Raw genomic sequence first — 56,593 nt, 5'->3', positions numbered from 1 at the left:
CAGCCATAGGCATTAAGCGGTGCCAGCTTTGCCAGATCGTCGGCATCAAAGCTGTCATCGAACCCCTGTTTGCCATCGCCATAGGTCGCGGCAGAGGATGCATAGATCAGGCGCGCGGAATGACGCGAACACCATTCCCAAAGCCAGGTCGTCAGTTTCAGGTTGTTGTTCAGGATCTTGTCGGCATCGGTTTCCGTGGTCGCGGAAATCGCGCCCATGTGGAAAATGGCCTCGACATCCCCGGAATGCTTTTCAAGAAATGCCGGCAAATCATCGGGATGAACAATGTCGCGCAGATTGCGTTTGGCGATGTTTTTCCATTTGATACCGTCGCGCAGACGATCGACGACAATAATTTCGGTTTCACCGCGTTCTTCAAGGGCAGCAACAATATTGGAACCGATAAAACCGGCACCACCGGTGACGATAAGCATTGCATTCTCCTGGCGGGCTCAACCCATTAATCAAATTTTCTGGTCACTTTATAGGACCGCCCCTGATCTGGAGCAAGAAAAGCCACTTAAAATCACGATATCGTCAAACTGATAACAAAACCTGCTGCGACTGATCGGATGATCGGCTTGCCCTGTCAGGCCAAACACCCATATTATGCGCAACACTTTGATCCAAAAGCCGGAGACCACAACAATGCAGATCAACAACCGCATTCTCGACGACCTTACCCGTGTGACCAATTCTGCGCTGGGCACGATGACCGGCGTCAAAGGCGAAGTTGATGCCCTTGTCCGTCAGCAGTTTGAAAAAATCCTGATGGGCATGGATATGGTCACCCGCGAAGAATTCGACGTTGTTCACGACGTTGCCATCAAGGCCGCCGAACGCATCGATGCGCTTGAAGCCCGCATTACCGATCTTGAAAAGCGCCTTGAAACTGCGGAATCCGCCGCGGCACCGGCCAGCAAACCGGCGGCAAAACGCACCGCATCAAAATCAGCTGCAAAAAAAGACTCCTAAGCGCGGTTTAATCCCCACATAAAGGGATGCAGACCGTCTTATCAGGATCGCGGAAAGGTCGATCAGACCGATAAAACGGATCAGGGTTGACCCCATTTCCGAAATTCATTGCTGTCCTGCGTCGCGGGACGGTTGAAAGACGGCGGGCACCGGCATATAGTGCGCGCCCTTTCGCACATGCTGATACAGGCTGGGTATATATGAACGACCAAATGGAGGATATTGGCGACCTGGGCGACGAAAATCCGTTGCTTCTTGTCGAAGATATCGCCCGCACGAACCAATGGCATCTGGAACGACGCAGCTCAGACGAGGTGGTGGTCGAAATTCCGGCCCACTGGTGTACCTATCTGGTCTATTTCACCTGGCGCGACGATGCCGAAGCACTGCATATTGCCTGCTGCTTTGATCTGTTTGTGCCAGAACCGCTGCGTCCGCGCATGTATGAACTGGTGACCAAATGCAATGAACAGCTCTGGATCGGGCATTTCGGATTGTGGCTCGAAGAAAACATGCCGCTGTTCCGTCATACCCTGCTGTTTGGTGGCGATGTCCCGCCGATGGTCGAACAGTTCGAAGAACTGATCGATATCGCGATTTCGGAATGCGAACGCTTCTTCCCGGCCTTCAACTTCGTGCTTGGACAAGGCAAGTCACCTGACGAAGCCCTGACCCACGCCATGCTTGAACCGGCCGGACAGGCATAAACCGCCTTTCGCATATGTTTCGCATATGTGCGGCCCAGCCCTTTTTGATCAATGCCGGGCCGCAACAGACCGCCTCCCCTCAAACCGCCAATCTCTTTGCAACCGCGACCGGCATAATCGCCGGTCCGTGCTTGGCGCATGCGAATCTGAAACCTGCCCTCCATGTCCAGTACCGCTTCCTGTCACGGGGCCCGGCCCGAGCACCCCGTCCACGTGATCGCCAACACCACCAACGCCTCCCGGCAAGGTAAGGCGGCGGCGCCAGACAGTTTGCCTCCCCATCCCCCGCCGGTCGCCGCGCCCCGGCCGGATCACAAGGTCCGCGCCCCAACCCCACCGCCCTCGCACGCCACGGCCCGAACCGAACCGCCAGACAGCGCGCATCCCATGTCCGCCTGTCACCGTTGTTGAAGCAGAAGCTGAGCATGAAGCTGCGGCTGAGGTTGAGGTTGAGGTTGAGGTTGAGGTTGAGGCTGAGGCTGAGACTGAGACTGAGGCTGCGGTTGAGGCGGATGCCGGAACCGGGGCCGAGACCGAGGCCGGAGCCGAAACCGGGGTTAAGATCGGAGCATGGATTGACCAACCCGGCACCCGATATGCCCCCACATCCCGACGCCTCAATCGCCGTTATCCTGCCAACCCGGTGCCGGGTCCCCGGTCCCGCGATATCGCTAGTCCCCGACATTCCAACGCCCTGACACTCAATCCGCAGCCAACCCGCGCCCCGAAACCCCGCCGGGATTTGACAGGGGCGTGACGCCATTGCCATTCATCCTTGTTGGCCGTTGATTTTTTTCACCACTTTCCGCGGCCTTGCCTGCGCAACAGATTGCCCGTAATCGCCATGGCAGAACGGGGTCGGGCGAAACAAAATCCGGCAAAGGCCGCACTTGCCAGCCAAACCATCCGCAAAGCGGCTAAAACCTGTTTTTTCAACAGCATCGGGACAAGACCACTTGTCCTTCGCTGCGACTTGACCCACCTTGAGAAGATCGCTACGGCATTGCTTGACGACTGTTGATCGCAACACACTCAACAGAACCCGATGGATAAAGCGGAGCAGATTTCATGAATACGCGTCTTTTACTGGTCGGCTGTGGCAAAATGGGAAGTGCCATGCTTGAAGGCTGGTTGGCCCAGGGGCTCAAGGCCGACAATGTCTATATTGTCGAACAACCCGAAGCAGCCGAGAAACTTGCCACCAGCTATGGCATCAATGGCATCACCGATGTCGCCGATGTTCCGCAGGACTTTATCCCGCAGGTCGTTCTGTTTGCCGTCAAGCCACAGGTCCTTCCCGATGTGATTGACGCCTATAAACCGCTGGTCCGGGCAGAAACCGTGTTCCTGTCGGTTGCCGCGGGCAAGACCATCGAATTTTTCGCACGCCATCTGGGCGAGCTTGCCCGCATCGTGCGCGCCATGCCCAATACCCCGGCGGCGGTTTCGCGCGGCATGACCGTGATGTGCCCGACCGAAAATGTCAGCATCGCCCAGCGCGACATGTGCGAAACCCTGCTGGCCACGGTCGGGCTGGTATCCTGGGTCGAAGATGAAAGCCTGATGGATGCGGTCACCGCCCTTTCGGGCAGCGGTCCGGCCTATATCTTCCATATGGTCGAAGCCATGGCACAGGCTGGCGAAGCAGCCGGCCTTCCGGCAGAACAGGCCATGCTGCTTGCCCGGCAGACCGTGATCGGGGCTGGCTTCCTGCTTGATGCCAGCGAAGAAACCGCTGCCACCCTTCGTCAGAATGTCACAAGTCCGGGCGGCACCACTGCCGCGGCCCTTGATGTTCTGATGGATCAGACAACCGGCCTGCCCGAACTGATGACCCGCGCGGTCGAAGCTGCACGCAAACGGTCGGTCGAACTTGCCGGCTGATTGATAACGACACCCAAAAAGATTGGAGACCGTCATGCCCGCCAAAAAGGATATCCCCAATATCCTGATCGATGCCGCCCTGAAACTGGCAACAGAAAAAAGCTGGCATGACGTCACCATCATCGACATTGCCCAATCCGCGGGCGTGACCATCGCCGATTGCCACGCCCATGTCGGTGGCAAGGCCGATATCCTGCGCCGCTTCATCGCCCGGATCGACCACGAAGTCCTGGCCGATCTTCACGAGGATGACTTTGCCGAACCCGGCCATGACCGGCTGATTGCGGTGATCATGGCGCGGTTTGACGCCCTGGCCGACCATCGTGATGCCTTGCGCTCGATCCTTAAATCACGGGGGGATCTGGGGCCCGCAGACTCGATCCGCGCGATTAAAAGCCATTTCGGATCGATGCGCTGGATGCTTGAAGCTGCCGGTTTTCGGACATCAGGCCTTCAGGGATCCCTTCGGGTTGCCGGCCTTACCGCCATCTATGCCAGAACATTCCGCCACTGGCTTGATGATGACAGCACCGACTTTGCCCCGACCATGGCCTATCTTGATCGGGAATTGTCCAAGGCCGCCAGTTGGGACGGACAGGTTGAAAAAGGTCTGGGCAAGGCGACGGGACTGTGTCGCAAACTGTCTGAAAAATGCCAGCAGATCCGGTCGAAAAAATCATCCCGCCGGGCGGACACACAGCCGACCGATGCCCGTCAATAAGAACAGGCAATCCGTGCCGGATGGCTAAGTTTCTGATCTGACGCAGGAAATCGGACAACCCAACCTATGGGAACATCACGACACAAAACATTAACCTTAAAGTTATTGTGCAGTGCAAAATAATCCTTGACGGATCGGATGCATTCCGGCATATTGCAGTTGAATTTGTGCGGCGCACAATAGCGCCTCATTCCACACCTGTTGCAAATGTTGATGGAGTGCAAAACCATGACCGCCGCAAAAAAGGCAACCAACCCGTTCTTTGACCTCGACTTCACCAAATACACTGCGGATTTCAAAATTCCGGGTGTTGACGTGAACGAAATGATGGCTTTCCAGCGTAAAAACGTGGAAGCCCTCACCAAAGCCAACAAGGTGGCCTTCGACGGGTTCCAGGCTGTCGCTCAGCGTCAGAGCGAAATCTTCAAAACGCTGCTGGATAAAGTACAGACCCAGGGCAAGGATTTCGCTGCTACTACCGCTGACGATCCGATGGCAACGGCTGCCAAGCAGACCGAAGCCGCGAAAGCTGCATACGAAGAAGCACTTTCGAACGCCAAGGAACTCTCTGGTCTGGTAACCAAGTCCCAGGAAGAAGCTCTTTCTCTTCTGCAGGCTCGCTTTACCGAATCCCTTGATGAATTCAAGGCAGCGATCGAAAAGACCGCTGCTGCGAAGTAACAGCTTTTCGCTGAACACTTCCCGTAATCTACTTGATGGCAGGGCCTTTTGGTCCTGCCATTTTTCTTTTGCCGGATATCGCGCCCACCTTAACCGATTGATTTACGGTCAGTGCCTCGACTAAGCTTGCGCAAAACAAGGAGGCCCCACAGTGAGCGAAATCAGTTTTGATGACTTTCTGAAAGTCGATATTCGCGTCGGTACTGTCATCGACGCCCAGGAATTCCCCGAAGCCCGCCGCCCGGCCCTGAAGCTTTGGGTCGATTTCGGCCCGGAAATCGGGACCAAGAAAACATCCGCCCAGATCACCAAATATTACAGCCCGGAAAAACTCATCGGCCGCCAGGTCGCCGGTGTGGTCAATTTCCCGAAAAAGCAGGTCGGCCCGTTCATGTCCGAATTCCTGTGTCTGGGCTTCCCCGACGGCGAAGACGACAAGGGCATCGTTCTGATCCGCCCGGATCAGGATGTCCCCAATGGGGCGCGCCTGTTCTAGGCAATGCTCGCCCGTATGAAAAAGGGACAGGCACGATCATGCCTGTCCCGCTCATTGCCGCGCTGCCTCGCCCGACTAGCGCGCCAATACGACGGATGCTTCCCGCGACCGGCCGATGGTAAGGGCCATTTCCTCTGTCGACTGACCGATGGTTGCAATCGCGTTCTGGGCGGCATCAAGCGATGTCTGAATGCCGTGCATTTCACTGGTCATCTGACCGGTAACATCGCCATGTTTCTCGATCGCCAGCGACACCACCGCCATCCGGTTCAGCATCTCCTTCAGTTCAAGCCGCAATGACGTCAGGATCCGCGAACTTTCGGTGACGCATTCATCAAGATTATCGATCTGTTCTGCCAGTTCGGAATTTTCCCCGGCACCGTCACGCAACCTGTCGACCGCATTTTCAAGCGCGACCGCCGCCACATCGCCTTCGATGACCGTATCGAAAACATGGTCGGAGACCGACCGCAATTCGGTCATGCGTTCCAGCGTTTCACCAACACATCCGACCAGAACACCCGATGCGATATTGCTGGCTTCGAGATGGGCCTGGGCCTGACGGAACATCTGTTCGGCGGTTTCGCATTTGCGATCAACTCCTTCGATATGTTCGTCGACCTCGGCGAAATTGACCTCAAGCGTTGATTTCAAGCCAATCAGCTCGCTGACCTCGTCAGTAATATCCACAGCAAGATTGATGATCTTGATCACCTCGCCATAGACATCAAGCACCGGGCTATAGGTCGCCTCGAACCAGACTTCCCGTCCGTCTTTGCCGAAATATTTGAACTGGCGAATTTTTGACTCGCCATTGGCAAGCGACCGCCAGAACGCCTGATAGGCCGAACTTTTGGCATATTCCTCGCCAACGAACATGCTGTGATGCTGTCCGACCACTTCAGAAAGATCATAGCCCATCGCCGCCAGAAAATGCCGGTTGGCATTCAGGATGATGCCATTGGCGTCAAATTTGACGATGGCGTGGCTGTGGCGGATTGCACCGACCTTGCCTTGCAGATCGGCAACCATTTCATGGCGTTCCGTGACATTCACCCCGAACCGCACAATCTTGACCAGTTCGCCATCGCTGTTGCGCACCGGGGCATAGGTTTCCTCGACCCAGATACGGTCCCCGGATTTCGTGATGCACGGTACTTCGACCTGTTTGCGCTTGCCCGCCCGCAAATCCGCCCAGCACATTTCGTAATCCGGGCCATTAAGCATTTCTTCGGGCAGGAACATCGAATGATGCTGTCCGACAACCTCGTCCTCTTCATAGCCGGTCAGCTTCATGAAGCTCTCATTGACGTTCAGCACTGTGCCATCCAGATCAAACTCCACCACAGCGAATGATGCATCTATCGCAGCGATCAGCTCGTCCGAGACATCGATATTTTCGCGAATAATGGAAATGATTGAATTCATGGCCGGATCTCCTGAGAAGCAACTTTATGCGCCGTTGCAAATATTCGTTGCGGCGAATATAGCGCCCAGCCCCCTATCCAGACATCCTCATTTGAGGAGTAAACTACATACCTATGGATAGGATTTTGAACCTCATCCAAAAAGGAAAGGGCCATGACAGTTTCCCGTCATGACCCCTTTCAGATCGATGGTCCCTGGCAACATTGCCAAAGCCGATATGCCCGTTAGCGCGCCAGAACCAGGGCCGCTTCGCGGGTCCGTCCGACATTGCTTTGTACTGCGGACGATGCATCGCGGATGAAATTGACGCTGCTTGAAAACTGCTCGACCGATGTTGCCATGCTTTGCATGCTGCTTGACACCTGCTGGGTCACGGCACTTTGCTCCTCAACAGCTGACGAAATGGTGGTCACATTGTTCAACACACCTTCGACTTCGTTGCGGATTGCACCAAGCACGTCGGATACTTCGACCGAAATGCTCTGCACCCCTTCGATCTCGCTTGTGATCTGTTCGGTTGCCTTGGCGACCTGATTGGCAAGGCTTTTGACCTCGTTGGCGACAACGGCAAAACCTTTGCCGGCTTCACCAGCGCGGGCCGATTCAATCGTCGCATTCAGCGCAAGCAGGTTAATCTGACCTGCAATGTCCTGGATCACATCGATGATGCTGCCCATGGCGGCGACCACTTCGTTCATTTTTTCGGTCGATGCACCAGCAGCAATCGATTTCTCGAACACCTGATCGGTGGTTGCGCGGGCTTCTGCCATGCTGCGCGAGATTTCCGAAATCGATGCGGCAAGCTGTTCGGCACCGGCAGCAACAGTCTGGACGTTGGCCGATGTTTTTTCGCAGGACGAATAGGCATCGCTGGAACGCTGATCAAGGTCGCTCAGACTGCGATCGATTTCGCCGAAATTGTTGTCGATCATCTTTTTAAGATCGGTCAGAAGCGTGATCTGATCGGTAATATCAATGGCGTATTTGACCACCTTGTAAGGCACGCCATTGGCGTCAAAGATCGGGTTATAGGATGCCTCGATCCAGATTTCCTTGCCACCCTTGGCAAACCGCTTGAATTGCTGCGAACAGAAATTGCCCTTGGCCAGTTCGCGCCAGAAATCGACATATTCCTGGCTCTTGGCATAATCACGGTCGACAAAAAGACGATGATGCTTGCCGACAATTTCCGACAGTTGATAACCCATAACCGACAGGAAATTGTCATTGGCATCAAGGATCGTACCGTTCAGATCGAACTCGATGACAGCCTGACTGCGGTTGATGGCATTTACCTTGCCTTCAAAGCTCGCCAACATTTCCTGACGCTTGGTGATGTCGGACGCAAATTTGACGATCTTGACGACCTTGCCCTTGCGATCGCGCACCGGGTTATAGGTGGCCTCGATCCAGACCTGGCGACCTGATTTGGTGATTCGCGGGAATGCGGCACTTTTGAACGACCCCGCCCGCAGATCGGACCAAAAGGTCTCGTAATCCGGGCTCTTGCGGATGTCTTCGGGCACAAAGATCGCGTGCGGTTTGCCGACGATCTCGGATAGTTCGTATTCCATGACCGACAGGAAGTTCTTGTTTGCGCGCAAAACCTTGCCCTGCAAATCGAACTCGATAACCGCCAGCGATTGTTCCAGTGCATCAAGCGTTCTTGCAGCGGCGTGGGCGTCACCACGCTTGAATAAGTCGAAAAGTCCCATGTGATGTCCTCTCACTCAGCATCAGGAAAACGACTTAGCCATAACCAGCCCGATGCATTAGGATAGGATACTATACAAAAGAACTAAGTAAACCTATCCTCATATGAGGAGGATCACTGCAACCTATCAGGGAATCTGAAACCGGGCATAAAAAATGGCGGCATATCAAACGACATACCGCCATCATCCGCCCGCAAAAGGCAGCTTATTTTTCGACGAAGGCCTTCTCGATCACAAAGTGACCGGGTTCGTTCATGTTGCCTTCCTTGCCGCCCCACTCGACCAGCATCTGGCGGGTGTCGGCAATCATTTCCGGGTTGCCACACAGCATGAAGCGGTCATTTTCAAGGCTCGGCTTGGGCAGGCCAAGGTCGTCATACAGCTTACCGGACTTCATCAGTTCGGTGATGCGGCCCTGGTTTTTGAATTCCTCGCGGGTCACGGTCGGATAGTACAGAAGCTTGTTCTGGACATCTTCGCCAAAGAACTCGTTATTGGGTAGTTCGCTGTGAATGAATTCCTGATAGGCCAGTTCACGTACCTCGCGGCAGCCATGAACAAGGATGACCTTTTCATAGCGCTCATAGGTTTCATAATCGCGAATGACGCTCATGAACGGTGCCAGACCGGTACCGGTCGACAGCAGCCACAGATTCTTGCCCGGAAGCAGGTTGTCATGAATAAGCGTACCGGTCGGCTTGCGCCCGACCAGAATCTTGTCCCCAACCTTGATGTGCTGCAAACGCGATGTCAGCGGGCCGTTCGGCACCTTGATCGAAAAGAATTCAAGCTCTTCGTCATAATTTGCACTGACCATCGAATAGGCGCGCAGAAGCGGCTTGCCTTCGACTTCGAGTCCGATCATAGCGAACTGACCATTGATGAATCGGAAGCCCGGATCGCGGGTGGTTTTGAACGTGAAGAGTGTGTCAGTCCAGTGATGGACGTAAGTGACTGTTTCTTCGTTAAAATTGCTGGCCATAACGCTACATCAATCCGTTTCGTCTGTCTGTTTGTGGAACCGTGGCGGGAAACACGGAGTTTTATCCCGGCACGCATTCCATGCCAAGTTGGCGCGATTTAACATCAATCAAACGTATATCGCAAGGAAACAATCCGTATTTCTTGTCATTTTGTGTAAATTACATAAAACAATACAAATTAAGTGTAGAATATTGTCTGACAATCAGGCACAGTATGCAGACTGAACCCGCTTGGCAAGATATTCTGCAGGCTTGATATACCCTGCCTTGCGGCGACACAATGATACATCTCAATGCGGTGATATATGACGCAATCCGTTGCCGAAAACTCCGACCCGCTGACTGTTCAGCAAATCGCGGATGCGATTACCAGCGCCATCCGCGAAGGACGTCTGGTGCCCGGACAACGGCTGACGGAAATCGATTTTGCCAAAAAGCTCAATGTCAGCCGCCCCTCGGTACGCGAAGCCTTCCGTCAGCTCAGCTCGGATGGCCTGTTGCTGTCCCAGCCCTATCGCGGGGTCAGTGTTCGCCACATGACAAGGCGCGAGGTTGATGACCTTTTCACCGTGCGCGGCGCGCTTGAAGGATTGGCTGTCCGTCTGGCGACCCCGGTCCTTGCATCGGCGATCACACCGCTTGAAACCATCCAGACCGCGCTTGATGCGGCCGAAGCATCGCGTGACCTCAATGCCATGTCGCGCCATAACCTTGCCTTTCACATGCTGTTTGCCGATGTCAGCAGGAATGAATTGCTCCGTGAACAGCTCCGCCGGATCGCCAACAATGTCTATTGGCTGCAATTTCGGGTTCTGGTTGCCGATGAAAAGGTCCTGGCAACCAATGCCGCCCACCGCCAGTTGCTCGAAGCCGTAAGGGCCAATGACGCCAAACAGGCCGAAGCCATCATGATCGACCACATCGACCAATCCAGACAGCTGGTCCAGGCCCTGTCAGATGACCATTTCGCCGCCCCGGCGTCCGACTGACTTCCGCGCGGCATTAAAAAAACCAGCCTCCAATGTTTCACCCGCCCCCTGCACTGACAACAGAACGGGTGCGGCTCTCGCATCACATAGCATCCCCTTCCCGACACGACACGACACGGCACGGCACGGCACGGCAAGGCAAGGCAAGGCAAGGCATGGCATGGCATGGCATGGCATGCCATATTTTATCGCTTGCTGGCTCTGACCATCACATTTACGATTGTCTGACAATTTAAACTAACAACATTTCAGGAAGCGTCATGTCTGCCGCCAAGAAACTCACTACCGAATTTGTGCCGATCCCCCTGCCCGACTATCGGGAATATGACATTGCCGACATGCGGGCCCGTGCGCAGGCCTTTTATGACGACATCAAAACGCGCCATACCGTGCGCGATTTTTCCGACCGCCCGGTGCCGCGCGACATTATTGAAACCTGCATTCGCGCCGCTGGTACCGCACCGAATGGCGCCAATCATCAGCCATGGCATTTCTCGGTAATCGGCGATCCGGCGATGAAAACGCAAATCCGTCTTGCTGCCGAGGAAGAAGAACGCGCCTTTTACGAAGGTCGCGCTGGCGAAGAATGGCTTGATGCCCTCAAACCGCTGGGAACCGATGACAGCAAACCGTTCCTTGAAACCGCACCCTGGCTGATTTGCATCTTTGGCGAACGCAAAAGCACCTCTGCCGATGGCAAGTTGCGCAAGAACTATTACGTGCCGGAATCGGTATCGATCGCCACGGGTTTTCTGATTGCCGCCCTGCATCGTGCCGGTCTTGCCACTCTGACCCACACGCCAAACCCGATGAGCTTCCTGACCGAAATCTGTGGCCGGCCCGATCACAACAAACCCTATATCCTGCTTGTCACCGGCTATCCCGCGTCCGACGCCACCATCCCGGCCCACGCGACCGAGAAAAAGGACCTGTCGGAAATCGCGACTTTCTTTTAAGCGCGCCGTTCCCGGTGATTGCACCATCTGCCGCATGCCTGAAACCGGCATGGATCTGGCAACAAAAAAGCCCCGCGATCTGGCGGGGCTTTTGCTTTGCTATTGCGCGATCAATTGCCGATCGGCAGCACCAGACGCACGCGAAGGCCACCGCCCGGCGCATCTTCAAGATACACATCGCCGCCATGACCGCGCGCGGAATCACGTGCGATGGTCATGCCAAGCCCGACCCCGCCGGTGGCCTGATTGCGCGATTCCTCAAGCCGGTAAAACGGTTTGAAGACTTCTTCGCGCTTTTCGGCCGGGATGCCCGGCCCGTCATCATCAAACACGATCTCATAATCCTGACCACGGCGACCGGCCCGGACCGACAGATTGTTGGCATAACGCCCGGCATTGGACATGATATTGGAAATGCAGCGGCGCAGGGATTGCGGTCGCACATCCATTTCCAGACTGTCCTCGATATGAAGATCGATCTGCTGCCCGTCGCGAAGCGCCTCGCCAACCTGATCGGTCAGAAGCTTGCCGATATCGGTTGTCTCGGCTTTTTCGCCTTCTTCGCCGCGCGCGAATGCCAGATAGGCATCAACCATGCGCTCCATATCGATCACATCCTGTTTCAGGGCATCGACACCGGGCGATGATTGCTGCATGGCAAGTTCAAGCTTCATGCGGGTCAATGGTGTCCGCAAGTCATGCGACACCCCGGCCAGAAGTGCGGTTCTTTGCGACAGATGGCGGGCAATGCGGTCACGCATCGACATAAACGACGTTGCCGCCATCCGGACTTCGGCTGCCCCTTCGGGTTTGAAATCGCCAACCTCGACCCCGCGGCCGAACTGATCGGCGGCCTTGGCCAGACGGCGGATCGGCCGCACCTGATTGCGCATGAAGATCACGGCAACCCCATACAGGATCAGTGCAGAACCGGCGATCCACATAAAGAAGATATAGGTCGTCGAACTGTAAAGCCGTTTGCGCGGCGCGACGATCGACAGGACACCTTCCTTGAACTGCACCCGGATTTCCAGGCGGCGGTTATCCAGATCAAGATTGAAATAGAATGGCCGCTGCACCCGTTCGCTCAGCGCGACGAACAGTTCCTCCGACACCAGTCCAAGCGGGGGATCGAGTGTTTGCTCACCCAGAATTTCGTTGGGTTCGAAAACGATATCAAGCTGCATATGCGCGCGCGCGGAATGCTGCAGGGAACGATAATGATCCTCGTCGGGATATTCGTTCAGATAGTCAATGACATAGGCAACATCGCCTGCAAGCCCGCGGCTCAGCTGGCGAGCAACCGTATCCCAGTGACGTTCGAAAAAGATCAGAACGGTGACGATTTGCAGCAACAGCATCGGCGTCATCAGAATCAGCAACGACCGCCCCAAAAGGCCCGTCGGCATCAATGACTTGATCGGGCTTTTTTGTTCACTACCCACAGTGCAATTCCCTGTTCATTTCATCACCACCGTCTCGGTCTCGGATCTTGTTCAATCGGCATAAAGGACATAGCCCCGACCACGTACTGTCTGCAAGTATCTTGGTTGTTTCGGGTCTTCTTCGAATTTGCGACGAAGACGGGTCACCTGCACATCAATACTGCGCGACGCCGCCGGATCAACGGCATTGCCGCTGATCATTTCATGAAGTTGTTCGCGTGACGTGGTTTGTCCACGCCGCTTGATCAGGGCGGCCAGCAACGCCTGCTCGGCGGTTGTCAGATAGACATGCTCGCCCTCGCATTGCAGCGTCATTTTACCAAGATCAAAGCTGAAGCGACCAAAACATACAATATCGGATCGGGCAATCTCTGTGGTCGGTTCGACCGGTTCGGGCTGTTCCCCGTAACGGCGCAGGATCGCCTCGATCCGCAGAACCAGTTCGCGCGGCTCGAACGGTTTGGCCAGATAGTCATCAACTCCGGCTTCAAGCCCGGCAATCCGGTCCTCGGTTTCCGACAGGGCGGTCAGCAAAAGGATCGGTACTTTCGATCCTGATTCGCGCAGGCTGCGCGCAAGATCAACACCCTTTTCACCGGGCATCAGGACATCAAGAACGATCAGATCAAATTGCAACCCGGCCAGGCTTGCCCGTGCATGGGCCGCATCCCGCGCAGCCGAGACAGAAAACCCGTTTTCACCAAGATAGCGGGTCAGCAAATCACGCAGGCGGTCATCATCATCGACCACCAGAATATGTGGCTGATCAGCACCAGTCATTGCAGGCCCCCAACGATCGAGATCAATCTCATTCAATGCCCAGTAACTTGGCGATAAAGTGTTTCAAAAGCGTAAGGATCAAGGCGCCAAGACCATGGAACCATGCAATAAAGTGCCCCGCGCCACTGACGCAAGACACTTTATATATCAATATATGGCGTAATTGAGTTTTCCGGATCAAACATCGGCGCAACGCCCCGCCATCCCGACGCGATCCCCACCCACGACGCAGCTATAATCCGACCGTGATACGGCTGGGACGCGGCTACGATACGGCCATAATTGGGATGCGGTCACAATGACGGGCCATACCACCGGGGCGTTTCCACCGCCATCAGACCCGACACAAGCCCCCAACATCCACCACAGGGCATCCGCCTTAGGGCCCCGCGATCAGAACCATCAGGATCAAACATGGGCCACCGGAACTTGCACGCCGCAAGCAGCGGCTTTTTAACCGGCGCGTTTTTACCCGGCGCGCTGGCGCAATCCGGTCGGGCCATCGTCGCCGAACCGCTTGCGGTCTTCCTCGCCCAGCATGCCAAGCATCACCTTGCGGAACCCTTCGACCGATTCTGCCCCTGCCTCGCGATAGGCCGCGGCAATCAGGGCGCGCTGCTTTTCGGTCAGTTCGCGTTCAAGCGCCTCCCCCTTTTCGGTCAGGGTCAGCAAACGCTGTCTGCGGTCCTGCAATCCGGTGCGCTGTTCGATGAACCCTTCGCGCACCAGTTGGCCCAGCACGCGTGACAGCGACTGTTTGGTGATTTTCAGAATCGACAACAGATCACTGACAGTAATTCCGGGATTGCGGCTGACAAAATAAATGACCCGGTGATGGGCGCGCCCGAAATTATATTGCTCAAGCATCTGGTCCGCGACCGCGGTGAAATCGCGATAGGCATAGAACAGCAATTCGATGCCCTGCCTAAGCTCTTCTTCCCGCAGGAAAAGCGGATTGACTTTACGTGTAGAGATATCTGCCATGCTTATCCGTTAAGTCAGTTTTATTGACATATTAATCTATGAATGTTACTTCGACCAGACAAATAAGGACATAAAGTTACGTCCAGGAACGATTTTGAATTGGAATTTGGCAAATGACGACTCCAACCTTCGATAACCGTGATGGTTTTATCTGGTATAATGGTGAACTAAAACCTTGGCGTGAAAGCACTTTGCACGTGCTGAGCCACGCTGTCCATTATGGCAGTGCGGTTTTTGAAGGTGAACGTTGCTACAATGGCAAGGTCTTCAAGCTGGCTGAACATGGCGAACGCCTGATCAAGTCCGGTGAAATCCTGGATATGAAGATCCCCTATGGCGCCAAGGAACTTGATGATGCGGTCATCGAAACCCTTGCTGCCAACAACATTACCGAAGGCTATATCCGTCGTATTGCCTGGCGTGGCAGTGAAATGATGGGCGTTTCCGCGCAGTCGACCCGCATCAATGTGGCGATTGCCTGCTGGGAATGGCCGAGCTATTTCGCACCGGAAGAACGTCTTAAGGGCATCCGCCTTGACCTGTCGAAATGGGCCCGTCCGGCACCGAACACCGCGCCGACCAACGCCAAGGCAGCCGGTCTTTACATGATCTGCACCCTGTCCAAGCACGAGGCAGAGCGCAAGGGTTATGCCGATGCCCTGCTGCTTGATTACCGTGGTCATGTCGCCGAGGCGACCGGTGCGAACGTCTTCTTTGTCAAGGATGGCAAAATCCATACCCCGACCCCGGATTGCTTCCTGGATGGCATCACCCGCCGTACCGTGATCGGCCTTGCCAAAGCGCGCGGTTATGAAGTCATTGAACGGACCATCATGCCCGAAGAAATGGCAGATTTCGAAGAATGCTTCCTGACCGGCACCGCGGCCGAAGTCACCCCGGTTGCCGAAATCGGCCAGTACAAATTCACCCCGGCCACCGTCTGCAAGACGCTGATGGAAGATTACATGGCGCTGGTCCGTGGCGAAAAAGCTGCTGTCGCTGCCGAATAAGTCTGCATTTAATAATCGCACCGATTATTAAATTTTGCCAAATAATCAACCCGGTCCTGATGGGCCGGGTTTTTTATTGCCTGCCACCAAACCGCATGGCTAAGTCGCATTCAAGCACGCAGCCCCCAGCCAAGGCCGAAATCGATGCCCCAAAAGTCTGATGATTTAAAACCCGACCACCAGCTTCTGTATCAGACCCACTCGCCCTTTGCCCGCAAGGTACTGGTCTTTGCCATCGAGGCGGGCCTGCAAAACCGGCTTGAGGTTATCCATCACGAAACCAGCCCGACCAATCGCAATGACGCGATCTTTGCCGCCAATCCGCTGGGTAAGGTGCCGGTGCTGATCCTGCCAGATGGCATGACGCTTTATGATTCACTGGTGATTTGTGACTATCTCGACCGGCTGCATGGCGGGCGCAAGCTGATCCCCCACAAGATGCCAAAACGGCTGCATGCCTTGCGTTTGCATGCCCTGGCACAGGGCATGTGCGATGCCGGGGTGCTGTATCGCTGGGAAACCGCGCGCCGCCCGGAACCTTTACGCTATCCGCCTCTGGCCGACGGACAGAAAGCCAAACTGATCGAAACCTTCGACTATCTCGAAGCAAATCTTGATCCCCAACATCCGATCACCATCGGCCATATCGCTCTTGCCACCGGCCTTGACTGGATCGCCTTTCGCGATCTGGTCGATTTCAAAACCGGCCGCCCGACCCTGAGCAAATGGTATGAGGATTTCCGTACCCGCCCATCCATGACCCGAACCACCTTTAGCGGCCATACCCACGATTAGGCGTAAGAACCTGTAATCAATTGGCAAATCAGGATTTTAATTCCTCATACAATATAGCTTCTCCCTAGCGCGGCTGCCGTCGCACAAGCCCCCTGCATTCAGCACGCGTAAACGAGGCATTCCGTCCTGGCCCTGGCTGGCAGGAGGCATGAGGCAAGAGCCACAGAAAGAAGGAAAGGCACGCCGCCCCCCCCCAGCGCGGGAGAATGGTGCCTTTCTGTCAACGTGCGATCCGTCGGACTTGATATCTAGCCATCTGTCGAGATGGTCAAATCCTTGTATCGGGCGATTTCGTCCTGCATGCGGTTGAGTTTATCGGACACCAACTGATAGGCATCACTGCCCAACAGCAACTGCGCGGGCGGGTTATCCATTTTGACCAGTTCAAGCACGGCAAGCGCCAGCTTGTCGGGGTTGCCCAATTGTTTGCCACTTTTTTCCAGACGCGCCTTTCGGATCGGTTCGAACAGGGCGTCATAATCCGGGATTGACCGATCTGTTCGTACCATCGACCGCCCTGCCCAGTCGGTTCTGAATGAACCGGGACAAACCGCTGTGACATGCACACCAAAAGGTACCATTTCAGCGCGCATCACGTCTGAAATCCCCTGAAGGGCGAATTTGCTGCCACAGTAATAGGCAATACCCGGCATGGTTATCAGCCCACCCATGGACGTGATATTGACGATGGAACCGGAACGGCGTTGACGGAAACGCGGCAAGAATGCCTTGGCCACCGCAGTCGCACCAAAGACATTGACGTCAAACTGCCGACGCATTTCATCAAGCGGGGATTCTTCCAGAACGCCTTCATGGCCGTAGCCAGCGTTGTTGATCAAAACGTCAACAGGACCGAAATCATGTTCGGCCGTCGCGACAATGTCCGGAATGGCATCGAAATCGGTGACATCCATCTGCACCGGACAAAGACCGGGCAGTTCAGACTTCAGGTAAGCACGGGCGGCGTCCGAACGCACGGTGCCAATCACCATATGGCCTGCATCAAGGGCTGCTTTGGCGATGGCAAACCCGAAACCGGAATTGGCACCGGTTATGAAAAAGCGCTTGATCATAAGACGTGATCCTTTCATTGACTTGATAAGATGACAAATTGTCAAATGTTATCAAATCACGCTGAAATACACGCCATATACGCTAATTTTGATGCCTAATCCTATGAATGACCGCAATGACCGAACGCCCGACCGCCAACCTTGCCGAACTCGCCGCGGCACTTGCCCCCAAAGAGGGCTATAACCAGCAGCCGATCAAAGGCCTGCGCCTGTTGCGCAGTGAAAGCGTGCTGCACAATGTTCCGGTGCTGTATCAGCCCGGCGTCGTCTTTGTCTGTCAGGGCAGCAAACGCGGCATTCTTGATGGCGATGTCTTTGTATATGACGAGGACCATTATCTGGCCGTCGCGGTCCCTGTGCCTTTTCGCATGGAGTCTGCTGCCAGTCCGGAACGCCCATTGCTTGCCATATATCTTGATTTTGACATGCGGCTTTTGGCTGAAGTGATTGGCACGCTTGAACAGCACGGGGCGCAAAACACCGCGATGGCGGATGCCGAAACGCTGATCTCGACCAAAATAGATGGTGAAATACAGGATGTTCTGCGCAGGTTGCTGACCGCCCTGCAAAGCCCGGTCGAAACGGCCGTCCTCGGCGATGGCCTGTTGCGGGAATTGTATTTCCGCATTTTGAGCGGCCCGCAAGGCAGCAACATGATTGCGGCGCTGACCCAACGTGGCAACACAGGAAGGATTATGCGCAGTCTTGGCTATCTGCGCGAGAATTTCACCAAGCCGATATCGATTTCCGACCTGGCATCCCAAGCAGGGATGAGCGTGCCATCCTATCACGCACATTTTCGGCGGCTCCTTGGCAGCAGCCCCGGCCAATATATCAAATCCATGCGGCTTCATGAGGCACGCCTGTTGCTGGCACGCCAAGGCCAGACGGTTGCAGAGGTTGCCAACACGGTCGGTTATGTCAGCACGTCGCAATTCAGTCGGGAATTCAAACGCCACTTTGGCAAAACCGCATCCGAGGAAGTCAGATGGATGAAGCAGCATCTCGGGGAACTGCCGCACGATCATTCGCAAATACCTGCCGATTTCGATTGAGGGATCGGGACGGATCGCGGATTTTGGGATGATTTGCCGGGGTGGGTTTTGGGGGTTGTGCTGTGCTAATGGTCTGAGGCTGTTGGCCGGAGATGTGTGCGTGTTGCGTGCTTCACACCCAACCATTTGGAATAATACTTTTGGATAGTATTTTACCGTTGGTTACGGTAAAACTAATTTATAAAGAACAAAAGAGAATGAGGGAACGTCATGCGGTTCAGGCAGTCTGTGTTGGGCATAGCTGCATGTTTTTTTGCGTCCGTGTCCGGTGCCGACGCCAAACCGCCAGAACACATCCAGACCATCCGCATTCCGGTCAAACAGGCCGATATCGCGGGTGTGGACGCCTGTATCAACAGCGGGTCGGAAGACTGTCGGAAATGCCGGATTCCGGGGCAGTCGAACCTGTCACTGATGAATTACACATTGCTGCGCGAGGCCCTGACGGCCGGCGGGATCACAGCCGAGGTCGTACCGGTGCAGTCCCCCAATTCCGAACGCAGCCGCAAAATGATCCAGGCCGGCATTGCCGATGTCAAAACCGACTGGGTGTTCAATATTTCCCCTGCAGACGGGGCGCTTAAAACCGCCCCGCTGTTTCAGTCGGGCGAAATCGAAAAGGGCCTTTACGCCCGCCCGGGATTTATGGCGGATGATCTGCCGGAAACACTCGAAGATATCGGGACATTGCGCGCGGTCGGCATTCGCACCTGGCGACTGGACTGGCAGGTTCTTGAAAGCCTGCCGGTTGCAAGCCTGATCAGTGCGGCGACAACCAGACAGATGTTTTCGCTGATTGATGCCGGACGGGCCGATTTCACATTGCTTGAATTCTCGTCACAGGAAGATATGGGCCGCGAGATTGACGGGATTTGGCTTTACCCGATCACCGGCATCAAGGTGTCGCTGCCAGCCACCCAGCATTTCATGGTGTCTGACCAGCTTGATGATGCCGACAAAGTCGTTGCCGCACTCGATCGCGGGATCCGGGTGATGCGCGATAACGGCTTTATCCACCGCTGTCTGGTCAATAACGGCGTCATCAACCCGGCGGTCGAGAACTGGCACAACCTGAACAGCCCGCACGCAACGACCAAGCCCGCAGCCCCGGCCGTTTCCACCCAGTAGCCCCAAAGCCCTCCGCGAAAAAGCGAACAGGCCGTCGTATGGCTAGGCAAGCTTTGCTTTGCCTTGTCTAGCCTCCTTGCCTTCCCTTGCCCTTGCCCTTGCCGTTGCCGTTGCCGTTGCCGTTGCCGTTGCCGTTGCCGTTGCCGTTGCCGTTGCCGTGGCTTTCGGCATTTCCACGACCTTTGCAATCGCTTTTGTTCTCGTTCTGGCTCCGGCTATGTTCCCGGCCCGGCTTTTGCCGTGATGGAGCGGGGTTCGGGTCGGAGCCAGAGCTAGAGCTGGGGCTGGGGCCGGGGATGGGATGATGCGCGAGCTGGGGCTGGTGCCGTTGTGGTGCCAGTGCCTGCGTGACGCTGGCGCCGGAGCGAACGCAGCGGGCGTGATGCCTTGATCGCTGCGTTTGAGGGTCAGCCGATGGCTTTGGTCAGTTCGGGCGTCTTTGTTTGCTTGGGGCCATGTTGCTTAGGGCCATTTTGCTTCGGGCGGGAGCGACATCAGGATGGCTTCAGTATTGCCACCGGTCATCAGGCCAAAGCGCGTGCCGCGGTCGTGCAGCAGATTGAATTCGACATAGCGGCCACGTTTGACCAGCTGTGCCTGACGGTCTTCGTCGGTCCAGGGTTTGTTGTAATGGCGCGCCACCAGTTTCGGATAGATATCGCGAAACGCCTTGCCGACATCCTGGGTAAAGGCAAAGTCTGCATCCCAGTCGGCATCGAGATAATCATAGAAAATCCCGCCAACCCCGCGCGGTTCGTTGCGGTGCGGCAGCCAGAAATATTCATCGCACCATTTTTTGAAGCGGTCGTAATAATCATCGCCATGGTCATCGCAGGCGGCCTTGAGCGCACCGTGGAAATCGGCGGTGTCTTCGTCTTGCGGGAAGACCGGCGTCAGATCCGCCCCACCGCCAAACCATGCCTTGGTGGTGACGATATGACGGGTATTCATATGCACCGCCGGCACATGGGGCGAACAAGGATGGGCCACCAGCGAAATGCCCGCCGCCCAGAAATTCGGGTTTTCGGCCGCACCGGGAATTTCGGCACGGAATTTTTCGGAAAACTCGCCATGCACGGTCGAGATATTGACCCCGACCTTTTCAAACACCCGGCCCTTCATGACCGACATTTCACCACCGCCCTCGCCCGGGCCGCGTTCCCAGACCGTGCGTTCGAACCGCCCGGCCGGACGGTCCGACAGCGGTCCGGCATAGCTGTCTTCAAGCGCCTCGAAGCTGGCACAGATTTCATCGCGCAGCTGACGGAACCACGCCTTTGCGGTGTTCTTGCGGGTTTCGATCAGGGTTTCGTCCTTGCTGCTCATTACGTCCTCTTTGGAAAGCTGTTGGTCTGGCGGAGCGCTTCGCCCAGCGTCATCGCGGTTGCCATCGCCACATTGAGCGATCGCATTTCGGGCTGCATCGGGATCACCACCCGGGCATCGACATAGTTATGGACCTGATCGGGGACGCCTTTGCTTTCAGAGCCCAGCATCAGGATATCGTCAGGCCGGAATTCGAAATCGCAATAGGGTTCGGCCCCCTTGGTGGTCAGCAGAACCAGACGGCCCGGCACCGTGCCCTGATCGCGGGCTTCGACGAAGCTGCGCCAATCGGCATGGCGTATATAATCGGCCTTGCCAAGATAATCCATCCCGGCGCGTTTGAGGGCGGCCGAGGTCAGCAAAAATCCGCACGGTTCGATAATATCGACCGGCAATCCGAAACAGGCCGCCATGCGCAGGATTGTTCCGGTATTTTGCGGAATGTCGGGTTCAAATAAACAAATTCTCATGACGCACTTTTAGAATCGTTGGTGATCCGATGTCGAATCAGATCATTGAAGACATATAATTACCCGTTAATAGCCCTATTAGACTTTTTTGGAATAAGAAAAACCAAAGCGCCAAACCATTGGTTCGCAAGGCCCACGATACCCGCAAATACGCTAGGTTTTACCGAATTGTGCACCGCAAAACCAAATGATCTTATTGAATGCAAACAAATTGCAACTCCAAGTTCTCCTTAACAAACCGAATTTTTGTTAGTATGACGGAGCGGAAACAGGCCTAAAGGCTTTTAGTGACGTCATTGTTTGATTTTCATCAAGGGAATTCAAACGAGGATGTCCTAAGTCTTGCTTTTGGCAATCCACATGCCTGTTTTGGGGGCAGAAAGAGGGATAAATTATGTCGCAAACGGTGCATTCATCCGGCGATCACCAGCCGGACGAGAACCGCAGGGATTTCCTGACCTTGGCGACCACTGCCGTCGGTGTCGTTGGCACCGGTGTTGCGTTGTGGCCGTTCGTGGACAGCATGAACCCGTCCAAAGATGTTCTCGCACTTGCCTCGGTCGAGGTTAATCTGGCCAACATCCCGGTTGGTCAGGCCGTCAAGGTAATGTGGCGAGGCAAACCGGTCTTTATCCGCCATCGTACAGAGCGCGAAATCAATGAAGCCAACGAGGTTGCATTGAACGAGCTGGTCGATCCGCAGGCCGACGACGCGCGTGTCGAGAAAAAGGAATGGCTGATTGTTGTCGGCGTATGCACCCATCTGGGTTGCATCCCGATGGGCACCGCCACCGGGGAAGCCCGTGGCGATTATGATGGTTGGTACTGTCCGTGCCATGGCTCGCACTATGATACGTCGGGCCGTATCCGCCGTGGTCCTGCGCCGAAGAATCTTGAGGTGCCGACCTACACCTTCCTCACCGACACAACCGTCCGTATCGGCTAAGGAGCTGTATGATGAGCGCACCTCAATGGAATAACAAAGTGGTGAAATGGGTTGATGACCGTCTTCCGGTAATCTCCATGCTGCACCATTCCGCCTACGAATATCCGACCCCGAAAAACCTGTCTTATATGTGGAACTTCGGTTCCCTGGCGGGCTTTGTTCTGGTGACGATGATCCTTACCGGGGTTTTCCTGGTAATGAACTATACCCCGCATACCGATATGGCCTTTGAGTCGGTCGAGCGCATCATGCGTGATGTGAACCATGGCTGGCTGATCCGTTATATCCACATGAATGGCGCATCGATGTTCTTCATCTGTGTCTTCATCCATATTTTCCGTGGCCTGTATTACGGGTCTTACAAGGCGCCGCGCGAAGTGCTTTGGTGGATCGGCATCCTGATCCTTCTGGCGATGATGGCGACTGCTTTCATGGGTTATGTCCTGCCCTGGGGCCAGATGTCCTTCTGGGGTGCGACGGTTATTACCAACCTGTTCTCGGCCTTCCCGATCATTGGCGATCCGCTGGTGACGTGGCTTTGGGGCGGTTTCTCGGTTGATAACCCGACGCTGAACCGGTTCTTCTCGCTGCATTATCTGATGCCGTTCGTCATTCTGGGCCTTGTTGTCCTGCATGTCTGGGCGCTGCACAGTGTGCGGTCGAACAACCCGACCGGCGTTGAAATCAAAACCCCGCAAGACAGCATTCCTTTCCACCCGTATTACACGATCAAGGATCTGTTCGGGCTGGGCGTGTTCCTGATCTTCTTCTGTGCGTTTGTGTTCTTTGCACCGGATTACCTTGGCCACCCGGACAACTATATTCCGGCCAACCCGCTGGTAACCCCGCCGCACATCGTGCCGGAATGGTACTTCCTGCCGTTCTATGCGATCCTGCGTTCGATCGATTTCACCATCCTTGGCATCCCGGCAAAGCTGCTTGGTGTTCTGGCGATGTTTGCATCGATCGTCATCCTGTTCGTTATTCCGTGGCTTGATACCTCGAAGGTTCGCAGCTCGAAATTCCGTCCGGTTTACAAATGGTTCTTCTGGCTGTTTGTGATCGATACCTTCATCCTCGGCTATTGCGGGGCGAAGGCACCGGATGACTATTTCATGGGAATTCCGGGTCTTAAGGTTATCGTGATGGGTCAGCTTTCGACGCTGTATTACTTCGCGCATTTCCTTGTTGTGATGCCATTGGTCGGGAAGCTTGAAAGAACCAAACCGCTTCCGGCAAGCATCAGTGAGTCTGTTTTGAAGGAGGGTGCAAATGCGTAAGTTCGCACTGACCGCAATTGCTGCCGCCTTCGCGGTAACTGCATTCACCGGTAACGCAGCCAAGGCTGCCGGGGACGCCCCGGTACCGCCGTCACAGGACTGGAGCTGGAAGGGTCTGTTTGGCACGTATGATCGTGCTCAGCTGCAACGTGGTTTCCAGGTCTATAAAAACGTTTGTGCGGGCTGTCACAGCCTGCGGTTCATTGCCTTCCGCAACCTTGAAGGCATTGGATTTAACGAAGACCAGATCAAGGCGATTGCGGCGGAATATGACATTGAAGACGGTCCGAATGACGATGGTGACATGTTTACCCGTCCGGGCAAGCCGTCGGATTATTTCCCGTCTCCGTTCCCGAACGAAAAGGCTGCGGCTGCTTCGAACGGCGGGGCAATTCCGCCTGATCTGTCCCTGATGACCAAAGCACGTGTCGCGGGGCCGGACTATGTGTTCGCGCTTCTGACCGGTTACGAGGAAGAAGCCCCGGAAGGGTTCGATCTTTCCGATGGCAAATCCTATAACCACTATTTCCCGGGCCACCAGATTTCCATGGCACCGCCGCTTTATGATGAAGCGGTCGAATATACCGATGGAACCCCGGCAACCCTGGAACAGCATGCACGCGACGTTGTTGCCTTCCTGAACTGGACGGCACAGCCGGAACTTGAAGCCCGCAAGGAGCTTGGCCTTAAGGTCATCCTGTTCCTGATCGTGCTGACGGCGATGTTGTATGCGGTGAAACGCAAAATCTGGCGCGATATCGAACATTAAGTTCGGTCATCTGCCCAAGACCTTTGAACAGGCCATCCGTCGTTCGGATGGCCTGTTTGTTTTTGCGCATCTGATGCGCAATCATGGTAATTGACCGCGCTTATACCATGCCATTGAATGGCGTTTGGCATCGAGCCCGCCCCAATGAAAGCGCCCCAGCATGACCAGTGATCAATTCGCCCTTTATTTTCTGGCAGTCTTTATCGCCACCCTGACCCCCGGCCCGGCCATCATGCTGGGCATTACCAACAGCATCCGGTTCGGCCCGCGTGCGTCGCTGATCGGGGCGCTGGGCTGTGTGACGGGGACCGGGCTTATGGGGTTGTTATCCGCACTGGGTCTGGGCGCGCTGATCATGACATCGGGCGTGCTGTTTTCGATCATCCATTATGTCGGCGCGGCCTATCTGATCTGGCTGGGCATCAAGTTCTGGCGCGACAGCAGACTGCCCGCCGTCGAAGGGGTCAACAGCACCGAACCCAAACGCGCGCCGGGTATCTTGCGCCTTTATGTTCAGGGTTTCATCGTTTCGGCAAGCAATCCCAAGGCCATTGCGTTCTTTACCGCGCTGTTCCCGTTATTCATTGACCATAATGCGCCGCTGATTTCGCAATTTGCCATCATGGATACGACATTTGTCATCATGTCGTTTTCATCGATCATGGCCTATTCGATGTTTGCCGCCCGGTCACGCCAGTTCCTGACCGGGAATGGCAAGAAATGGTTCCAGCGCATTTCAGGCAGCATCTTTGTCAGTTTCGGGATCGGGCTTGCGGTTTCGGCGCGCTAGGCCGAGACAGCCAATGCGGGCACGGGCAACAGCAGAGCGAACCGGCACCTAGTAGGCGAAATAATCGACAACCAGCCGGTCTATTTCGCCCTGGTTGCGCATGTCAGCCAGGGCCTTGTCGAGGTCATCGGCGAACTGATCGCGCCAGGGCCACTGATTATCCGGGTCCGGGCCATAGGCGACAAAGCCGAATTCCTGCCCGATGATGGCGGTTTCGTTGAACAGGCGCGCCATGTTCTTGTCGATGGCAAGTTCGCGCATTCCCGCCAGAATGGCCATGCGTTCATTGACATAGCAATCAACCCGCCCGGCCATCAGAAAACGCAGGTTGCTGGCGGTTGTGTTGGCTTCTTCAAGGGTGATGTCACCGGCATCGACCATGTCAAAGAATGCCTCGCCCGCCAGTCGATAGCCGGCATTATTGGCAAAACGGGCATCCTTGAAATCGCGCGGAAAGACTTTGAGATCGTGGCTGTGCGCGTAATCATTGCTGCACAGGACGACGACCGTTTCACGCAGGATCGGGATCGAATAGCGGTCAATCCAGTCGCGGTCCTTGCGCGCATAGGGCGGGAAAAACCCCATGATCTTGCCATCCTTGAGCAATTCCATGCCACGGCGAAACGGCACGCTGACAATATCAAGATGATATTGCGGCATTCTGGCGAAGGCCTTTTTGAGGATGCGCACATAGATGCCTTCGGCGCCGGTTCCGTCAAAATAGGCATAGGGACGGTTGCTGTCTTCGGCATAAAGGGTGATGGTGCGCGGAATATTGCTGCTTTGGACCGGCTCGGCGCGGGCGCAAAGCGATGTGGTCAGCACAGCCCCGACCAGCATGCACCCCGTAAAGCGGACAGCATTTTGCACAGCATTTCTGAAATTCATACCCCTATTATGGGGGAAGACTGCACGGGTCTGTCAATTGTCATGAGGTAACAGATCATTGCAGATCAATGCCGATCATTGCCGATCCGGGCGCCAAACCGGCCCGGACATCATGCGGGCTTGTCGGTCCGATCCGTAAGCCGCGCATCATCGGCCGCGTCGGCGGCATCGACCCTGGCGGACCGCGATGACAGGACGTGGTCCTTTTGATGCTGGTGATTGCCTTCGGCCGGGCGAAGGGGCGGTACGGTTACCGGAATGTGGACCAGACGGCGCTTGCGCGACGGGGTGCCGGTGCTGGCATAAAGCTGTTTGCCGGCTTCGACGATCGAGACACCGGCAAAGGCCTTGAACAGGCGCGATCCGATATTTTCAAACAGCTGCGACCAGCGCAGGAACAGGCGGCGCTGGGTCGGTGGCAGGAACAGCGCGCGGCTGTGCTGGACCGGCAGGAACATGTTTTCGCGCATCAGGTTTTGCAATTGGGACACGCTATAGGGATGGCCATAACCAAACGGCGTCTTTTCCGACCAGGACCAAAGCGAGCTTCGGTTCGGAGTCACGACCACGATCCGGCCATTGGGCGTCAAGACCCGCCAGCATTCGCGCATCAGACGGCGCATGGAATCGGAATGTTCGACCAGATGGACCAGCAGAATGCGATCAACCGAACTGTCCGGCAGCGGCAGCATGGTTTCTTCGGTCAGGGCGACACGGTTTTCTTCGTCCACGGGCCAGTGCACGCAGCCCTGACGGGCGGGCATGAAGGCCATGACGCGTTCGGCCTCGCCGATAAAGGGGCGCAGATAGGGAGTGGCATAGCCAAAGCCCAGCACCCGCATGCCCCGCACATCCGACCACATGACACGCAGGCGCCTGCGGATCAGGCGACGGGCGGCCTGACCGATACTGCTGGCATAAAAACGGTGAAGATCAACGACATCCTGCGGCATTCGGTAAACCTATCATCCCCTTTGCGGCACGGAAACATCTTTGCAGACAGTTCGGTCCCGACCCTAGCATAGAATGTCAAAATCTTTGGATTTTGGGTGATTGTTTCAAGACAGTCCTTGCTGATAGTCTTGGGGCAATTACACAAATTCAGTGCAGAGGTACGCCATGGCCGCGGGCGAAGTGATCGTTATTCCGTGTCTTTCAGACAATTACACCTATCTTGTGCGCTGTCATTACAGCGACGTCACCGCCGTGATTGATCCGGGCGAAGCAGCCCCGGTGATTGCCGCCCTTGAGGAACGGGGCTGGAACCTTGATCTGGTGATCAATACCCATCACCACCATGACCATATTGGCGGCAATGGCGAACTGATTGAAAAATACGGGGCGAAGCTTTTGGGTCCGGCGGCGGAAAGTGCGCGCATCCCGAATATGGATGAAACATGCGCCGAGGGGGATCAGGTTCTGATCGGGGATCTCAAGGGGCGGGTCTTTGACGTTCCGGGCCATACCAGCGGCCATATCGCGTTTTATTTTCCGGCGGTTACTGCGCTGTTTTCGGGTGACAGCCTGTTTGCGCTGGGCTGCGGGCGGTTGTTTGAAGGCACACCGGCACAGATGTGGGATTCTCTTTGCAAGTTCCGTGATCTTCCGGGCAGCACCCAGGTCTATTGCGGGCATGAATATACCCAGTCCAATGCGCGCTTTGCCAAAACCATCGAACCGGACAATCCGATCCTGATTGCACGCTGTCAGGATATTGACGGGCTGCGCGCGCGCAATTTGCCGACCATTCCGTCGCGTCTGGATGTCGAGCTTGCGACCAACCCGTTCCTGCGGGCTGATGAGCCGTCGGTTGCCGCAGCAATCGGCATGAGCGGCCAAAGCCCGGTCGATATCTTTGCCGAAATCCGCAAGCGCAAGGACAGTTTCTAGGATCAGGGTCTGGGTCTGGGGCCGGGTCTGGGTCCGGGGTTATTGCATCTGCTTGAACAGGACATTCTGATCAAGCAGATAGCGCGAGAATAAAGGCAGGCTTGCCGCCCCGATGGCACGCGCGGCACTGCCGACCTGGCCCTGTTCGATATGGGGTCGTTCGATGCCCTGAAGGTCAAGGTCGCTGGTGGCCGCCCGGGTTGCCGCGACCAGCCGGGCACAGACATCGGGCGGAAAGCCGCCATCGACAATCACCGCTTCGAAATCGATCACCGAACAGACCGAGGTAATGGCGATTGCCAGACTGCGTGCGGTGTGGCTGATCCAGATATCAAGGGTTTCGCCCAGCGTGTTCCAGTAGTCCGGATCGCGCCACAGCATGGCGGGATCGCGGCCGTCGCGGGTCAGCATATCTTCAAGCACAAAGATCGATGCCTGATCGATCAGCTGGCTGGGATGGCCGCTGCGCGAGGAAACGGGCATTGATCCGAAAGCCCCGGCATTGCCGGTACGCCCGGCATAAAGCGCCTGATTAAGCACCACGCCACCGCCGATAAACGATCCGATAAAGAAATAGGCAAAGTCGGCATAGTTCGGCCCAAGGCCAAAGACCAGTTCGGCCCCGCAGGCCGCGGTTGCGTCATTTTGCTGAAAGACCGGGAATGGCACGATGGCACCGATGGTGTCGATCAGATCGACTTCGCGCCAGGCATTCATGTCTTCGACCGGGGCGCCAACTTCATCAACCCAGTTCCAGAGTTCAAACGGGGCGGCAATGCCGATCCCGGCAATGCGGTTGCGCTGATCCGTGCCAAGACCGGCGGTGATGCGATCAATCGAGTCCCGGACAAATTGGCGGATGCCATCGGGGGTCGGGTATTTATAGGCTTCCTTGAGCGACGCCCGCACGGTGCCGACAAAATCCAGAAGGATCAGTTCGGCACTGCGCCGGCCGATCTTCAGACCATAAGAAAATACCCCGTCAGGATTAAGCGCCATCGGAACTTTGGGTTTGCCGACCTTGCCGCGGACCGGGGTGCCGCGTTTGAGCAACCCGTCCTTTTCAAGGGCGCGCATGATCACGGAAACCGTCTGGGCCGAAAGCCCCGAAAGCCTTGCAATATCGGCCTTCGACAGACCGGCATTGCGGCGGACCAGCGACAGGACAAGCCGTTCATTATAGGCGCGTACACGCAGCTGATTGGCGCCACCGCCCGGATGCAGCGGACGTGCTGCCTGATCTTCCGCCCCTGTTTGATCGGGGCTGGTCGATATGGTTTGCGTCATCTGGTCCTCCCACTCGGGTCCTTTAATGCCCGATTGCGGTTCAGAGTGACAGGATTAATTAATAAATCAACCGGATTTATTAATTGACAGCCCCGCCGGATTGGTGTGTGCTAGGCGGCAGACAGGTTGAAGGCCCTGAAGAAAATGCGCGCCACGATCTGTTGGAAAACAAATGGTGCTGGTCGAAACCGATCAGCCATTCAGGTTCATCCCTGGGAGGAAACACATGAAAAAAGCACTTCTTGGCGCAACCCTTGGTGCGCTTGCTCTTGGCCTTTCGGCCGCCCCCAATGCGGCACAGGCTGCCGATATCGGGGCCTGCCTGATCACCAAAACCGACATCAACCCGTTCTTTGTCAAAATGAAAGAAGGGGCTTCGGCCAAGGCCGAGGAACTCGGCATCGATCTTTCGACCTATGCCGGGAAAATCGATGGCGACCATGAAACACAGGTCCAGGCCATCGAGTCCTGCATTGCATCGGGGGCCAAGGGTATTCTTCTGACCGCATCGGACACCAAGGCGATTGTGCCGGTGGTCAAAAAGGCCCGGGATGCCGGGCTGCTTGTGATTGCGCTTGATACGCCGCTTGAACCGATCGATGCGGCCGATGCGACCTTTGCCACCGACAATTTCAAGGCAGGCGAGCTGATTGGTCAGTGGGCGGCGGCCAAACTGGGCGACAAGGCAAGTGATGCGAAAATCGCGCTGCTTGATCTGTCGCCAAGTGCGCCGTCGGTCGATGTCTTGCGCGATCAGGGCTTCATGAAAGGTTTCGGGATCGACATCAAGGACCCCAACAAGATCGGGGACGAGGATGACGCCCGGATCGTTGGTCACGACGTGACCAGCGGCAATGAGGAAGGTGGCCGCAAAGCCATGGAAAACCTTATGCAACGCGACCCGGATATCAATGTTGTCTATACGATCAACGAACCGGCCGCGGCGGGTGCCTATGAGGCGCTCAAGGCATTTGGCATGGAAGAAGGCGTTCTGATTGTTTCGGTCGATGGCGGCTGCCCGGGTGTGGCCAACGTCAAGGATGGCGTGATTGGTGCGACCTCCCAGCAATATCCGCTTCTGATGGCGTCCAAGGGAATCGAAGCAATCAAGGCATGGGCGGATAGCGGTGAAAAACCGCAGAATTCGCAGGGCCTGAACTTCTATAACACCGGCGTCAATCTTGTGACCGACCAGCCTGTTGACGGTGTGCCGTCAATCAGCGTTGCCGAGGGCACGGATCGCTGCTGGGGTTAAGGATCCCTTCCGCTTCGAAGGAGGGCGGCAAGAAGTTCGCCCTCCTTGTCCCACTTTAGATTACACTTGGTCGACATCCGCAAACCAAACCGGTCATCAGAACCGGACGGGTGACTTCCGGGCCGTGCGCGCACCCTGCCCCGCACAGACCCGAACCAGGTCGGGAGGAACAGATGAGCGATACAGCTCAGTCGTCACGCAAAAAACAGGATTTCGAGCAGTCGCTTGAATCCAGTGACCGCTCCATTGCAACATTCGAACACAAATCACGCAGCCTGTTTGACAATGTGCAGCATTTCCTGCACGGCAACCCGACGATGGTACCGGTGATCGTTCTGATCGCGTCCATCGTGATTTTCGGCTTTGTTGCAGGCAGCAAATTCTTTTCACCCTTTAACCTGTCGCTGATCATGCAGCAGGTCTCGATCATCGGGATTCTGGCCGCGGCACAAAGCCTTGTCATCCTGACCGCGGGCATCGATCTTTCGGTCGGGGCGATCATGGTTCTGATGTCGGTGATCATGGGCCAGCTTGCCATTACCCTTGGCGTGCCCGCCCCGATTGCGATCATTGCGGGCTGTATCGGCGGGATTGCGGCCGGGGGGCTTAACGGCTTTCTGGTCACCCGGATCAAGTTGCCACCGTTCATCGTCACACTGGGCACCTGGAATATTTTCTTTGCGCTTAATCTGTGGCTTTCGGGCGCGCAGTCGATCCGCAGCCAGACGCTTGATGAAATTGCCCCGCTTTTGAAATTCTTTGGCGAAAGCATCGCGCTTGGCGGGGCACGCATCACCTATGGGTCGATCCTGATGCTGGTGATTTTCGGGGTGCTTTGGTACATCCTGAACCATACCAGCTGGGGGCGGCATGTTTATGCGATTGGCGATGACAAGGAAGCCGCCGAGCTTTCGGGCATTCGCACCAACCGCACCCTGATCATGGTTTATGGTCTGGCCGGGCTTGTATGCGGCATCGGGGCATGGGCATCGATCGGACGGGTCGGATCGGTTTCACCACAAAGCTTTCAGGAAGCCAATCTTCAATCGATTACCGCAGTTGTGATTGGCGGCATCTCGCTGTTTGGCGGGCGCGGATCAATCATCGGTCCGCTGATCGGGGCGTTGATTGTTGGCGTGTTCAATTCCGGGCTTCGTCTCGCGGGGGTGGATGTTCTGTGGCAGGTCTTTGCCATTGGCTGGCTGACCATCATTGCCGTGGCCATTGACCAGTGGATCAGAAAGGTGTCGTCATGAGCAACACAGCAAAACCGGTTCTTCGGGCACGCGGGATTGTCAAACGCTATGGCCGGGTAACCGCACTTGATCATGCCGATTTCGATCTTTATCCCGGCGAGGTTCTTGCCGTTATCGGCGATAACGGGGCGGGGAAATCATCGCTGATCAAGGCGCTTTCAGGGGCGATCACGATTGATGAAGGCAGCATCGAACTTGATGGCAAGCCAATCGGTTTCACATCACCGATGGAGGCCCGCGAAGCCGGGATCGAGACGGTTTATCAGAACCTTGCGCTGTCGCCGGCCCTGTCGATTGCCGATAACATGTTCATGGGGCGCGAGCTTCGCAAGAAAGGCTTCATGGGCAAATATTTCGGGGCACTTGATCACAAGGAAATGCAACGGCTGGCACGTGAAAAGCTGTCCGAGCTTGGCCTGATGACCATTCAGAACATCAACCAGGCGGTCGAGACCCTTTCTGGGGGGCAACGCCAGGGGGTTGCGGTCGCGCGGGCAGCGGCATTCGGATCGCGCGTCGTGATCATGGATGAACCGACCGCCGCGCTGGGTGTGAAGGAAAGCCGGCGTGTGCTTGATCTGATTGCCGATGTGAAGGCGCGCGGCATGCCGATTGTGCTGATTTCGCACAATATGCCCCATGTGTTCGAGGTCGCGGACCGCATTCACGTCCATCGGCTGGGCAAACGGCTTTGCACCATCAAACCCGATGATTACAGCATGTCCGATGCGGTTGCCTTCATGACCGGGGCCATGGAACCACCCGCAGCGGATGCCGCTACCTGATCCGATGATGGCTGACTCGACACTGATATGACACCGAACCGGGCGGGGCAGGATGGCCCAAGGCAGCCCCCCTGCCCCGCCCGTTCAACCGCAAAAACCCACAAGACATCAATTCCAGAAGACCCAACCCAGATGACACCCGACATTGACGAACTGGCGGCGATGATCCGCGCACAACAAACTGATGATCAGCGCATCCTGGTTGCGATCATCGGGGCACCAGCATCGGGCAAATCACATTTGTCCGACCGGCTTTATCACCATCTGGGGGGTGATGAAGCCGGTGCTGCTGTTGTGCCGATGGACGGTTTTCATTTTGATGATGCGATCCTGAAACAGCGCGGGCTGTTATCGCGCAAGGGCGCGCCGCACACCTTTGATGTCGGGGGCTTGAAACGCATCCTGCTTGCGCTGCGTGATAGCCCAGATGAAGAGATCTATGTGCCGGTTTTTGACCGCGCACTTGAAATATCACGCGGATCGGCACGCGCCATTTCGCCGCGCCACCGCATCATTCTGGTCGAAGGCAATTACCTGTTGCTTGATCAGGAACCATGGAACGGGCTTCACGGGCTTTTTGATCTGTCGGTATTTCTTGAAGTGCCTGAAGAAACCCTGCGCGCACGCCTGATTGACCGGTGGCAGGGCCTTGGCTTTGACCATCAATCGGCAATCACCAAAGCCGAGCATAATGATCTGCCCAATGCCTTGACGGTTGCCAGATCCAGCAAACCGGCAACCATCACAATCACAAACGTGTAATAAAATCCCCGTCAAGCAGGATACCGGTCAGCCAGTCGGTTACGGCGCGGACTTGGGGCAGATGGCGTTTTTCCTGATGGGTTAGAAGCCAGACTTCGCGACCGGTCGGGTGATATGTATCGAGGCATCTGAGAAAGTCGATGCGATCCCCGACGCATCGGGGCAAAAGGGCGCAACAGGCATGCCCCGTCATCATAGAAACCATGATCGATCCGCGATTGGCATAGCCGATGACCGTCCGGTCGGGGAAATGATCGGCCAGCCATTTTTGTTCGGGCTTGTCGGCAAAGAATTCGTCAAGGTCGATCCATGGCAGGGTTTGCGGATCCATCGCAGTTGCCGGCAATCCGTTCGGATTGCAATAGATGCCATATTCAAGATAACCGAGCTTGCGGATATGAAACGCCCCGCTATCGGGTCGGGCCAGGCGGATGGCGATATCGGTTTCACGTTGTGGCAGGCTGAGATTGCGGTTGGCCCCGATCAGTTCCAAAGCAATTTTCGGAAAGCGTCGATGCAGATCGGCGATATGCGGGGCGACGCAATCTTGTAAAATCGCATCAACCCCGGTCAGGCGCACAATGCCGCCAACAGCCCCGTCAGCCTGGTCGGAAACCGGATCGCGTGTCAGCAAATCCGATACCGTGTCCTGCATGTGTTGGGCGGTTTGCAACAGGACCTGCGCACGGGCGGTTGGTGCCAGCGCACGACCATCCCGGTGCAAAATGGCATAGCCCACCCATTCTTCCAGCCGGGCAATGCGGCGCGCCACCGTCGTCTGGTTCACCCCGAGTTCACGGGCAGCGGCACTCATATTCCCGGCCTGACAGACATGGGCAAAGGTCCGCAATCCTTCCCAATCAAGTGACATCACACATTCCATTCATCTGCATTTTTGCAGATTATAATCGAAATATTGCCGATGGATAATGCAATTTCGCAGAGACATGATGGGGCATCAGCGAAACAAACAAAGGATGCCGAAAATGACTGCGAAAACCATTTTTGATCTTGCCGGGGCAAGTCTTGTGACCGGAACACCCGATGATGCCGCCCTGATCGTGATTGACGCACAGGAAGAATACCGCAGCGGCAAACTGCAACTGTCGGGTCTTGAGCCCGCACTGGCCAATATTCAGAAACTTCTGAGCCATTGGCGGACACAGGGCGGGACCGTTATCCATATTCAGCATCACGCAACGGGCCTGTTTGATCCAAGCGGCCCCTATGCCGCAATCATGGCCGAGGTTGCCCCCAAGGAGGGTGAGGCAATCCTGACCAAATCGGTCCCAAGTTCGTTTGGCGGCACCGGACTTGACGAACTGTTGCAACAGAGCGGTTTCAGGCAGGTGGTGATCACCGGCTTCATGACACATGTTTGTGTATCAACCACCGCCCGGGTCGCCGATGAAAAGGGATACGGGGTCACGGTGGTATCGGATGCCGCCACCACCCGCGATCTGCCCGATGCCATCAGCGGCAAGGCAATTCCGGCCGCTGACCTGCATCGCCACGAACTGACCATGCTGGGTGATACCTTTGCCAAGATCGTCGCGACCAGGGATGTATTGGCAGCCTGATCCCGGATAGACAAAACGCCCCGCAAATTTTTCTGCGGGGCGTTGTTTTTTGGTCCGGCGCAGGCGGGATCAGAACATGTGCTGACCGCCATTGATCGACAGGCAGGAACCGGTGATGAAGCCGGAATTCGGGCCGCAAAGATAGAGGATCGCCTGGGCGATTTCGTCGGCTTCGCCCAGTCGCCCGACCGGGATTTTGGCAACGATGCCTTCGAGAACCTTTTCCGGGACAGCAGCCACCATGTCGGTATTAATATAGCCCGGCGCGATGGTGTTAACCGTAATGCCCTTGCGCGCGACTTCCTGGGCAAGCGCCTTGGTAAAGCCGTGCACACCGGCCTTGGCCGCGGAATAGTTGGTCTGGCCGAACTGGCCGGCCTGCCCGTTGATCGAGGAAATATTGACAATGCGGCCAAAGCCGCGGGCCCGCATGCCTTCAAGAACCGGTTTGGTCATATAGAATAGCGAGCTGAGATTGGTTTCGATCACCGCATGCCATTGTTCGGTTTCCATTTTATGCATGAAACCGTCACGGGTGATGCCGGCATTGTTGATCAGAATATCGATCGGGCCAATATCGGCCTCGACCTTGGCGATGCCAGCCGCACAGCCATCGGGATCCGCGACGCTCCATTTGCAGGTTGCAATGCCTGTTTCATCGCTGAAGGCCTTTGCGGCCTCGTCATTGCCAGCATAGTTCGCAACAACGGTATAGCCCGCATCCTTGAGCGCCAGGCTGATTGCCTTGCCAATACCGCGGGTTCCACCGGTTACCAGTGCTGTTTTTGTCATGGTCGCCTCCCTAAACTTCGTTCATCAAGCCTGTCTTCATAACGAGTCTCGTAGTTTGCCCTTCTACGACGCACGTAACTTTAATCCATAAACTACCTTATATATGTAATTTTATTACCTCTCCATGATCTATGTCAGCCGGTCGGTTTAGTCTTTCGTCGCACTGCAGCATGACTTTCTGAAATGCAAACGGGGCCTCCCCCATTCAAGAGGACGCCCCGCGCAGCAGAAAATTCAGTCAGAAACTTGCGTTAGCGCTCGACGCACAGCGCAACTCCCATGCCGCCACCGATGCAAAGCGTCGCGAGACCTTTTTTCGCGTCGCGTTTCTGCATTTCATACAGCAGCGTGGTGAAGACACGTGCGCCCGATGCCCCGATCGGATGGCCAAGCGCAATCGCCCCGCCATTGACGTTAACCTTGTCGGTATCCCAGCCCATGTCGCGATTGACCGCAATTGCCTGGGCGGCGAAGGCTTCGTTGGCTTCGATCAGGTCAAGGTCGGCGGCCGACCAGCCGGCTTTTTCAAGGGCCTTTTTCGAGGCCGGGATCGGACCTGATCCCATGATGGCCGGATCAACACCCGCCGTCGCCCAGCTTTTGATTGTTGCAAGCGGGGTCAGGCCACGTTTGGCAGCCTCGGCTGCTGACATCACAACAAGGGCAGCAGCCCCGTCATTGATGCCCGATGCGTTGCCGGCCGTGACCGTGCCTTCCTTGTCAAAGGCCGGGCGCAATTTGGCCATGCCTTCGGCAGTTGCACCATGGCGCGGATATTCATCGGTATCAAAGACGATATCGCCCTTGCGGTTGGCGATGGTTACCGCGGCGATTTCATCATTGAAGCGGCCGGATTTCTGGGCGGCTTCGGCCTTGTTCTGGGAACCGGTAGCAAAGGCGTCCTGTTCTTCGCGCGAAATGCCCCATTTGGCGGCAATGTTTTCAGCCGTGTTGCCCATGTGATAGCCGTTGAAAGCACACCACAGGCCGTCCTTGATCATGCTGTCGATGAATTTGACATCGCCCATTTTATGCCCGGCGCGCAGATGTGCGACATGGGTTGAAAGCGACATGTTTTCCTGACCACCGGCAACCACGATATTGGCGTCCCCGGTCATGATCTGCTGGGCGGCAAGGGCCACCGTGCGCAGACCCGAACCACAGACCTGGTTGATCAAAAAGGCGGTTGCGCGATCCGAGATGCCCGCACCGATGGCGGCCTGACGGGCGGGGTTCTGCCCCTGACCACCTGTGAGAACCTGGCCGAGGATGACTTCATCCACCGCGTCCCCTTCAACGCCCGCGCGTTCCAGTGCAGCCTTGATGGCAACAGCACCCAGATCATGTGCTGGCGTATTCGCCAGCGTGCCACTGAATGCGCCGATTGGTGTACGTGCTGCACCCACAATTACGACGTCGGTCATGAAACCCTCCGATTATTCCTGATTACGTTTCCCTGGACCGGGCAACGATTTTTCATTTCTGCCCAGACATGGTCCTGTGACGATATTATCGCACTGCAACAATTTTCCAAGCATTGATGCCTACCACTTTCGGACAGCCCCGCCGGACCACACCCCAAAGCCGATTTACGCCACGTCTTTGCATAACCTGTGATTAAGAGTGTGCGCCTTGCGCCCCTAGATCGCAAGCCCCGGTTCATCTTTTAGGACTTCTGTCACAATATAGGTCCGATACCAGACGATATTGTCATCGGCGTCAAAAAGCGTTTCACACAGGGCGGTATATTCGGCCATGTCACGCATATGCAAAACCAGAACGCCGGTGACTTCGCCGGTGACAAGGTAGCATTGCTGAACAGCGGCGAGGTCGCGGACCTTGGCAATGAAATCCTGGCGATAGCGATTGCCATGCCGGTGGAATTCAAGATTGATCACCGCGGTCAGGGGCCGACCGACAAAGGCCGGATCAATGACAGCGACTGTTTTGCGAATCACCCCGTTTTCACGCAGCCTGGCGACCCGGCGCAAGCAGGCCGATGGCGAAAGGCCGATCCGTTCGGCCAGCTCGGCATTGGGGATGTCTGCATCTGTCTGCAACAGACGCAAAATTTTCATATCGATCTGATCCAGTTCGGCCATAGCCACGCAACTCCAAAGCGCGATTTTATCACACAACGCTGCCACATTGCGTGCGTTTGCGCAAATTCGCCGCCCGCCCCTCGGGAACGCATGGCATGATCCGGGCATCAGAGACCCTCGCCCACCAGCGAACAAATCGAGATGACAGGTTTGAGCCCCTGTCAAAGACTGTCAAAGAACAGGATGGACAGACCGGCATCTTTGCCCCAGAGATGCCGGGAGGATCATTCACTCCACTGCCACCGCCCCAACCGCAACCTGCTCGGATGTGATCCTTGCGCGCGCCAAAGGGCCCGCCACATCATGACCAACGGATAACCGCCCCGATGACCCGTGCCATGCAACGTTATGTTTTTGATCTGATCAATCGCAGCCAGAAACTTTTCATCACCCTGATGAAGGTGATGCTGCCGGTGATGATCATTGTCCGCATTGCCGAGGAATTCGGCGCGATCAAGGTGGCGTCGGATCTTTTGACGCCGGTGATGTCATTGATCGGATTGCCGGCCGAGGCGGGCCTGATCTGGGCGACCTGCGCGCTGGTCAGCATGTATGGCGCGGTTGGGGCCTTTATCGGGTTATCGGCCCATCTTGATATGACGGCCGCACAGTTAAGCGCGCTTTGCGCCATGATGCTGTTTGCCCATGGTCTTCCGGTCGAACAGGCGATTGTCAAACGGGCCGGTGCCAGCCTTATTGCCACCACGGCCCTTCGGGTCGGGGCGGCCATCGGGTATGGCGCATTGGTCACATGGGTCAGCAATATGACCGGCTGGCTGTCCGAGCCGGTGGATTTTTCATGGATGGCCGGAAGCACGGTCAGTGAAACCGCATCAGGGCTTGCCGGTTGGGGGGACTGGGTGGTGCAGACCGTCAAGTCGCTGATTGTCAGTTTTGCCGTGATCACCGCGCTTCTGGTGGTGCTGGATGTCATGAAGGTCACGGGGCTTACCGACAAGTTCACCCTTGTCCTGTCGCCGATCCTGCGGGTGTCGGGCCTGTCGCGTGATGTCGCCCCGGTCACGACCATTGGTGTGTTGCTGGGTCTGACATTTGGCGGGGCGCTGATCATTGATGATGCGCGCAAGAACAATTACCCGCCGCGCACGCTGTTCCTGTCACTGAGCTGGTTGTCGCTGTCGCATTCATTGATCGAGGATACGGCGATCATGCTGGCACTTGGTGCCGATATCTGGGTGGTTCTGGTCGGGCGGGTGGTCCTGACATTGATCATCATCGCGCTTCTGGCGCGCCTTACCATTCGCTGGGACCGCAAACCCGACCCTAAACCCGATCAACTGGTGACCGATACATCAGGCTGATTATGGGACGGGCCTGTCACCTGCCAGCCATTTGGCCACCGGTTCCCACGTTGATTTTTCGGCGCGCGATCCGACCATCATGCCGATATGGCCGCTTGACGGGTGAAGTTCGGTGCGCAGATCTTCGGGGAAGGCATCAAACAGCGCCTTCGCACTTTCGGGTGGCACGATACGGTCATTTTCCGGAATGACCGCCAGCACCGGACAGGACAAATCCGCCGGATTGATATCAATGCCGTCAATCTGCCATTCGCCCTTGGCCGGTTTGTTTTCGACATACCAGCCGATCAGGCAATCGACCGACACCCGACGCGTTAACGGCACCCCGTCATTAAGCCAGTCTTCAAGGGCCACGAAATCATGGGCCCGGGCGGAATCGGTTGCCATCTGACCAAAACGGCGGAACTTTTCGCCAATCATGAAGGGATCGAGGCTGGCAAACAGGCTTTGCAGCACATCGACCGGCAGGGTGTCATGAATGGCCAGCATATGGGGCAGTGACGGCGCAAAGGCGGCCGCAATGCGCGACTGGGTCGGGCCGGCCGCCATGAAGTCCCACGGGGTGGCGAGCAGAACAAGCTTTGAAACCTGTGCCGGGTCCAGAAGTGTCGCCGCCAGTGCCAGCACCCCGCCCATGCAATAGCCGACCACCGGAACCGGCCCGCCATTCATATCGGCGACATCCTGAAGGATGGTCACCAGACGGGCAGCGATATAATCATCAAGTCCGAAATTGGCTTCATCAAGCCCCGGATAGCCCCATTCAACCAGAAGCGGGCGATAGCCGCATTTGGCGAGATAGCGGGCAAAGCTGCGTTTCTCGTTGAGATCAAGGATATAGCCGCGATTGACCAGCGATGGCACCAGCAACACATATTTGCCCACCGCCTGATCATCATCGGGGCTCAGGGCACCATAATCATATACGCGGGTAGATCCGTCTTCCCAGATGACCGGAATATCGCCATCGGCCCCGTCGCGCGGGCGGCGATAGGGATGGCGCTGATAGGACCGCACCCCGTCATGAAATCCGGCATGCCGGTCAAAGGCGACACGATCCAGGGCCTGGGCGATATCGTCAGGATGGAAGGCTTCAATCTCGCGAAGGAGGTTTTCCGCCTGTTCCTTCAGTTCCGGCTTCCAGGGCAGCAATTGTTTCAGAAAGATCGGCAATGCGGCGCGCGAGCTGAGCCAGCTCGTCATCTCGACTGCCATGTGCATCGGAAGCGGCCGTGGCCCTGCCCGTTTCTGACTTTGCCTTTTTGGCGGAAGCGGTTTTGGTCGCATCGGACTGATCATTCTTCCCCTGCCCCTTTGCAGCATTTTTTGCAGCCGTCGTTTTTTTGCGTGATTTGGCCGGTGACGGCCGATCGTCCGGTGTCGCCCCGGCTGGCGGTGCCGCCGCAGGCGATGCTTTTCCGGTAGTCCCGGTAGCCCCGCCAGTCCCGGCATCAGCTTTTTCGGCGGTGTCTGTTTTGTGATCCGCAGCTTTGCCATCCGAACCGGGTGCAGTTGCCGCACCGGGCTTCATGCCGGTCATGCCGGACATGCCCGACATGCCGGCCATTTCCGCCATTCCGGGCGGGAACGGCATCGCACCGCCAAAGGGCTGTGACGGCAAATCGCGGGCGGCCTTTGCCATTTGATCCATCATTGCCATCAGCGGGTTGGACGCCGCCGCCCCCATCGCCCCGGCAAACGGATGGGTCGATTTTGGGTCGGCCTGTTGGCCCATGGCCATTTGACCGATCAGCTTGCCCCAGGCTTCGAACCCTTCGCCCATGCGGGTGGTATCAGCCCCCAGGGATGCATAAAGACGCCCGATCGCGCTTGCGGCATCGGCCCCGTCGGCGGTTGCCGCGACCTGTTCACGCCACAGGGCCAGGAAACGGGTGGCAAGATTTTCGAGTTTTTCGTCATCCGATGATCGATCAGATGCGGGCGATGGTTGATCCGAACTTTTCGGGTGATCCCGGTTGTCCTTTCCGGTCGTCATGGGTGCGGCCTTTTTGCGGTCCCTGATACAAAGCCTTTGTTCTGGCAAATACTATAGATCGTTGGCTGCTCGGGGAAAACGAATTCCCGTGCTGCGCAGCAATAAACGATATCGCAAGTTGTTTTTCGCACCGCACTTCGCGTTGAATACTGGACACATTGGAAAAATCGCGGCAATCTTGTTGTCTTCTGAGCGAATGCAAAATCGAAAATGCTGCGCAACATCGTAAATTGTGCACACGCAAATCAGGCAGAAAGCCACCGTTACAAACATTCGCCAGCCAGACGTCCGGGAAACAGGGAAGCAGGAAAGACGCCATGACCACCAAGAAATCAGATGATCAGGACCGCATCGTAATCAAGAAATATGCGAACCGCCGTCTCTATAACACGGCCACCAGTTCCTATGTGACGCTTGATCACCTTTCACAGATGGTCAAAGAAAATACCGACTTTGTGGTCTATGACGCCAAGTCGGGCGAAGACATCACCCGTCCGGTGCTGACCCAGATCATCGTCGAGGAAGAGAACAAAGGGCAGAACCTTTTGCCGATCAGCTTCCTGCGCCAGTTGATCGGGTTCTATGGCGACAGCCTTCAGGGGCTTGTGCCAAGCTATCTTGAACAGGCGATGCGCGCCTTTGGTCATAATCAGGAACAGATGCGCGAATATATGCAGGGCACGATGCAGGGCATGTTCCCGTTCGGCCAGTTCGAGGAAATGAACAAACAGAATATCGCGCTGTTTGAACAGACGATGAAAATGTTCTCGCCGTTCCTTCAGGAAAATGAAAATGGCGGACAGCCCGGTGCCACCCCGACCAAACCGACCGCGCCTGCAAGCGCGCCGTCCGATGCGTCCCTTAACGAGCTTAAAAGCCAGCTTGAAGCGATGCAGGCACAGCTTAACAGTCTGGCCGGTGGCAAGTCCGACAAATAGGCATCAATCGTCACAGACGACAGAATTCAAAAGCGGGGTCGCATCGGGCGATCCCGCTTTTTTCATGCCGCATTCCCCGGTCGCTGTGATCGACAAGGCGCGATGACATGCCGGTCGGCAAGATGCGCGTGACATCAGGGGATTTGGCGCGCGATGCGGGATCAGACGTGTCAGGCAGCAGGATACTCTTCCCGTGGCTCGCCGATGACCATCCCAGCGATCCCCGACGACTGCCCCCAAGTCCATCCCAACTCATATTCAAACGCTTATCCCCCACGGCCCTTCTCGCCCACCGGGCAGCCTTGGGCATCCGGGGGCATCCGGCAACCTACCCCGTCATGCTTACCGCCCGTGAGAAGCAGACGGATGCCGTCTGTGACGACGGATGCCGGTTGGCCTTGTGCTGGCGCGCCGGTCTTCCGCATGTCCAAGCCTAAGCCTAAGTCCCCAAGCGCAAGACCAAAGACCCTGCCCGTTGCTTGGCCCTTGATGCCTGGTGGCTGGTAGCTGGCGGATTTTGTCTTTTGCCGCGCGCTGCTTTGTTGCGGCAACGGGGGACCGCATCTGTCGGCAGAATTCTTGCATAAACTTTTTGTTAACTCTTTGAACCCGTCCGGCACCGCCGAAAGGCGGCAATTTTTGCCGGGCAAATGGCCGATCACGCCCTGAAACACACGGAGTCCCGAACCAGACAGGCAGTTTTAACCCCGTAGACCGAAAAACACATGACCGCGATCACACCGATACCCATGCAACCGGCCCGCAGGAATCCGTCTGCGAGCACCGGAACGGATGGTCCTGCCGGGATCGGAATAGATCAACTTGCGCGAATTTCACCCGTCAGGGAAATCACGCAGGATGGTGGCGCGTGGTTGCAACCCCATGATCTTGGGGGCAGTGCAGCATTCTGGACGCAGTTTTTGGGGCAGCTCTTACCACAGGAAAACCTTTTGCAACCGCCGGTCATTCAGGAAATGCATGCCAGCTATGCACGGAACTCCAAACCTTACGGCGTAGAAACCCACGTCTTTTTTTCGCCTTCTGGACTAGACAAAGACAGCTCAATTGACCTATATAGCTAGCTTCTGGCGGATTGCTGTAACGATTATCTGACCAAAGTTCAGATACAGATCATCAAATCGCAGTGCATCTACAGTGCTGCGATCCGGTGTTCATTGGGCACAAAACAAACAAGCCCAACAGCATCCAAAGTGGGGATCTATAACTGGCGGTTGATAACGGATTATAATATGACTGAGATTGCTGCAAACGAAGAACCGAAGCGCGCAAACCGCGCTACTGACACTGACCGTTATGTTGGTCAGCGTATTCGCGAACGCCGCATCATGCTGGGCCTTTCCCAGCAGCAGATGGCTGATCTGATCGGCGTCACCTACCAGCAGGCCCACAAGTATGAGCGCGGCATCAACCGTATCTCTGCCGGTCGCCTGTATGAAATCTCTCAGGTCTTGGGCGTTCCGGTCAGCTACTTCTATGAAGGGCTCGACGGCAATCAGGAAACCGAGCTTAACGCACGTCAACGCATGTGCCTTGAGCTGGCCCGCAACTTTGCGAGCATCAAGCATGAAAAACATCAGGAAGCTCTGAGCCAGATGGCTCGTGCCCTTGCTGATCAGGCTGCCTGAGTTCATTTCGAACGTCAGCGCCGCTTTGAAAAAAGGCTGCCCCAGTTAAAGGTGGGCAGCCTTTTTTTATGCCTTGCCGAACGGCCAGGTCATTGTAGTCTTGGCAAAACCGGCACAAGGCAGACCCGACATGACGCCCGATCAGATGATTGATCAAATCGACCGATACCGGCACGAGGCCGGATATCTCGGCATTACCGAGACCATCGCGCTTGGCCGGTCGGGCAATATTGTATTTGATCCGTTCTCGACCCTTGTTTCGCGGCACATCACGATCGGGACACACAATATCCTGCATCCCAATATCCGTCTTGAGGCAGACCAGCATGCCAAATTAATGATCGGCAATGGCAACATGTTTGCCAGCGGCACCACCGTCATGGCGTAAACTGGACCGATCAGGATCGGGGATGAAAACATCTTTGACCCGGGCAGCGTAACCATCACGACAGCGCACCCGGATGCGATGATCCGCATCGGGTCGTTTGGCCGGTATCGCGGCACCATCGACATGGATGGTCAATGCGTGTTGGGGGATGGCTGCCAGATTCTGGGCCAGATCAGCGTGCAGTCGGTCGAACTTGCCGCGGGTGGATCATTCAAACACCCGATTGCCGATGAACGCGGTGCGGTGCTTAAGGGCTTTGGCAAGGCGACGGGCATACGGCTTGAAACCGGCAAGGTGATTGCCGGTAGTGGTGACTTCTGCATAAGCGCGCAGAAGCCACAATCATTCTATCACCCCGAAGCGCGGTGAAGACGCGCCCTATTGGTCGGCAATCACCAAATCATCGGAATGGATCACGGCATTGCCGCGGGTGAAGCCAAGGGTGGCTTCGATATCGCCCGATGCATGGCCCATCAGAAGACGGGTTTCTTCAGCGCCATAGGACGTAATGCCGCGCGCGATCTGATGACCATCGGCGTCAAGAATGCGCACCGCATCCCCATGCTTGAACCGGCCATCAACACCGGTAATCCCGGCCGCCAGAAGGTTTTTGCCCGCTGCGATCGCCTTTGCCGCGCCGGCATCAACAATGATCGCCCCGGTCGCCTTGAGCGAGGTCGCAATCCAGTGCCGACGGGCAGCAAGGGGGCTTTCGCTGGGCAGGAAGACGGTATTGGGTGCACCATCGAGCTGGGCTTTTAGCGGATGATAGATGGTGCCGCGCGCAATGATCATGCGGCAACCGGCCTTCATGGCGATTTCGGCGGCCTGAAGTTTTGTGACCATCCCGCCGGAGCTATACATGGTCGGTGCGACACCGGCCATATCAAAGATTTCCGGGGTCAGTTCGCGGACTTCGGGGATCAGTGTCGCATCCGGGTTCTTGCGCGGATCGGCGGTATAAAGCCCGTCAATATCAGACAGCAACACCAGCGTATCGGCCGAGATCATGTGCGCGACCTTGGCGCCAAGACGATCATTATCGCCAAAGCGGATTTCCTCGGTCGCGACGGTATCATTCTCGTTGATCAGCGGCACGGCCCCACGGGCCAGAAGCGCATTGAGCGTTCCGCGCGCATTAAGATAACGACGGCGGCCTTCCATATCCTCAAGCGTGACCAGAACCTGTGCCATGGTCAGGCCGTTGCGGCCCAAGGCTTCCTGCCAGACCTGTGACAGGCTGATCTGGCCGGTGGCGGCGGCGGCCTGTTTGTCGGCCAGACTGATGGTGCGGTGATCCAGCCCAAGCAAGCGACGACCAAGGGCGATCGCACCACTAGACACCACAATCACCTCTACCCCGCGTTCGCGCAGATAGGCGATATCATCGGCCAGTGCTTCGAGCCAGGCACGGCGCAGCTTGCCGGTATTTTCATCGACCAGAAGGGCCGAGCCGACCTTGATGATCAGACGTTTTGCATCACTCAGAACAGCGTGCTGAAGGCTCACGGCTGGAATCCCTTATCCTCGCGACCTTCCATGGCGCGGCGTTCACGTTCGCCATCAATATGGTCGCGAATTTGCCGGTGGATATCCTTGATGCCCTGCTGGGTCACGCCGGACACCACATAGACTTTCTTGCCGATACCCTTTTCAAGGATCTGGCGCTGTTCCTCGACCATTTCGGGCAGCAGCTGATCGGCTTTGGACAGCGCGACGATTTCGGGCTTGTCGACCAGAACATCGGCGTAGTTTTCAAGCTCTTCACGCACGGTTTTATAGGTCGCGACCGGGTCTTCCTCGGCACAGTCGATCAGATGAACCAGAACTTCGCACCGTTCGATATGGCCCAGGAAGCGGGTCCCGATGCCCTTGCCCTCGGACGCGCCTTCGATCAGACCGGGGATATCGGCCAGGACAAATTCGCGGTCATCGACATTCACGACGCCAAGCTGCGGATGCAGGGTGGTGAAGGGATAATCGGCGATTTTCGGACGCGCATGCGACGATGCGGCAAGGAAGGTCGACTTGCCGGCATTGGGCAGCCCGACCAGACCGGCATCGGCGATCAGTTTCAGACGCAGCCAGACCCACATTTCCTCGGCCGGCCAGCCTTCTTCGGCGCGGCGCGGGGCCTGGTTGGTGGAGGATTTGAAATGGGTGTTGCCACGCCCGCCATCGCCCCCCCGGCACAGCATATAGGTCTGTCCCGGTTCGATCATATCGACGATCAGGGTTTCGCGATCTTCGGCCAGGACCTGTGTCCCGACCGGGACCTTGATCGTGATGGATTTGCCCGAACGGCCGGTACGCTGCCGGCCCATGCCATGCATGCCGACTTCGGCCTTGAAGTGCTGCTGATAACGGAAATCGATCAGAGTATTGAGGTTTTCGACCGCCTCGAGAATGACGTCGCCGCCGCGGCCGCCATCGCCGCCGTCGGGCCCGCCATACTCGATATATTTTTCACGGCGGAAGCTGACCGAACCGGCACCGCCGCGGCCACTGCGCACATAAATCTTGGCTTCATCGAGAAACTTCATAACCGGTCCTTCGGGCGGTGCCCATTTTATATTGTCGGTCCCGGCGCGCAACGGGGCTGCGCCTCGACGGGATCGGGAATTCTATATCACATACAACAAGGGAGGAATGATTGCTCATTCCTCCCTTGCTAAATTCGGTACGTAAATCGCACCCGACGGGAGGCTTACGCCTCTGCCGGAACGACGGTTACGTAGGTACGACCCTTGAAGCCCGACTTGAACTGGACGGAACCGTCCACAGTCGCAAACAGGGTGTGGTCTTTGGCGAGGCCAACATTGTCACCGGCATGGAACTTCGTGCCACGCTGACGAACGAGGATGTTGCCTGCGACAACTGCCTGACCACCGAATTTTTTCACGCCGAGACGGCGACCTTCGGAGTCACGACCGTTACGCGAACTACCACCAGCTTTCTTATGAGCCATGAAACTCTCCTAAAACTGCATCTTGACCTGATGAAATCAGGCTTTGATGTCCTTGATGCGCAGAACAGTCAGGTTCTGGCGATGACCATTTTTGCGACGGTAGTTGTGCCGGCGCTTTTTCTTGAAAACGATCACCTTGTCGCCCTTGGCCTGCTCGAGAACTTCTGCGGTAACAGAAGCACCTTTGACCAACGGAGCACCAACTTTCGGCGCACCGTCGCCAGCAACCATGAGAACTTCTTCAAGTTTCACGGTGTCACCGGCCTGGGCAGCGATCTTTTCGACTTTGATAACGTCGTTGGCAGCAACTTTATACTGTTTGCCGCCAGTTTTGATGATTGCGTACATCTAAAAGTTCCTGAAAAACATTCTGGAAACACAAACGCGCAGCTCGGTGCCGCTGCTAACAGATACCGAACCGCTGCGAGGAACGGGTGAATTACCCCTTTTGACCCGACGAGTCAACAATTGAGTCATCGCCAAAGCATCGCAAACCCGCACATTCCCGCATGATGGCGCGGGGGTCTGCCCTGCTTTTGATGCAGGGCACGATCACGGGTCACCCCATCCCCGGCACGGGTCACGCCGATACAATCACAACGCCAGGCGACAAGCGCCCCCGCATCAAATCAACCAGAACCGGAAACCGGCGGCAAAGCCGGGAAGGGGCACCAAAGAGCAAAGCCCCCCCCGCCGCGCAAAAAAGAGTCACCGGAATTGCGATTTCCCTCTTGCAATATGGCGCAAGGACCGTTAAACACCGCGTCGAACGCCAAGACCACACATGCGGAGAGGTGCCGGAGTGGTCGAACGGGGCGGTCTCGAAAACCGTTGTACTAGCAATAGTACCGTGGGTTCGAATCCCACCCTCTCCGCCATTTTTCCAGTGCAAGAAGAAGCCTACCGCATTCCGACTAGGCTGAACACACTCGGTTGATGCCGAGAGACTGAGAACTTATTCCTTTGATCTTGGTACCCCCCCCCTCAATTCTACCATTTCCCTTTTCAAGATTACTGTAAACATCTGGAATTCATGGTATAGGTCATCAATTTTCTACCCCCGGGAACTATGCATGCTCAAAAATGGAAGCAGGTCCATACTTGTCGTAATTGGAAGCCTCGAACGGGGTGGCTGCGAAACTCACCTAGCCAAGGTACTACCAAGGCTCGTTGAACAAGGATATGAAATAAGCCTATTTTTACTGTCTGGATCCGGCCCCCTCAAAGGCGAGCTGGAAAACGGTGGCGTGAGGCTATTCACACCATGGATAGAGTTGAGTTCAACCAGTCGCCGTAATTTAATCATAAGAACAGCACGACTAGGACTAATATCTCTTCAATTCATCTTGCATCTCATCCGACAGCGCCCAAAAATTCTCCATATATTCTTGCCAGCAAGCTATTGGTTAGCGGGGCCCCTTTCCCTACCATTCTACAATATAAAGAAAGTAATGAGTCGACGAAGCCAAAACACGTATATGGCCGGAAAACCGTGGATCAAGTTACTTGAATCCTACCTCCATAAGAGAATGGACGCAATTTTGGGAAACTCCCAAAATATAGTGCAACAACTAATTTCACATGAAAGTGCACCGAAGGAGCGTGTAAAATTAATTTACAATGGCATTGATACAGATAGGACTGTCTTGCATGAAAGAACCAAATTAAGAAGACGCTTAAAAATTAATGAAAATACAGTTACCCTAATAATTGTAGCAAACCTAATTCCGTACAAAGGTCATAATGATCTTCTAGACGCCCTAAAGATAGCACAGACACATTTAAGAGAAGAATGGACACTTTTGATTGTTGGAAGAGATGATGGGATAGGAAAAGAATTACAAAAAACAACTGACAAATTAGGCTTAGGCAGCAACGTCAACTTTATCGGACCTTCTGATAACGTACAAGACTACCTATCTGCTGCCGACATCGGCCTCCTTGTCTCGCATCAAGAAGGGTTTTCCAATGCCATATTGGAAGCAATGGCCAGCTCTCTTCCAATGATTGTTACAGACGCCGGCGGCAACAAAGAAGCCGTTTTACACGACAAAACTGGCTTTGTTGTTCCTATAAAAGATCCAGACTCCTTGGCTACCAGAATAATCCAGCTTGTAAATGACGATGAGCTGCGCAAAAGCATGGGATCACTTGGTCGCAGAAGGGCAATACAGCATTTTTCGATAAATAACTGTGTCAGAGAATATGTGACATTGTACCAGTCTCTATTGAAATAATCACAATCCACAATACGACTTCACGCACGCAGGATACCATCAATAATCAGAGGTATCTCCTAGACCAACTTTGCAACATTATTATATCCCACAATTGATATTGGTAGTTTCCTTTGCCTGAGACATGATCTTTCCACATCTGCAATACTGGTCTTGGATTGACCAGGCCGTACTCACTCAAACTATGCTGACTCAATAATTCTTCAGCCCACTCACGCAAAGGACCTCTCAGCCACTTGTCCAATGGCACCCCAAAACCCATTTTGGGTCGATCACTTAGCTCTCGCGGCACATATCGATCCAAAACCTGCCTGAGCGGCCACTTTCCCTCGCCGTCTTTCAATAAGATTTCGTCGGGTAATGCCCACGCAAATTCCACTACCCTGTGATCCAACAGCGGAACCCGCGCTTCAAGAGACACAGCCATACTAGCACGATCTACCTTGGTCAAAATATCATCAGGAAGATAGCTGCAGGTGTCCAAATATCGCATCAATTTTAAAAGACTGGGCGCAATGTCGAATAAATCATCAGACCACAGGATTCCTTTTGTCTCGTGACTCTGCAATATCACTTGCTCAGGATCATGCCAATGACACAAAGCTTGACGATACATCGCCAGCCCTTCATCCGACAGAAACTCACCAAGCAAGTTCAATTTTCCGCCAATATTTGGGCGGTCAGGAAAAACTGATAACCTACGTTGAATTTTGTTTAACGCCTTGCCGGGCAAAGATCGCAGCACAGATGCTACCACTGAACGAACCCCTTCCGGGATCCTTCGAAGCACTTCCCGCCTTTTCAAGGTCTGGAAATAACGCGAATACCCAGCAAACAGCTCATCCCCTCCGTCGCCACTCAAGGCGACAGTCACGTGCTTCTGGGTCATTTCTGACACTAAATAGGTCGGAATTTGGGACGAGTCCGCAAATGGCTCATCATATATATCAGCAAGCTTGGGAATGACATCAAGGGCATCCTGCGCAGACACATACAGCTCGGTGTGGTCGGATCCAAGATGTTTTGCTATCTCTGCGGCATGTTGAGCTTCATTATAACCTGCTTCCTCAAAACCGATTGAAAACGTCTTAACTGGCCGAGAGGAAGATCGCTGCATCAATGCCGTTACAACAGAAGAGTCAATCCCCCCAGATAAAAACGCTCCCAAGGGCACATCTGAGACCATCTGCCTTTGGATCGCGTCAGACAATAAATCCTCTAGACTGTCAACGGCATCCCGTGCACTACCCTGGAATTGGTTCTCGCACCCGTATTTTACTACATCTTTCATGTCCCAGAAAGATTGGCGCTCAATTTTTCCGGTCGAAGGTTCAATTGTAACAACACAACCCGGCTTAAGTTTTTCCACACCCTGATGGATAGTCCAAGGTCCCTGAACATAGCCATGGCGCAAATAACTGGCCAACGCCCCCCGATCGATGCAACCTGCCCATTCGGTGTTTTGATAAAGAGCCTTCAGTTCAGACGCAAAAAACACCTTACCGTGCTGGACCGCCCAATAAAGAGGCTTAATACCCAGCCTATCACGAACCAGCGAAAGTTTTGCCTCCCTACGATCCCACACCGCACAAGCAAACATCCCGTTCATTTTCCTAAATGTTTCCTCAATCCCCCACTGAGAAATAGCTTCTAGGATGACCTCGGTATCAGAATGCCCGCGATAGCTATTTACGCCACAAGCGCGTAGCGCCTCACGTATTTCTTCGCAGTTATAGACTTCACCATTATACACAATGACAAATCGGCCATTGTCCGACAACATAGGCTGACTTCCGGCAGGCGAGAGGTCAATAATTGACAAGCGCCTGTGCACCAATCCGACGCCCCTTTCAACATCCAACCAAACACCTGAGCCGTCTGGACCACGATGAGCTATCGCATTGCCCATTGAGACGGAAAGACTTTCCATATATTTTTTCGAAAAATTATTGTTTGGAAATACAAACCCTGCGACGCCACACATCTTCGCTCACTAGAAAAAATAAATTACTACCAAAAACCAATCATATGGCTACTGCAACAGCTCGGAGTATACTTGGTCGTATCCTTCCACACACATTCTCAAACTAAACCTATCCTCAAGAAATAATTTCGCCTCGCTTCCAATACTTATTCTATCAACTTCGTTAATGAAGAAATATCTAATAGCCTCCTCGAGGCCACAAGCGTCGCGTGCCTTTATTAACTTGCCGGACAAACCGTCTTTGACAGCATCTATATTACCACCAACTGCGGTCGCTATTGTCGGCAGACCTGAAGCCATATATTCCAATACAGCATTTGAAAAACCCTCATGATCCGATAGCAGCAAACCTACATCCGACGCTGCCAAAATCTCTGCGGTGTCTTCTCTACGACCTAAAAAAGAAACCTTTGCACTCAGGTTTGCCTGCCGGACACGTTCACGCAAAAATGCCTCGTATTCACTTTGCCCTGTCCCAACCAGCACTACCCGCCAAGGCGCATTTCCGAACTCACAACTTTGAAGCCTTTCCAAAGCATCAAATAAAAAGCTGTGCCCTTTATATGGAATTAAATTCGCTAACATAACGAAAACAACCTCTTGAGCCCATCCATAGTGTATACGGAGCTCTTGTCTCCGTATCCGGGCAAGTTCATATGGTAGTTTATTAATACCATTATGTACTATTCTCAGTTTCTTGGCGTCTATGCCCGCATTGATCAACTCATCTCGAACAACGGAAGAATGTGCCATAACAACTTTTGCCATTTTCATAGCAATTAGTTCTACGACCCCTTCCTTATAAAATGAATCCGGACGCGACAGTTGATTTCTCTTGCTGATGATTAGATTGCATTTTGGGGATTTTTTATAAGTCAATGCACCAATGATACTGGGCATACCAAGGAAGCAATGAAGGATATCTGGTGAGATATCCTTCACAATTGATCTAACTTCCGACAATTGCTTCAATATCGCATATATGCCTCGAAGCTTCGGTATATTGAATCGGCCTTGCGGCGAAACTTGAAAAATATTTATTCCCGCTTCGCGGATAGGCTCACTCATTGGCCCATCCGGACCAAGACTTATAACATTTATGTCGTAACCTAGATCACTGAGAAAAGGCAAAATCGTCGCCAAATGCCTCTCCGTGCCCCCGATTGAGAAGCCCCCAGTCAAATAGACAACACTGCGCCTACTCATCAATCTATCTTCGTGAACAAGAATTCATTACAGCCATGTCCACCACCGCAAGTTTTCATGCTCTCCAGCTGGAACCCGCGATCTTTTAGAAAAACGAAAATTTCATCCGGTTTTGCAACCTCGAATGGATACCCTCCAACCCAATCCACTAAATCATGCCAAACGGACATCCCTCGATCGTCTTTTCGGCTCGCCCAATCCTTGAATGGAAGAGGATTTTGCATTCGGATCAGTCGGATTAAGCTTGATCTCACTTCGAAATACGTTGCGACAAATAGAACCAATCCTAGCTGTAGAAAACCAGGTAGATTTACGTACGTCTTCTTTATCGACTTCCACCGATTACTGGCTCCACCCTGATCGTTATAGATCGCTAGAGCGAACTTTCCACCGGGTTTGACGCATTTAGAAGCCAAATCAATTCCATTCCACATTTCACCGGTATGATGCAGTACCCCCCATGAATACACGACATCAAAATGACCGAGTTTGGTCATATATTCCGGATTAATAGCTGACCCCTGTTGGACTTCATAGCTTCCACCTTTGCAATATTGGCTCAAGTTTTGCCGGGTGCTATCAACTGAATTCTTATCGTAGTCAAAGCTAAACAGTCTTGCGCCAAGCTTCGCAGCAGCAACACTACTCAAGCCGCTTCCCGATCCAACATCAAGGAATGTCTTGCCTTTAAGGTCATCTTCCTGAAGCAATCTCTGTAAATTAATAACAGAAGATCTGATACGTTCTTCATCTAGCGATTTTGAAAAGGATTTCCAGTTTCGCCCAAATTCAAAACGTAGTTCTGACATACTAATCCTGTAATTTTTCGTGAGCATTCAGTCCGGCCAATTGCAGATCTTGCTCGGTTAATCCAATTAGCTCGCCTATTTGCGTTAAACGGCCGTCTCGCTGCATAATCTTGATATACAAAGTTTTATTTGCCACAGCCCTTCCTTCCACCGCCCTACTAACGCATTGCACCGGCACTAACGGGTCCGGAGTCCACCAAACAGGATGCGTTAGGATATGCAGCTTAGGATAACAAGGTCCGGACAATAGCTCCTTGAGCGTCTCACCTCTCCAAATACCATTGGAATCAGATAAATACTTTGCTTGCTCATAAAATTTCGGGCTGGCTAGATTTCTCATGCCGCAAATAAGTTCAGACTCTACAATCTTTTCCAAATGTAATACGTGATTGTGAAACGAAAACGAGACAAGATCGCAGCCCAAAACCTGAGACAATAGATTTTTTTCCATTAAGACTCGATCTAGAAGAAAACTCTCAGTAACAGGAGAAGATCCAAGGACGTCCATATCAAAATGGAGACCAATTTCATGCCCTAGTGAAACGATTTCACGACAAATATTGGAAATTTCTGGCTCTAAAATATTGTAATACCTACTTGAACACAGAAAATGATATACACATTTAGCTCCAGCAGCACCTTCTATTTTTGCCATCGCTAAAGCACGATGGGGGCTGTAGTCGACGTCATGTCGCCAACACACGCTTGGAACATCGGACCTAAAATCACTGCCATCAAAGTGATACTTTGAAACAGCCTCTAACACCAATTCACTGTATTTCTGCTCGGTAAACTCAGTAGCAATTACCATTGACACTTCATTCTTAAAGTTTTCTTCGACCGATCGGATTTGCTGGCACGCCAAACACCCTTTCCCCTTGCGAAACAGGTTTTCTGACTACGCTACCAAGACCGATGAAAGCACCATCACCTATCGTACAATAATCTATCACTGTCGAATTGGGGCTTATCCAAACGTCAGCACCAACGTTACAACTGCCACAAACAACCACACCAGCCGCAAGAAACGTTCGTTTTCCAATGATACAATTGTGGGCTATATGCACGTGATCATCGGTTTTCACAGCATCTCCGATCGTAGTCGTATCCAAAGCTGCACGCACTACAGTGCAATTAGCACCTATTTCAACATCGTTACCGATAACAACATTTCCAATGTGAGGAAAGCCTACTGGATCTCCGTCAAAATTCTTGGAAAAACCAAATCCGCTAGCGCCGATCGTCGTATTTGGCTTGATAATACAGTTTTTTCCAATAACGACATTATCCCCAATCACAACATTCTCAGAAATACTTGTTGCACTTCCGATCTTTACATTTTTTCCAACTACTGAGAATGGTCCGACACTAACACCGTCCTCAAATGCTGCTGTAGCATCAATTTCAGCTTTATCGCTAATGACGGCGGTCTTCTTTATAACGAAAAATTCGGTCACAAGCAGTGAGAATGCTAAACGCGGATTTGGGTGCACTATGACGGTGCATCTCAAGTCTCGCGCTATACTTTCTGTAGTTACACAGACCACACTTTCGGTGGAATTTATAACCTTTACTGCCTCTTCGCTGTTTTTAGATAGAAATACAATGGAATTCTCCGATATGCCCGCTATCGACTTTGGGCCAACAACAGCGCAGTTCTTGCCAAGAAGAGGTACCTTTAAAAAACCACTACAATCTTTTGCCGTTATGAGTTTCATCGACGACTTCCCTCACCGTCGCTTCCTGCAGAAAACTGCAATGACCAAAGCTGTGAAAACTTGCCCTTCACAGACAACAGTTCCTTCAATGTGCCGCTTTCAATTACTCTGCCCTCGTCTAGGACATATATTCTATCGACATTTTTGAGTGTTGATAGCCTGTGAGCAACCATAACTATCGAAATCTCACCACGTAATTCATCTACTGCCTGAAGGAGCTTGCTTTCACTTTCCGCATCCAACGCACTTGTAGCCTCATCCAGTATGAGCAGCTTTTTTGCGCCGAGCAAAGCTCTGGCAAGGCCAATTCTCTGTCGCTGCCCCCCGGACATCCTAACCGCACGTCCACCTATAACGGTATGATAGCCGTCCGGCATTCCCATGATAAATTCGTGAGCGTTTGCCAATCTAGCTGCGCGCTCAATATCTTCGAAACTGGCATCAACATCTCCCCACGCGATGTTGCTCGCGACAGTTCCTTTTATAATCAACGTCTCTTGAGAAACATAACCGATCCGGCGCCTCCAATCCCCAATTGGGAATGTTTTCAGTGGCTTTCCATCGACCATCAACTCTCCATCTGCCGGAACTGCCAAGCCAACAATCAAGTCCACTAATGTTGATTTACCAGCACCAGATGCCCCGACAAGACCAATCACGCTTCCTGCCGCAATCTTTATTGACAAATGCTTCAATGCATTAATGTCATCGTAAACTACGGATACATCTTTGACATCGATCTCTGCGGCACCGGTCGACGAAAACTTACCCTCATGACTATTTTGATGCTCTGCTGCCGCATTTGCGTTAGCAAGTTCATTTTGACAATTCGTGAGCGCTGACGCCGATAGTAAATAAGATTGTTTCAATTGCTGACAGTTTGCCAACTGGGTATACAAGCGCAAAAAAATGTAGATCGTTACGATTACTGCAGAGACAGGTATCTCAGCCCTTGCTATTCCGAACCAAACACCCGTGGCAAGCAAGACATAGCCAAGGCCCATGTATACCGCCTGCGTAACCGCTGGAATAACTCCTGACCGAAAAAATATATTTCTATACCGTTCAATTGCTTGCTTAACGTCCCTGATCGCGGTCAATTCTGTTGCTGTCGCCTTCACGAGCTTCGCATTCTGCAGAAAATCTTGCACGCTACCGTACAGCGCCTCGGAAACAGCTGTAACCTCAGAACTGGTTCTCCTGCTGAGGTCACTAAGTGGTCGGGTGAGTAGAAATATCGCAACTCCGACAACGATTAAACCAGCAACAACCTGCCACGCAGTTAAACACGCTATGATTGCATACACTAAAATGTAGAAGCAGCTATTCATCATCTGCAACAACAAGCTAAGTGCCGCTGAGTTTCGCGAAGACTCTGTTAGTATTTGGTTAACTTGC

General features: G+C 54.6%; 59 protein-coding genes and 1 tRNA gene (2 of these 60 only partly in view). 31 read left to right on the top strand and 29 right to left on the bottom strand.

All coding sequences use genetic code 11. From position 1 onward, the window contains the following. On the bottom strand, positions 1-434 hold the 5' end (the start) of the coding sequence (rfaD, locus tag WA429_RS03905; protein ID WP_287466817.1) for an ADP-glyceromanno-heptose 6-epimerase. The gene continues 553 nt to the left of window position 1, outside the view; only the first 434 of its 987 coding nucleotides appear in the window; it begins with the start codon at positions 432-434; the stop codon falls past the left edge of the window. A 214-nt stretch (positions 435-648) separates the two neighbouring features. On the opposite strand from rfaD, the gene WA429_RS03900 reads away from it, so the two are divergent. The 6 genes from WA429_RS03900 (at position 649) to WA429_RS03875 (ending at position 5,464) form a co-directional block, all read left to right on the top strand. Next, positions 649-975: an accessory factor UbiK family protein gene (locus WA429_RS03900; RefSeq protein WP_287466816.1), complete on the top strand. Its 327-nt coding sequence runs from the start codon at positions 649-651 to the stop codon at positions 973-975. 200 nt (positions 976-1,175) lie between these two features. After that, positions 1,176-1,682, top strand: coding sequence for a YbjN domain-containing protein (locus tag WA429_RS03895; protein WP_170310086.1), 507 nt, complete (start codon positions 1,176-1,178; stop codon positions 1,680-1,682). A gap of 1,068 nt (positions 1,683-2,750) precedes the next feature. Next, a complete protein-coding gene (gene proC / locus WA429_RS03890) occupies positions 2,751-3,566 on the top strand; it encodes a pyrroline-5-carboxylate reductase (RefSeq protein ID WP_114114408.1) in 816 nt (271 codons plus the stop codon). A gap of 34 nt (positions 3,567-3,600) precedes the next feature. Beyond that, entirely contained in the window at positions 3,601-4,287 is a 687-nt protein-coding gene (locus tag WA429_RS03885; RefSeq protein WP_287466815.1) for a TetR family transcriptional regulator, read from the top strand. Positions 4,288-4,515: 228 nt separating this feature from the next. Then, the gene (locus WA429_RS03880) at positions 4,516-4,968 is read left to right on the top strand and encodes a phasin family protein (protein ID WP_068518337.1); all 453 of its coding nucleotides are present in this window, start codon (positions 4,516-4,518) and stop codon (positions 4,966-4,968) included. A gap of 151 nt (positions 4,969-5,119) precedes the next feature. Next, positions 5,120-5,464, top strand: a complete 345-nt coding sequence (locus WA429_RS03875) for a tRNA-binding protein (RefSeq protein ID WP_068518310.1) — start codon at positions 5,120-5,122, stop codon at positions 5,462-5,464. A 75-nt stretch (positions 5,465-5,539) separates the two neighbouring features. Here the strand turns inward: WA429_RS03875 and WA429_RS03870 are convergent, their stop codons facing one another. The 3 genes from WA429_RS03870 to WA429_RS03860 form a co-directional block, all read right to left on the bottom strand. Then, a complete protein-coding gene (locus tag WA429_RS03870) occupies positions 5,540-6,892 on the bottom strand; it encodes a PAS domain-containing protein (protein ID WP_287466814.1) in 1,353 nt (450 codons plus the stop codon). 224 nt (positions 6,893-7,116) lie between these two features. Next, positions 7,117-8,607, bottom strand: coding sequence for a methyl-accepting chemotaxis protein (locus WA429_RS03865; RefSeq protein WP_101245589.1), 1,491 nt, complete (start codon positions 8,605-8,607; stop codon positions 7,117-7,119). A 205-nt stretch (positions 8,608-8,812) separates the two neighbouring features. Beyond that, positions 8,813-9,589, bottom strand: coding sequence for a ferredoxin--NADP reductase (locus WA429_RS03860; protein ID WP_068518313.1), 777 nt, complete (start codon positions 9,587-9,589; stop codon positions 8,813-8,815). Positions 9,590-9,895: 306 nt separating this feature from the next. Here WA429_RS03860 and WA429_RS03855 point away from each other — a divergent pair, with 306 nt between their 5' ends. Continuing rightward, positions 9,896-10,579 (top strand): GntR family transcriptional regulator, encoded by a 684-nt coding sequence (locus WA429_RS03855; protein ID WP_068518314.1) that lies wholly within the window; start codon positions 9,896-9,898, stop codon positions 10,577-10,579. 260 nt (positions 10,580-10,839) lie between these two features. Further along, positions 10,840-11,535: a nitroreductase family protein gene (locus WA429_RS03850; protein WP_206926870.1), complete on the top strand. Its 696-nt coding sequence runs from the start codon at positions 10,840-10,842 to the stop codon at positions 11,533-11,535. A gap of 110 nt (positions 11,536-11,645) precedes the next feature. On the opposite strand, the gene WA429_RS03845 is transcribed toward WA429_RS03850, so the two are convergent. From WA429_RS03845 to WA429_RS03835, 3 genes are all read right to left on the bottom strand, one after another. After that, entirely contained in the window at positions 11,646-12,980 is a 1,335-nt protein-coding gene (locus WA429_RS03845; RefSeq protein ID WP_231856699.1) for an ATP-binding protein, read from the bottom strand. Positions 12,981-13,031: 51 nt separating this feature from the next. Then, positions 13,032-13,760, bottom strand: coding sequence for a response regulator (locus tag WA429_RS03840; RefSeq protein WP_286889532.1), 729 nt, complete (start codon positions 13,758-13,760; stop codon positions 13,032-13,034). 468 nt (positions 13,761-14,228) lie between these two features. Beyond that, a complete protein-coding gene (locus WA429_RS03835; RefSeq protein ID WP_068518317.1) occupies positions 14,229-14,744 on the bottom strand; it encodes a MarR family winged helix-turn-helix transcriptional regulator in 516 nt (171 codons plus the stop codon). Positions 14,745-14,857: 113 nt separating this feature from the next. Here WA429_RS03835 and WA429_RS03830 point away from each other — a divergent pair, with 113 nt between their 5' ends. Continuing rightward, positions 14,858-15,754 carry a branched-chain amino acid aminotransferase gene (locus WA429_RS03830; protein ID WP_068518318.1) on the top strand — a complete coding sequence of 299 codons (897 nt, stop codon included), beginning with the start codon at positions 14,858-14,860 and terminating at the stop codon, positions 15,752-15,754. 144 nt (positions 15,755-15,898) lie between these two features. Further along, the gene (locus WA429_RS03825) at positions 15,899-16,549 is read left to right on the top strand and encodes a glutathione S-transferase family protein (protein ID WP_287466811.1); all 651 of its coding nucleotides are present in this window, start codon (positions 15,899-15,901) and stop codon (positions 16,547-16,549) included. Positions 16,550-16,797: 248 nt separating this feature from the next. On the opposite strand, the gene WA429_RS03820 is transcribed toward WA429_RS03825, so the two are convergent. Continuing rightward, a complete protein-coding gene (locus WA429_RS03820) occupies positions 16,798-17,622 on the bottom strand; it encodes an oxidoreductase (RefSeq protein ID WP_287466810.1) in 825 nt (274 codons plus the stop codon). Between the two features lie 116 nt (positions 17,623-17,738). Between WA429_RS03820 and WA429_RS03815 the strand changes: the two genes are divergently transcribed. The 3 genes from WA429_RS03815 (at position 17,739) to WA429_RS03805 (ending at position 20,049) form a co-directional block, all read left to right on the top strand. After that, complete coding sequence (locus WA429_RS03815) at positions 17,739-18,677, top strand: AraC family transcriptional regulator (RefSeq protein WP_287466809.1); 939 nt, start codon at positions 17,739-17,741, stop codon at positions 18,675-18,677. Positions 18,678-18,938: 261 nt separating this feature from the next. Beyond that, entirely contained in the window at positions 18,939-19,805 is an 867-nt protein-coding gene (locus tag WA429_RS03810) for a hypothetical protein (protein ID WP_287466808.1), read from the top strand. A gap of 76 nt (positions 19,806-19,881) precedes the next feature. Continuing rightward, the gene (locus tag WA429_RS03805) at positions 19,882-20,049 is read left to right on the top strand and encodes a hypothetical protein (RefSeq protein ID WP_287466807.1); all 168 of its coding nucleotides are present in this window, start codon (positions 19,882-19,884) and stop codon (positions 20,047-20,049) included. 218 nt (positions 20,050-20,267) lie between these two features. Here the strand turns inward: WA429_RS03805 and hemF are convergent, their stop codons facing one another. After that, entirely contained in the window at positions 20,268-21,131 is an 864-nt protein-coding gene (gene hemF, locus WA429_RS03800) for an oxygen-dependent coproporphyrinogen oxidase (RefSeq protein ID WP_287466806.1), read from the bottom strand. After that, positions 21,131-21,601 (bottom strand): tRNA (cytidine(34)-2'-O)-methyltransferase, encoded by a 471-nt coding sequence (locus tag WA429_RS03795; RefSeq protein WP_068518323.1) that lies wholly within the window; start codon positions 21,599-21,601, stop codon positions 21,131-21,133. The genes hemF and WA429_RS03795 overlap by 1 nt, the downstream gene beginning before the upstream one ends. A gap of 394 nt (positions 21,602-21,995) precedes the next feature. On the opposite strand from WA429_RS03795, the gene petA reads away from it, so the two are divergent. From petA to WA429_RS03775, 4 genes are all read left to right on the top strand, one after another. Next, on the top strand, positions 21,996-22,547 hold the full coding sequence (gene petA, locus WA429_RS03790; protein ID WP_068518324.1) for a ubiquinol-cytochrome c reductase iron-sulfur subunit: 552 nt from the start codon (positions 21,996-21,998) through the stop codon (positions 22,545-22,547). Positions 22,548-22,555: 8 nt separating this feature from the next. Continuing rightward, the gene (locus tag WA429_RS03785; RefSeq protein WP_287466805.1) at positions 22,556-23,827 is read left to right on the top strand and encodes a cytochrome b; all 1,272 of its coding nucleotides are present in this window, start codon (positions 22,556-22,558) and stop codon (positions 23,825-23,827) included. Continuing rightward, a complete protein-coding gene (locus tag WA429_RS03780; RefSeq protein ID WP_068518326.1) occupies positions 23,820-24,596 on the top strand; it encodes a cytochrome c1 in 777 nt (258 codons plus the stop codon). Before WA429_RS03785 ends, WA429_RS03780 begins: the two co-directional genes overlap by 8 nt. 160 nt (positions 24,597-24,756) lie before the next feature. Next, entirely contained in the window at positions 24,757-25,386 is a 630-nt protein-coding gene (locus WA429_RS03775) for a LysE family translocator (RefSeq protein ID WP_101245578.1), read from the top strand. A gap of 48 nt (positions 25,387-25,434) precedes the next feature. Here WA429_RS03775 and WA429_RS03770 read toward each other — a convergent pair whose 3' ends face one another. Then, complete coding sequence (locus tag WA429_RS03770) at positions 25,435-26,256, bottom strand: substrate-binding periplasmic protein (protein ID WP_206926862.1); 822 nt, start codon at positions 26,254-26,256, stop codon at positions 25,435-25,437. A 128-nt stretch (positions 26,257-26,384) separates the two neighbouring features. Further along, positions 26,385-27,227, bottom strand: coding sequence for a methyltransferase domain-containing protein (locus WA429_RS03765; RefSeq protein WP_287466804.1), 843 nt, complete (start codon positions 27,225-27,227; stop codon positions 26,385-26,387). Positions 27,228-27,393: 166 nt separating this feature from the next. On the opposite strand from WA429_RS03765, the gene gloB reads away from it, so the two are divergent. Next, the gene (gene gloB, locus WA429_RS03760; protein WP_101245576.1) at positions 27,394-28,164 is read left to right on the top strand and encodes a hydroxyacylglutathione hydrolase; all 771 of its coding nucleotides are present in this window, start codon (positions 27,394-27,396) and stop codon (positions 28,162-28,164) included. Positions 28,165-28,203: 39 nt separating this feature from the next. Here the strand turns inward: gloB and WA429_RS03755 are convergent, their stop codons facing one another. After that, entirely contained in the window at positions 28,204-29,451 is a 1,248-nt protein-coding gene (locus tag WA429_RS03755) for an ROK family transcriptional regulator (RefSeq protein WP_082817767.1), read from the bottom strand. Between the two features lie 226 nt (positions 29,452-29,677). On the opposite strand from WA429_RS03755, the gene WA429_RS03750 reads away from it, so the two are divergent. From WA429_RS03750 to WA429_RS03735, 4 genes are all read left to right on the top strand, one after another. Continuing rightward, entirely contained in the window at positions 29,678-30,706 is a 1,029-nt protein-coding gene (locus WA429_RS03750; protein ID WP_068518330.1) for a sugar ABC transporter substrate-binding protein, read from the top strand. A gap of 173 nt (positions 30,707-30,879) precedes the next feature. After that, positions 30,880-31,962 carry an ABC transporter permease gene (locus WA429_RS03745; RefSeq protein WP_068518331.1) on the top strand — a complete coding sequence of 361 codons (1,083 nt, stop codon included), beginning with the start codon at positions 30,880-30,882 and terminating at the stop codon, positions 31,960-31,962. After that, positions 31,959-32,747 (top strand): ATP-binding cassette domain-containing protein, encoded by a 789-nt coding sequence (locus WA429_RS03740; RefSeq protein WP_114112953.1) that lies wholly within the window; start codon positions 31,959-31,961, stop codon positions 32,745-32,747. The genes WA429_RS03745 and WA429_RS03740 overlap by 4 nt, the downstream gene beginning before the upstream one ends. Positions 32,748-32,879: 132 nt before the next feature. Then, a complete protein-coding gene (locus WA429_RS03735; RefSeq protein ID WP_068518333.1) occupies positions 32,880-33,509 on the top strand; it encodes a nucleoside triphosphate hydrolase in 630 nt (209 codons plus the stop codon). On the opposite strand, the gene WA429_RS03730 is transcribed toward WA429_RS03735, so the two are convergent. After that, positions 33,496-34,380: a LysR family transcriptional regulator gene (locus WA429_RS03730; protein ID WP_287466803.1), complete on the bottom strand. Its 885-nt coding sequence runs from the start codon at positions 34,378-34,380 to the stop codon at positions 33,496-33,498. The two genes, WA429_RS03735 and WA429_RS03730, sit on opposite strands and share 14 nt — an antisense overlap. Before the next feature lie 115 nt (positions 34,381-34,495). Here WA429_RS03730 and WA429_RS03725 point away from each other — a divergent pair, with 115 nt between their 5' ends. After that, positions 34,496-35,089, top strand: a complete 594-nt coding sequence (locus WA429_RS03725; RefSeq protein WP_287466802.1) for a cysteine hydrolase family protein — start codon at positions 34,496-34,498, stop codon at positions 35,087-35,089. Positions 35,090-35,158: 69 nt separating this feature from the next. Here the strand turns inward: WA429_RS03725 and phbB are convergent, their stop codons facing one another. The 3 genes from phbB to WA429_RS03710 all read right to left on the bottom strand — a co-directional run bounded on the left by phbB (position 35,159) and on the right by WA429_RS03710 (position 37,983). Further along, on the bottom strand, positions 35,159-35,881 hold the full coding sequence (gene phbB / locus WA429_RS03720; RefSeq protein ID WP_068518334.1) for an acetoacetyl-CoA reductase: 723 nt from the start codon (positions 35,879-35,881) through the stop codon (positions 35,159-35,161). Positions 35,882-36,132: 251 nt separating this feature from the next. After that, the gene (locus WA429_RS03715) at positions 36,133-37,305 is read right to left on the bottom strand and encodes an acetyl-CoA C-acetyltransferase (protein ID WP_287466800.1); all 1,173 of its coding nucleotides are present in this window, start codon (positions 37,303-37,305) and stop codon (positions 36,133-36,135) included. A gap of 216 nt (positions 37,306-37,521) precedes the next feature. After that, complete coding sequence (locus WA429_RS03710) at positions 37,522-37,983, bottom strand: Lrp/AsnC family transcriptional regulator (protein ID WP_068518336.1); 462 nt, start codon at positions 37,981-37,983, stop codon at positions 37,522-37,524. A gap of 326 nt (positions 37,984-38,309) precedes the next feature. Between WA429_RS03710 and WA429_RS03705 the strand changes: the two genes are divergently transcribed. Continuing rightward, positions 38,310-39,305, top strand: coding sequence for a hypothetical protein (locus tag WA429_RS03705; RefSeq protein ID WP_287466799.1), 996 nt, complete (start codon positions 38,310-38,312; stop codon positions 39,303-39,305). On the opposite strand, the gene WA429_RS03700 is transcribed toward WA429_RS03705, so the two are convergent. Both WA429_RS03700 and WA429_RS03695 read right to left on the bottom strand, forming a co-directional pair. Next, complete coding sequence (locus tag WA429_RS03700; RefSeq protein WP_287466798.1) at positions 39,306-40,508, bottom strand: alpha/beta fold hydrolase; 1,203 nt, start codon at positions 40,506-40,508, stop codon at positions 39,306-39,308. After that, positions 40,399-41,301 carry a hypothetical protein gene (locus WA429_RS03695; RefSeq protein ID WP_287466797.1) on the bottom strand — a complete coding sequence of 301 codons (903 nt, stop codon included), beginning with the start codon at positions 41,299-41,301 and terminating at the stop codon, positions 40,399-40,401. Before WA429_RS03695 ends, WA429_RS03700 begins: the two co-directional genes overlap by 110 nt. A gap of 317 nt (positions 41,302-41,618) precedes the next feature. On the opposite strand from WA429_RS03695, the gene phaR reads away from it, so the two are divergent. The 5 genes from phaR (at position 41,619) to WA429_RS03670 (ending at position 44,642) form a co-directional block, all read left to right on the top strand. After that, positions 41,619-42,239 (top strand): polyhydroxyalkanoate synthesis repressor PhaR, encoded by a 621-nt coding sequence (phaR, locus tag WA429_RS03690; RefSeq protein ID WP_101245552.1) that lies wholly within the window; start codon positions 41,619-41,621, stop codon positions 42,237-42,239. A gap of 725 nt (positions 42,240-42,964) precedes the next feature. Beyond that, positions 42,965-43,321, top strand: a complete 357-nt coding sequence (locus WA429_RS03685; RefSeq protein ID WP_287466795.1) for a hypothetical protein — start codon at positions 42,965-42,967, stop codon at positions 43,319-43,321. Positions 43,322-43,489: 168 nt separating this feature from the next. Then, positions 43,490-43,885 (top strand): helix-turn-helix domain-containing protein, encoded by a 396-nt coding sequence (locus WA429_RS03680; RefSeq protein ID WP_101245549.1) that lies wholly within the window; start codon positions 43,490-43,492, stop codon positions 43,883-43,885. Positions 43,886-44,015: 130 nt separating this feature from the next. Further along, on the top strand, positions 44,016-44,273 hold the full coding sequence (locus WA429_RS03675) for a hypothetical protein (RefSeq protein ID WP_287466794.1): 258 nt from the start codon (positions 44,016-44,018) through the stop codon (positions 44,271-44,273). A 78-nt stretch (positions 44,274-44,351) separates the two neighbouring features. Continuing rightward, positions 44,352-44,642, top strand: coding sequence for a hypothetical protein (locus WA429_RS03670; RefSeq protein ID WP_287466792.1), 291 nt, complete (start codon positions 44,352-44,354; stop codon positions 44,640-44,642). Between the two features lie 9 nt (positions 44,643-44,651). Here the strand turns inward: WA429_RS03670 and proB are convergent, their stop codons facing one another. From proB to rplU, 4 genes are all read right to left on the bottom strand, one after another. Further along, positions 44,652-45,782, bottom strand: a complete 1,131-nt coding sequence (gene proB / locus WA429_RS03665) for a glutamate 5-kinase (RefSeq protein ID WP_287466791.1) — start codon at positions 45,780-45,782, stop codon at positions 44,652-44,654. Further along, a complete protein-coding gene (obgE, locus tag WA429_RS03660; protein WP_114112990.1) occupies positions 45,779-46,816 on the bottom strand; it encodes a GTPase ObgE in 1,038 nt (345 codons plus the stop codon). Before obgE ends, proB begins: the two co-directional genes overlap by 4 nt. A gap of 164 nt (positions 46,817-46,980) precedes the next feature. Beyond that, positions 46,981-47,241 carry a 50S ribosomal protein L27 gene (gene rpmA, locus WA429_RS03655; RefSeq protein WP_101245546.1) on the bottom strand — a complete coding sequence of 87 codons (261 nt, stop codon included), beginning with the start codon at positions 47,239-47,241 and terminating at the stop codon, positions 46,981-46,983. A 36-nt stretch (positions 47,242-47,277) separates the two neighbouring features. Next, complete coding sequence (gene rplU / locus WA429_RS03650) at positions 47,278-47,589, bottom strand: 50S ribosomal protein L21 (protein ID WP_008889408.1); 312 nt, start codon at positions 47,587-47,589, stop codon at positions 47,278-47,280. A gap of 440 nt (positions 47,590-48,029) precedes the next feature. On the opposite strand from rplU, the gene WA429_RS03645 reads away from it, so the two are divergent. After that, a tRNA-Ser gene (locus WA429_RS03645) sits at positions 48,030-48,119 on the top strand. Between the two features lie 195 nt (positions 48,120-48,314). After that, a complete protein-coding gene (locus tag WA429_RS03640) occupies positions 48,315-49,478 on the top strand; it encodes a glycosyltransferase (RefSeq protein ID WP_287464237.1) in 1,164 nt (387 codons plus the stop codon). 46 nt (positions 49,479-49,524) lie between these two features. Here the strand turns inward: WA429_RS03640 and asnB are convergent, their stop codons facing one another. The 6 genes in view from asnB to WA429_RS03610 are tightly spaced (at most 48 nt apart) and all read right to left on the bottom strand, a layout consistent with a single transcriptional unit that may run on beyond the window. Continuing rightward, a complete protein-coding gene (gene asnB / locus WA429_RS03635) occupies positions 49,525-51,462 on the bottom strand; it encodes an asparagine synthase (glutamine-hydrolyzing) (RefSeq protein ID WP_287464238.1) in 1,938 nt (645 codons plus the stop codon). Positions 51,463-51,510: 48 nt separating this feature from the next. Beyond that, positions 51,511-52,668: a glycosyltransferase gene (locus tag WA429_RS03630; protein WP_287464239.1), complete on the bottom strand. Its 1,158-nt coding sequence runs from the start codon at positions 52,666-52,668 to the stop codon at positions 51,511-51,513. Beyond that, positions 52,668-53,477, bottom strand: a complete 810-nt coding sequence (locus WA429_RS03625) for a class I SAM-dependent methyltransferase (RefSeq protein WP_287464240.1) — start codon at positions 53,475-53,477, stop codon at positions 52,668-52,670. The genes WA429_RS03630 and WA429_RS03625 overlap by 1 nt, the downstream gene beginning before the upstream one ends. A gap of 1 nt (position 53,478) precedes the next feature. Next, positions 53,479-54,288 (bottom strand): hypothetical protein, encoded by an 810-nt coding sequence (locus WA429_RS03620; protein ID WP_287464241.1) that lies wholly within the window; start codon positions 54,286-54,288, stop codon positions 53,479-53,481. 13 nt (positions 54,289-54,301) lie between these two features. Further along, positions 54,302-55,195, bottom strand: a complete 894-nt coding sequence (locus tag WA429_RS03615; RefSeq protein ID WP_287464242.1) for a DapH/DapD/GlmU-related protein — start codon at positions 55,193-55,195, stop codon at positions 54,302-54,304. Next, on the bottom strand, positions 55,192-56,593 hold the 3' portion of the coding sequence (locus WA429_RS03610; protein WP_287464243.1) for an ABC transporter ATP-binding protein. Its footprint extends 401 nt past the window's final position; 1,402 of the gene's 1,803 nt are visible here — the last part of the coding sequence; the start codon falls outside the window, past its right edge — the gene reads right to left on this strand; the stop codon is at positions 55,192-55,194. Before WA429_RS03610 ends, WA429_RS03615 begins: the two co-directional genes overlap by 4 nt.

Source organism: Thalassospira sp. CH_XMU1420-2 (assembly GCF_037029325.1).
Classification (GTDB): Bacteria; Pseudomonadota; Alphaproteobacteria; order Rhodospirillales; family Thalassospiraceae; genus Thalassospira; species Thalassospira povalilytica.
Note: the sequence above shows the minus strand (reverse complement) of the source record. Positions and strands in the feature narration are given on the sequence as shown.

What these genes read in the sequence shown, in the direction of transcription:
- WA429_RS03900 (WP_287466816.1), top strand. Translation starts at nt 649, where the DNA reads ATGCAGATCAACAACCGCATTCTCGACGACCTTACCCGTGTGACCAAT.
- WA429_RS03895 (WP_170310086.1), top strand. Translation starts at nt 1,176, where the DNA reads ATGAACGACCAAATGGAGGATATTGGCGACCTGGGCGACGAAAATCCG.
- proC (WP_114114408.1), top strand. Translation starts at nt 2,751, where the DNA reads ATGAATACGCGTCTTTTACTGGTCGGCTGTGGCAAAATGGGAAGTGCC.
- WA429_RS03885 (WP_287466815.1), top strand. Translation starts at nt 3,601, where the DNA reads ATGCCCGCCAAAAAGGATATCCCCAATATCCTGATCGATGCCGCCCTG.
- WA429_RS03880 (WP_068518337.1), top strand. Translation starts at nt 4,516, where the DNA reads ATGACCGCCGCAAAAAAGGCAACCAACCCGTTCTTTGACCTCGACTTC.
- WA429_RS03870 (WP_287466814.1), bottom strand. Translation starts at nt 6,892, where the DNA reads ATGAATTCAATCATTTCCATTATTCGCGAAAATATCGATGTCTCGGAC.
- WA429_RS03865 (WP_101245589.1), bottom strand. Translation starts at nt 8,607, where the DNA reads ATGGGACTTTTCGACTTATTCAAGCGTGGTGACGCCCACGCCGCTGCA.
- WA429_RS03860 (WP_068518313.1), bottom strand. Translation starts at nt 9,589, where the DNA reads ATGGCCAGCAATTTTAACGAAGAAACAGTCACTTACGTCCATCACTGG.
- WA429_RS03855 (WP_068518314.1), top strand. Translation starts at nt 9,896, where the DNA reads ATGACGCAATCCGTTGCCGAAAACTCCGACCCGCTGACTGTTCAGCAA.
- WA429_RS03850 (WP_206926870.1), top strand. Translation starts at nt 10,840, where the DNA reads ATGTCTGCCGCCAAGAAACTCACTACCGAATTTGTGCCGATCCCCCTG.
- WA429_RS03840 (WP_286889532.1), bottom strand. Translation starts at nt 13,760, where the DNA reads ATGACTGGTGCTGATCAGCCACATATTCTGGTGGTCGATGATGATGAC.
- WA429_RS03835 (WP_068518317.1), bottom strand. Translation starts at nt 14,744, where the DNA reads ATGGCAGATATCTCTACACGTAAAGTCAATCCGCTTTTCCTGCGGGAA.
- WA429_RS03830 (WP_068518318.1), top strand. Translation starts at nt 14,858, where the DNA reads ATGACGACTCCAACCTTCGATAACCGTGATGGTTTTATCTGGTATAAT.
- WA429_RS03825 (WP_287466811.1), top strand. Translation starts at nt 15,899, where the DNA reads ATGCCCCAAAAGTCTGATGATTTAAAACCCGACCACCAGCTTCTGTAT.
- WA429_RS03820 (WP_287466810.1), bottom strand. Translation starts at nt 17,622, where the DNA reads ATGATCAAGCGCTTTTTCATAACCGGTGCCAATTCCGGTTTCGGGTTT.
- WA429_RS03815 (WP_287466809.1), top strand. Translation starts at nt 17,739, where the DNA reads ATGACCGAACGCCCGACCGCCAACCTTGCCGAACTCGCCGCGGCACTT.
- hemF (WP_287466806.1), bottom strand. Translation starts at nt 21,131, where the DNA reads ATGAGCAGCAAGGACGAAACCCTGATCGAAACCCGCAAGAACACCGCA.
- WA429_RS03795 (WP_068518323.1), bottom strand. Translation starts at nt 21,601, where the DNA reads ATGAGAATTTGTTTATTTGAACCCGACATTCCGCAAAATACCGGAACA.
- petA (WP_068518324.1), top strand. Translation starts at nt 21,996, where the DNA reads ATGTCGCAAACGGTGCATTCATCCGGCGATCACCAGCCGGACGAGAAC.
- WA429_RS03785 (WP_287466805.1), top strand. Translation starts at nt 22,556, where the DNA reads ATGATGAGCGCACCTCAATGGAATAACAAAGTGGTGAAATGGGTTGAT.
- WA429_RS03780 (WP_068518326.1), top strand. Translation starts at nt 23,820, where the DNA reads ATGCGTAAGTTCGCACTGACCGCAATTGCTGCCGCCTTCGCGGTAACT.
- WA429_RS03775 (WP_101245578.1), top strand. Translation starts at nt 24,757, where the DNA reads ATGACCAGTGATCAATTCGCCCTTTATTTTCTGGCAGTCTTTATCGCC.
- WA429_RS03765 (WP_287466804.1), bottom strand. Translation starts at nt 27,227, where the DNA reads ATGCCGCAGGATGTCGTTGATCTTCACCGTTTTTATGCCAGCAGTATC.
- gloB (WP_101245576.1), top strand. Translation starts at nt 27,394, where the DNA reads ATGGCCGCGGGCGAAGTGATCGTTATTCCGTGTCTTTCAGACAATTAC.
- WA429_RS03755 (WP_082817767.1), bottom strand. Translation starts at nt 29,451, where the DNA reads ATGACGCAAACCATATCGACCAGCCCCGATCAAACAGGGGCGGAAGAT.
- WA429_RS03750 (WP_068518330.1), top strand. Translation starts at nt 29,678, where the DNA reads ATGAAAAAAGCACTTCTTGGCGCAACCCTTGGTGCGCTTGCTCTTGGC.
- WA429_RS03745 (WP_068518331.1), top strand. Translation starts at nt 30,880, where the DNA reads ATGAGCGATACAGCTCAGTCGTCACGCAAAAAACAGGATTTCGAGCAG.
- WA429_RS03740 (WP_114112953.1), top strand. Translation starts at nt 31,959, where the DNA reads ATGAGCAACACAGCAAAACCGGTTCTTCGGGCACGCGGGATTGTCAAA.
- WA429_RS03735 (WP_068518333.1), top strand. Translation starts at nt 32,880, where the DNA reads ATGACACCCGACATTGACGAACTGGCGGCGATGATCCGCGCACAACAA.
- WA429_RS03730 (WP_287466803.1), bottom strand. Translation starts at nt 34,380, where the DNA reads ATGTCACTTGATTGGGAAGGATTGCGGACCTTTGCCCATGTCTGTCAG.
- WA429_RS03725 (WP_287466802.1), top strand. Translation starts at nt 34,496, where the DNA reads ATGACTGCGAAAACCATTTTTGATCTTGCCGGGGCAAGTCTTGTGACC.
- phbB (WP_068518334.1), bottom strand. Translation starts at nt 35,881, where the DNA reads ATGACAAAAACAGCACTGGTAACCGGTGGAACCCGCGGTATTGGCAAG.
- WA429_RS03715 (WP_287466800.1), bottom strand. Translation starts at nt 37,305, where the DNA reads ATGACCGACGTCGTAATTGTGGGTGCAGCACGTACACCAATCGGCGCA.
- WA429_RS03710 (WP_068518336.1), bottom strand. Translation starts at nt 37,983, where the DNA reads ATGGCCGAACTGGATCAGATCGATATGAAAATTTTGCGTCTGTTGCAG.
- WA429_RS03705 (WP_287466799.1), top strand. Translation starts at nt 38,310, where the DNA reads ATGACCCGTGCCATGCAACGTTATGTTTTTGATCTGATCAATCGCAGC.
- WA429_RS03700 (WP_287466798.1), bottom strand. Translation starts at nt 40,508, where the DNA reads ATGACGAGCTGGCTCAGCTCGCGCGCCGCATTGCCGATCTTTCTGAAA.
- WA429_RS03695 (WP_287466797.1), bottom strand. Translation starts at nt 41,301, where the DNA reads ATGACGACCGGAAAGGACAACCGGGATCACCCGAAAAGTTCGGATCAA.
- phaR (WP_101245552.1), top strand. Translation starts at nt 41,619, where the DNA reads ATGACCACCAAGAAATCAGATGATCAGGACCGCATCGTAATCAAGAAA.
- WA429_RS03685 (WP_287466795.1), top strand. Translation starts at nt 42,965, where the DNA reads ATGACCGCGATCACACCGATACCCATGCAACCGGCCCGCAGGAATCCG.
- WA429_RS03680 (WP_101245549.1), top strand. Translation starts at nt 43,490, where the DNA reads ATGACTGAGATTGCTGCAAACGAAGAACCGAAGCGCGCAAACCGCGCT.
- WA429_RS03675 (WP_287466794.1), top strand. Translation starts at nt 44,016, where the DNA reads ATGACGCCCGATCAGATGATTGATCAAATCGACCGATACCGGCACGAG.
- WA429_RS03670 (WP_287466792.1), top strand. Translation starts at nt 44,352, where the DNA reads ATGATCCGCATCGGGTCGTTTGGCCGGTATCGCGGCACCATCGACATG.
- obgE (WP_114112990.1), bottom strand. Translation starts at nt 46,816, where the DNA reads ATGAAGTTTCTCGATGAAGCCAAGATTTATGTGCGCAGTGGCCGCGGC.
- rpmA (WP_101245546.1), bottom strand. Translation starts at nt 47,241, where the DNA reads ATGGCTCATAAGAAAGCTGGTGGTAGTTCGCGTAACGGTCGTGACTCC.
- rplU (WP_008889408.1), bottom strand. Translation starts at nt 47,589, where the DNA reads ATGTACGCAATCATCAAAACTGGCGGCAAACAGTATAAAGTTGCTGCC.
- WA429_RS03640 (WP_287464237.1), top strand. Translation starts at nt 48,315, where the DNA reads ATGCTCAAAAATGGAAGCAGGTCCATACTTGTCGTAATTGGAAGCCTC.
- asnB (WP_287464238.1), bottom strand. Translation starts at nt 51,462, where the DNA reads ATGTGTGGCGTCGCAGGGTTTGTATTTCCAAACAATAATTTTTCGAAA.
- WA429_RS03630 (WP_287464239.1), bottom strand. Translation starts at nt 52,668, where the DNA reads ATGAGTAGGCGCAGTGTTGTCTATTTGACTGGGGGCTTCTCAATCGGG.
- WA429_RS03625 (WP_287464240.1), bottom strand. Translation starts at nt 53,477, where the DNA reads ATGTCAGAACTACGTTTTGAATTTGGGCGAAACTGGAAATCCTTTTCA.
- WA429_RS03620 (WP_287464241.1), bottom strand. Translation starts at nt 54,288, where the DNA reads ATGGTAATTGCTACTGAGTTTACCGAGCAGAAATACAGTGAATTGGTG.
- WA429_RS03615 (WP_287464242.1), bottom strand. Translation starts at nt 55,195, where the DNA reads ATGAAACTCATAACGGCAAAAGATTGTAGTGGTTTTTTAAAGGTACCT.